Consider the following 57,671-nt stretch of genomic DNA (forward strand, 5'->3'; position numbering starts at 1 on the left):
TGAAACAGGTCGACGAAATCCTTGATTACGCCAATGACGTCTCACAACCTGACACTTATTCCTACCATTGCGGTGCCCGTTGTGCTGCTGGGTACGTTCGGGCTACTGAATCTTTTGGGTTATTCCATCAACACTCTTACCATGCTGGCCATGGTGCTGGCTGTTGGCCTGCTGGTGGATGATGCCATTGTGGTGGTGGAAAACGTTGAACGTGTGATGACGGAAAAGCAGCTTTCCCCGCGTGAGGCTGCCCGTGTTTCCATGGATGAAATTTCTGGCGCACTCGTGGGTATCGTGCTGGTTCTGTCCGCTGTGTTTTTGCCTATGGCAGCATTTTCTGGGTCTGTTGGGGTTATTTACCGGCAGTTCTCTATCACCATTGTTTCGGCCATGTGGCTTTCTGTGCTGGTGGCTATGGTGCTTACGCCCGCTTTGTGCGCTACAATGCTCAAACCGGGGCAGCATGAAAAAACCAAAGGTCTGGCTGGGTGGTTTAATCGTAACTTTACAAAGCTAACCAACGGGTACCTTGGCGGTGTAAACTATCTTCTGCGGCATTTCGTGCTGGCAATGGGGGCCTTTGTTCTTATTACAGCCGTTGTGGTTGTTTTGTTCCTGCGGGTTCCGGGTGGCTTTTTGCCAGATGAAGATCAGGGGCTGATTTTTGGGCAGATCACCATGCCGCCCAATGCCCCAATGGAAAAGACAGCCGAGATTAACCACGCTGTTGCAGACTATATTCTCAAGACAGAAGCTGATTCTGTTGAATCCGTTTATTCTGTAAATGGGTTTAACTTTGCAGGGCAGGGCCAAAACTCTGGCGCATTCTTTATCCGTTTGAAGGATTGGTCTGTCCGCCCCAAAGCGTCACAATCTTCTGCTGCCATTGCCATGCGGATTATGATGCATTTCTGGGGGAGCCCAAAAGCACAGATTTTGGCCTTTAACCCGCCAGCCGTTCTGGAACTGGGTAACGCAACGGGCTTTGACCTTGAGTTGGAAGACCGTGCGCATCTGGGGCATGAAAAACTTCTGGAAGCCCGCAACATGGTGCTGGGTATGGCGGCACAAGACCCAAGCCTGCTGGCTGTGCGCCCGAACGGTATGGAAGATGCTGGGCAGTACCATCTGGATATTGACCGGGAAAAAGCAAACGCCCTTGGTGTCACAATTGATGATATTAATACCACCATTGAAGGGGCTCTGGGGTCTATTTACGTCAACCAGTTTACGCGTAATGACCGTGTGAAGCAGGTATATATCCAAGGTGTTGCCAGTTCCCGCATGCAACCGCAGGATCTGGATAAATGGTATATCCGGAACTTTACGAATACATTGGTGCCGCTGAATACCTTTGTGAGCGCCCACTGGATTTCTGGCCCGCAGAAGGTTGAAAACTATAACAGCTTCAACGCCTTTGAAATTCTGGGGCAACCGGCGGAGGGCTATAGTTCCGGGCAGGCATTGGCGACAATTACCAATATCCTGAAAAAACTACCTGCTGGTATTGGGTATGAATGGACAGGCCTGTCTTTCGAGCAGAATGCGTCTGGTTCCTCTACTGGGCCGCTTTATGCTTTGGCCATGATTGTTATTTTGCTGTGTCTGGCAGCGTTGTACGAAAGTTGGGCTATTCCGCTGGCAGTTCTGCTGGTTATTCCGCTGGGGGTTGTTGGTGCAATTATTGCAACGTTGATGCGTGGCTTGGCGAACGATGTCTATTTCCAGGTCGGGCTGCTTACAACAGTTGGGCTGGCGGTTAAGAACGCCATTCTGATTGTTGAATTTGCCAAAATGGGTTTTGAACAAGGCAAATCTTTGGAAGAGTCCGTTCTAACAGCCGCGCGTGAACGTCTGCGCCCAATTTTGATGACATCTATTGCCTTTGTGGTGGGGGTATTTCCGCTCGCTATTGCATCTGGTGCTGGGTCTGCCGCGCGTGTTGCCATCGGCACGGCTGTGGTGGGTGGTATGGCATCAGCAACGTTGCTGGCTGTCTATTTTGTGCCTGTGTTCTTTGTGGTTGTTCTTCGCCTTTTCAAGGTGAAGCGCATAAGCGAACGCACAGACCCGCATGCCCAGATTATGAATTCTGACGGACACGAGTAAAATAATGACGCATTTTTCCGCATCACGTCAGTCGCGCTTGTATCGTCAGGTTGCATGTTTCGCAGTGTCTGTCGGGCTTTTGGGTGGCTGTACCATGATACCCAAATACAAGCGGCCACAACCACCACTTGCACAAACATGGGCAGATTATCAGCACACAGATAATGCCATGCTGCAAAAGGCAGCATCCGATATCGGTTGGCGGGACTTCTTTATAGATCCGCGTTTGCAGCAGCTGATTACCATTGCCCTGCGTGAAAATAGAGATATCCGGCAAGCTGCGGCCAGCATTGTAGAAGCCCAGGGGCGGTATGATATTCAGCATGCGGGTTTGTTCCCCAGTATTGGGGCGACAGGTGGGCCAATGTACCAGGCCCCATCCGATGCTGCGGGGTTAAGCTTTGCACCGGGTTTGGATAGCGCTCAAACAGGTACGGGTATGGCGCGTAATCCGTTCCGTTTCTATCAGGGTGGGATTGGATTTTCGGCTTACGAAATTGATATTTTTGGCCGTATCCGTTCCCTTAGCCGAGAAGCAGCAGAAGAAACACTGGCCCAGCAGGAAAACTTTAGGGGGGTGACCATCAGCATTATTGCGCAGGTTGCCAACGCCTATATTGCATGGCTGGGTGATAGGCAGGCTGTTGTGCTTGCGCAGAATACGTTAAGCAGCCAGCAAAGCACTTTGCAGCTCATCCAAGATAAATATAACCACGGGGAAGCTGATCTGCTAACTGTTCGGCAGGCAGAAACGCAGGTTGCGCAAAGTGCTGGTTTGCTGGCTGATTCTCAAAGAAGAGTGGAGCAGGATGAAAACCTTATCAGCCTGCTGATAGGCGCACCCATTCCAGCAAACTTGCCGCCTCCTGCTAATCTGGGGCAGCAAACTGTTCTGGCGGATGTGCCTGCAGGCTTGCCATCGGATCTGCTTAATCGTCGGCCAGATATTGTGCAGGCTGAACATGATCTGTTGTCTGCGCAGGCAGATATTGGTGCCGCGCGTGCCGCGTTTTTCCCGCGTATTACCCTTACGGCCAGCGATGGTATTTCCAGCTTGCAGTTTCATAAGCTGTTTACATCTGCGGCCACTACATGGGGTGTTAACCCGAACATTCAGATCCCTTTGTGGACATGGGGGCAAAATTCAGGAAACCTGAAAGCCTCCAAGGCGCGCCGGGATAGCAAAATCACGACTTACGAAAAAACAGTGCAGACAGCATTCCGGGAAGTTGCAGATGCACTGGCGGGCAGAAAGGCGTATCTGGATGAGCAGAAAGAAGTGGATGCTTTGGTAAACGCTTCTGGAGATGCTTATCGTCTTGCAAAGATGCGTTATGAAGCGGGGATAGATTCCTATCTAACAACATTGGAATCACAGCGTGCCTATTTGCAGGCACAGCAAAATCAAATTTCGGTAGATGTATCCAGATATCAGAATCTGGTCACGCTTTATCGTTCATTGGGCGGTGGCTGGAAAGAAAAAGGGTAAGTGGATATTTGAAAAAACGGCAAATAAAAAGCCGCCCCAAAGGGCGGCTTTTTACAGCATTATATGCAGCTTAAAGCAATTAGATTGCTTTAATGCTTACTGCAGATGTCTTGCCGTTACGGCCAGCTTCGAGCTCGTAAGAGACCTGCTGACCTTCGGTAAGGGTATGCATACCGGCGCGCTCAAGCTCAGAGATATGAACGAACGCGTCCTGTCCCCCATTATCCGGCTGAATGAAACCAAAACCCTTTGTAGGGTTAAACCATTTTACGGTGCCTGTTGCCATAACAAGGCTCCTTTTTTACAACAGCGGTCGTGTACAAAATACACACGAAATCATAACTTTTAAGGAGAAAAACTGACGCAACATGCGCCGATGACTCAGATAAAAGCACCCGCTTGCGCTATCAATGTGCGCAAAACAAAAGGAATGCAAGGATAAACTGAAGGCTGCCTAAAATTAAATCATTATTTCCAGGCCAACGGGCTGTATAATAACGTTTTTTAGTATTTTTATTTTTGAATTTATAAATTTAAATAAAGCACCCACATAAAAATTAATCTGATATTATTTATGTGTCAGGATGGTGAGTGGGGCAGACGGTCATTCCTGATATAGACGGAAGATCCCGCAGGCATTTGCGTATAATCTGTGTGCAGAATATCCACCACGCAAGACATGAACTTTTTTGGGTCATGCACACCCCAGATAACCCAGCTATCAAAATAAATGGCTGGAGGTTTATCTTTGGGTAAATCAACGCATAAATCTCGATCATACCCATGCCACGGGTGGGCTGCGTAATCGGCTTCCCATGGAAGATAAGCATGATATTTTTTAATGGGTAAACGGTGGGCCAGAAGATACACATCAGGGCTATACGGAACAGCCAAGATCCGTTCATTCGGTTGTGTATAGGTGCGTATGGTTCTGGCAAAATCGACAGAGTCATCTTCTGTCAGATGCCATCCTGCGGCACGTCTTTGCGCCAGTGTCTGCGCCCAAGGGGAGGAGAGGGCATGTTGGGAGAACAGAAATACTCCCCCAACGCTACCGAATGCTAAGAGCGCTAAAATATTTGGGAAATTTTTCAAACAGGTTGTAGCCATCAAGCTTGCCAGCGCAAAAGCGGCCATAAGGAAAGCCCCGTTTTGAAAGCCATCCATGCCCCGTATCTGAAGTGTCATCAGGCCGCAAATAGCCAGCAGGGCAGAGAGTTTAAAGGTGCTTTTCCAAACAAGAAGAAAACTACCCAACCCGCAGGCGATAACAGCCAGTGTCTCTATAATGCGATCAGGCGTAAAGGAAAGCGCCATGCCGTGCAGAAAGGCATCTATGCCGAAGGGAATATAATGCGCATACCATTTTTGGTTGGCAATGATATGGAAGGCAATCATGCCACCAATATCACCATAGAGAGCCAGCCATAATGTCATAACCAAACAGGCGCAGAAGCACCCCAGCGTAATCTCTTTTATGGTTCCTCTGTAAGTCGCGCGACGAAACAACCAAATCAGGCAAGGAATGGCGTAAAAGAAAACAGCGAGTGGACCAAACGCATAGGCCGCGAAAGGTAAAAGCGCTGTGGCAAAACCTCCATAAAACGCCCGAGGCATAGATACAGGTTTATTAAGGCACATTGGCACTACAAAAGTGGCCAAGCTGATAACCGTTAATGCACCGCCGATGGGCCAATAACTATCTAGATTAAGGCCTTGTACAGTCCAGACAGACGCAATACTTTCCAGCCATATGGCAATGGCCAGATAACGCTGCCAATTAAAAGTAAAAAGAGATGTATAAAAAATGGCCAGCCCGGCAAGGCTGGCCATAAGGGTAGAAACAAACCGAAAAACCCAGAGGTGTGAAGCACCTGCAATAGGGCCAAGTATCCATGAGAGCATGAAAACAAGAGGCCCATGCGCATCAATATAGTCCCGATAAAGCCGATCACCATGCTGCATGGCGAGAACACCTAAAAAGTGCCCGGATTCATCGCTGAAAGGCAGGCCGCCAAAGCCTTCTATATTTCTGAATATGAAAAAACTTGTGCATACGGAAAATAGAACCAGCGGAGTTATCAACCTATTGGTAACGCGCATGTTGGCTCTATTTTCCGTGCGTTTGATTATGCGGAAAAGAGTATCAGAACTCCGCAGAGAAAGTGAAGTGATAAACACGTGGCAAACCAGCATACAGGCTGGATGCAGCGCCAGATGTGCCACTTGGTGCGCCTGTGTAAACAGAGGCCCAGTAGCGTTCATTCGTAGCGTTGCTCACCCCAAAACGCACAACCCACGGAAACTGTGCCACATGGAAGGCATAGCGCGTGCCCAGATCCAGCGTGGTGTAGGACCCGGTATGGAGTGTGTTGGTAACGTTAGCTGCACGGTTGCCCATGTAATGCACATTGGCATTAAAAGCCCAGCCAGATGCAAAAGACCCCATGGAAGCAGGCAGGCGATAATCCAGCAGCATGTTGGCCTGCAAAGGTGCCGCGCCAACAATTTCCTTATTGTTGAGGGAAGAAGATGCTGCATGCACCAGTTCTGCATCCAGCCAGGTCATGCCAGCAAGCACGGAAAGGTTAGGCAGCACTTCGCCTGAAATCTGGGCTTCTACACCGTAGTTGCGCTGCGTGCCGCCATATTGATAGGTCTGGCAATTGGTCATGGCTGCGCAGCCTGCATCCGGGTTCTTTGCGGCCACATACATTGCGTAAGGTGATGTCATACGGAAACCGGCAACATTAAACTGCATTGTTTTGTAACGCAGTTTATAACCCACTTCGTATTCTTCAGAATGTGCGATGGGCAGCGCCATGTTTGTATTGGTGTAGCTTGCGCTGTTAGGGGTAACAGGCCCAGCTTCAACAGAGCGACCATAGGTGAAATAGATGGTCTGGTTATCTGTCGGTTTGTACATCACGCTAGCCGTTGGGCTGAAAGCGGCTGATGTATCAAAGGTTTTTCTGAGTGGGCTTTTGGAGTTAAGCGCACTTTCCTGATTGATCCAGCTCCAGGCAAGGGTGCCCATAACAGACCAATGCTTGTTGATGCGCATGGTGTCACCCACAATAAAAGACTGGCTGGTGACACTGCTGGATTTATAACGCCCGTGATAATAAGGCTGTGTGCCGCTGGAAGGGGAGGCACCGGAAAGGTTATATACCCCCAAGTTCTGTGCGCTTGTTACAGCCCCTGTGGGGTTATAATTGCCCATCATGTAGCCGTTGGTGCCAATTACCAGATCATGCTGCAAGGGGCCGGTGTGAACACGCCCGTTAAAATAGGCCATGTTACTACCTACACGGAAATCATTTGCCGTGGTTGTGGCTGTTGCTTTGGAACTAAACCAGCCATCGCTACCAGTTAGGCCGCCACAGGTTTTGCTGCCATCGCACAACGTATCAGCTACGCCAAAGGATTGTCTGGCGGCATCCTGATATAGGCCGCCAAGTGTGAAGCTCCAATCTTTGTTGATCTGGTGCTTGATTTTGGCAAGAAATGTATTGGTTTCCATATTGTAGCCGCTCCATTCAGGAGCGAGCCGCTTGCTCAGATCCGGTGCTTCAGGCAGTTTATCTCCACCTACGCCTGTTGCCAGAATGCCAAAGCCGGGTGCAGTGCCGCGCTGGTCAAAAGTATAGTGGCTGGCATCAATTTCAATAACCGTCTTGTCATCAAGGTGGATATCAAAATCACCGCTAACCATTTCACGGCGGACCATACTGCCTTGCGTATATGCTGTGCCGTTGGCGTGCAGCATGTTCAGGCGGTAACCAAACCAGCCATTACGACCTACACGCCCAGAAATATCGCCATTAACAGTTGGTGTGCCGATGGAGTCGACACCAACGGAAAGGCGCTCAGTGCGTCGATCTGTCGGGCGTTTGAGGGTATATTCAAAAACACCAGCCGGGTTTTCTGGCCCATACATTGCGCCTGCCAAGCCGTTCAGAACCTGCAGGTTGTCTACCCATTCTGCCGCATAAGGCGTGGTGGCAACAACGTTCAGGCCATCAAGGCGAGAGTTGGAGATCACATCAGCTTCAAACCCGCGGGACTGTGGGCGAGATGTGTTTGGGTCACCACGTACTTCCAGCTGCACGGAAGGGAGATATTGCGCCATATCATTGAGGTTGCGGATCTGCTGGTTTACCATAACATCGTGCGGAACCCCCATGACGGAATAGGGCGTATCCAGAGTATCCCGGTTACCCAATGGGCCCAGGTAAACAATTTTGTTCATATATTTGGCAGCCGTGCCATCGGCTGCATGGTGGCCGTGAACATTCACAGTTTCACCATTGGAGCCATCGAGTATCCCTGCAATAGGGGCTGCGGTGGCTTGTTTCTTAGGGGCAGATGTTTTGATAGCGGCTGGTTTAGTGCCCGTATGCGGCTTTGTAGAAACAGGCGTTGCAGCCAGTGCTGAGGTAGTCAGCAAAAGGGCGCCAAACGTTCCGGCGGCGCAAAAAGTATGGAAACGATCGTGCATAGATCTGGCAGGTCCGGGTTTAAAGTAAAGAATAAGGGGTGAGCCTCTTTTGCCGGGCCTGATGTCAGTTTGTCTATATATATTGGTACATAAATCTGTATATGCATAAATATGGATGGAGAATGATGCCAAAATAATACAGTTATGATGAAGGGGCCGCGCAGAGATAAGAGGCGCTGTTGTTTATTGGAGATTTTGCTTTTGCATGCTGCCTCAGATTTTTTGAGCAGTATGAATGTGCACACGATGGTTATGAAGTAATAAAAAACAGGCTCTACATATTAGAGTAGAGCCTGCATGAAAGATAATGATGACTTCAGTTTATCAGGCAGACTGTTTGGCATCAGTCTTGTTCTGATGATTGACCAGAAAAGGCCCTGCTGCGCGAAGAGTTATGGATAGAATGCCTATGTTAGCGCAGGAGAGATGCTCTTCCAAAGGCAGCAAAGCGTTACCATTGGTCCAGGCGCAATCAGTCCACTCCGTATTATGCCAACCGTCTGGTTTTTCGGCCTGAAGGTGAGACGTGATCTGATACTGCTGTTTGGCAGAAAGAAGCCGTATATCTCCCACAGCAACACCCATCAGGCGACGGTCATCTACAAATGGTCCGATGACGTCTGTTGGACGGTTGGCGCGGGAAATAATGCGCACATATTTGGTGTTGGTTGGCAGCATGAAGCTATAGTGCTGTCCATCCTGCCGTAAGGGGCGAAGTGTGATCCCGCTTTCTGTGATGAGGTGCAGATCAGGATCATGTATGAGTGCAGCAGATATTGCTTTGCTGGTAGAACAGCTATTTCGTGCTGCCAGCTTGTGGAACAGGGGTTCAACAAAAGCACGATCTACACACAATGGCGCTCCAGCATCATCTTCCCAATTGTGGCGGGCATTACGTAGCCGAATAACGGCACCTTCCTGATGGAAAGCGCGGCGGTTGCCTGTATCCAGGTAGCTTTCGGTGAGCATACCATCGGCGGTAATAACGGAATGCCGATCTGTTTCTACATGATAGTAATCATAGGAAGTGATGGATTTATCGTAAAAAATCGAAATCCCGTTTACCAGCATACGCACGGGTACAAATTTGCCATCAAAGAACAGACAGTGCTCAGCGGTAATCAGCATATCCTTGTAAGGCACGCCATCTGCAATGGCATTTTTGCACACACGTACAGGATACCCGGCTTCGGCATCTGGTAGATATGGGCGAATGTTGCACCGAGCTTTGCCTATCCATACAACTGGCCGTGTGATTTCCTGTTTGGTATGCCAGTCATAGGTAATAACGTCATCACCAGTAACAAGGTTTTCGACAGCAACATCTCCGTCAGGCGTGCGGATCATACTTCCGCGCAAGAAGCAGACCTCGTAAATCAGGTTGCCATCATCTCCAACAACCAAGGCATTACCGTGCTTCGAAACACCATCAATAGTTAAACCTATGGAGTGGCCATTTTTCAGGTTAATCCATACTTTATTAGTATCATTGGCATCATAGGATACGTCTTGGACATCTCCCTCTTTTATTCCGTCCAGCACAATGCCATCTGAATCTCCACCAGATGTGCCGTTAAAACCAGAAATAACAGTGCTGACAATGCCGCCTTCTGTCAGTCCGGAAATAACCAGACCGATATTTGTAGTATCACCATCCATAACAATGGTGCCGCCAGCATCGGAATAAATGGCTACTGTGCCACCATCTTGCAAAGTTACGCTACCGCTTAGCTGCCCGCCGCTTTCAATGCTTAATGATGCGCCGTTCTGAATGGTCGCGTTACTTAAAACACCTTGGCTGTGAATGGTAATTGTTCCGCCGCTTTTAGCGGTCGGATTGATAATTGTTGCACCAGTATTGGCATATTCATTACCACTATCACTTATAATGGCGCTAATAGAGCTTCCACCCGCAGAAACAGCTTCAAAGGCGTTTGTGCCGCTTACAACAGTGTTGTTTGTTGTGGCGCCATCATAAACAACCAAATTGCCATTTGCGTTAATTGTCGTGCTTGTTAAAGTTGCATTAGAAGCAAAACCATAACCATTGCTATTAAACGTAACGTTTTGAATTGTGCCACCAGTGGCGCTTAAAGTGCTTCCATCCTGAAAAGATGCGCCTGTAAGTGTGCCACCAAAAACATTTACACCACCATTACCATCGGAAAGATTGCTTCCGATTCCCGTAATGTCAGTAGCAGAACCACCATTATAAAGATTAATGAAGCTGCCTGTGTTGATATGCAGGGCAGAAACATTGCCGCCAGAAACATCAAAACCGCCGCCATTATCAGCATTTATATTGGCAACACGTCCACCAGAAACGGTTATGATTCCACTTTGTATGGAGCCATTAACCATTGTCCCATTATCATAAACTGTTGCATAACCACTGATAATTTTAGCATCGGTGGCAAAACCACCGCTTGATACAATGATATTGGCGTTTGAAGTTAAAATTTGGGCAGAAATACTGCTACCGCCGTTGTCTACATACTCTGTGCCGCTGCTTGAAACGATATCAGAAGTTGCAGTGCCGCCAGCAGAGATATGCACATATCCTCCGCTTGCTAACATTGCAGAGGTTAAACGGCCACCCTCATTAACAATAATGCCACCACTACCATGAGTGGCGTTTACAATAGTGGCACTGCCGCCAGATAGATTGATAATGCCACTTTGAACAGTTGTATTGGTGAGTGTACCACTTGTATAAACATTTACAGCACCAGCAGAAAGAAGTGTGTCTGATGCGTTGCCACCGGAAATATTAAGTGTGGCATCAGGTTCTTTCAGGGTGGCAGATATGCTGGTGCCACCACTGTAAACATCCATATTGCCGTTTGAGCCAATAAAGCTTTGTTGCGCTGTGCCACCACCAGAAACTTGAATACTTCCGCCAGATATGGCGCTGGTAACAGAAACTGTTACACCGCTTTCAATCTGAAGAATCCCGCCATTTGTGGCTGTGGCGCTGGTGACTTGCCCGCCCAGAACATCAACGAAAGTACCTGAATCCGTGACTTCAGCGCCAGTTAATGTGGCACCATCATATATGCCGACCCAGCCACCATCTTCATTGGTCCAATTTGTACCGCTTCCGCCTGAACTTAGATAAGCGTGAGCACCACTTCCTGAAAGGGTAAGATTATTAGCTGTTCCCCAAACAGTTTCCTGCCCATTTACACCAATGATATCATTATCACTTATGCCTCCAGAGGAAACGAGGATATTCCCGCCTGCGGTTGCTGATGTAAATGAAATCTCTCCAACAGTTTCAAGTGTACCGCCAGATATTAATGAACTGATGGCAGACCCGTTATCATAAACATGTATGTATCCCCCAGCCTCAGCAGTTACACCGCTGGCTGTGCCGCCTGAGCTCACAAAAAGCCCAACGTTATTTATAACGGTTCCGCCATTTTGTTCGGTGCTGCTACTGTCACCACCGATGGTGGTATTTTTAGAAATATCCGGCATATTCGTTATCTTTTATGAACAAGAGGTTTTATTGTTGCAATGACTTGCTGAGCCGTAATAAGGCGCGTGCATTCAAACTGGCGCGGTGTATTGGCATGCCGTGGGCACCACAGAAAATCATGGTGGTCAAACCGTTCTTTCGGATCATTCCAGCAGGAGTTACAGGTATGCCAGTTAATGATACGGAAAGGTGTTTCAAATTCGGTTGTCGGGTGGCTAAAGCCCGCAATCATCACCACAGGGGTTCCGGTGGACCATGCCAGCCAGGACAGGCCAGAGCCAAGCCCGATGAAAAACGCAGCATGCTTTAACCAGCGTGCTCGTTCTGTCAGAGGGCGGCTGCCTGTTTGGTCTTCTGCGCCATATGGAATGTGATTCCAGACAATACCAGTGCCATGCACAGTTTTCTGGTCGATACAGATTACTCGGTATCCTTGGGCTTTCAGCCATTTAATGACTTCATCCCAGCCTGTTGGATTGTTCCAGTATTTGCACTGGGACGAGGCCTGGGCCGCAATGCAGACATAAGGCTCCTCAATAGGGCGTCCTTCGTCTGGAAAACTGATTTTTGCAGGTTCTTCCTTTGTGCTGACACCTAAAATATATGCTGCTGTCTTATGCAATCCTACCAAGCGGAAGTCGGAAGGTTGCCAGTCACAAGCGGCATCATCAAAAAAGAGGCCAAGGTAATAGGTTGCGTAAGCTTGTTCGGTGAGTTTGTTTGTTCGCACATCATCATGAGTGACAAAATTGATGTGTGGGTAGGCGTTCTGAAATAATGGAATCAGAAGTTCAGACATGGCGCATGTTACCTGTGCTTGTCGCACTTCTGCAAAACGTGCCGCATAGGGCACCCATGCTAAGGTATCCCCTAATGTTCCGACGGGGAATATAATGAGAACCTGCTTATCTTTTGAATCATAAGCATGGGAAAAAACCTGTGTACTGGTAACTTTTCCGTCTTCTGCTGTATGATCCTGCCAGACTGTAATGCCAAAGCGCACGTACCAGCGTTTGGATGAGCGAACGAGTGCTTGGCTCAGCCCTGCCTGAGCAAACAAGATATTTCCGGTATCCAAATCTGTGAGCTCAATACGCCAGGTCCCTTCAGTTTCTTCCAGTAAGGGTAGGTGAACCCGGCACCCTTCGTTAAAATCAAACCGAATATTCTTGGGGGCTTGCTGCGTGGGCAGTGCTGCCGCTGTGGGATATGGGGGCGTTTGTGCTGGCTTGGACTGATTGGCTTGAGTGTTTGTTGCTGTTGTCTGCTCAGTCATGCTTTATACCACCACATAGAGAATTTTTGACTATCTTTGGCTTGGAAATACACGCGCGTTGCCATTTTCTTAACGGATAAATTGCGCAAGGATAAATCTCTGCCTGATGAGTTGTTAACTAATTACAGCAGAGACTTACAACATTTAATGATGTTAGTGCAATTGAAACATAAATATTCATAAAAATTTGCGCAATTGAAGCACGCTAACTAGAGAATCCTCATGTATGATTGGTGTCTAGGTTTATTGGAAATTAGGTTGCCTGTAACGGATTCAACTTTGAATATTTAAGTGCATTTTAGCCATATTGTACAAATTTAAGCAGGCGGTTTCTGATGATACAGCCTGCTTAGAAACAGATTTTTATATCGTTTTTTTGCATATTTTATCGTTTAGATCGCAGAACTGAGATGACACGACAAATGTGTCATAGTGTATTTTTATTTACTCAGTTCCTCGCACTTGATCATCAAGGATTGTGGTGCGTTTTTGAAAAGAAGTTCCTACTTCTGGGCATACCTTACGCTGCTCTACGCTGCGGATGGACGAGAGACGTGTTTGTAAAGCATCTAACCCCATCTCCGTGGAATCTTCTCGTAGAGGCTTTCCTGCTGGGGTAAGGATCATACCTTTCGTCACACCTATGCCTGGTATTGGGTCAAGTTTTACAAAAAACCCTTTATTTTCTTCTGCTTTTCCAGCCTCTATATCAGAAGATTCTTTTCGCTGTAGAGTTTCGATTTTATCAGAAATTTCTACGTCTTCTACAAAAAGATGTCGGCAATCAAGGTTCTCCAGTGGTGTTTTTTCTGCCCATGCAGTGTTTCCAACCACGCTGCAGGCTAGAATGGCAACAGCACCTACCATGCGTTGCTTTAAGGTTAGCATCTTCTGTCTCCCAGCGGCCGTTTCTGAGCCGTCTATTACATAGTTGGATTCATCAGTACTGAAATTGCATACCCAGCAAGAAGGCATTGGCAGCTTTTGTACCCGTTGGTTTGTACCTTACATAATCAAAGGTAAACCGCAGGTTATGGCCGTCCAATACATAGTTTGCACCAGCGTCAAACTGGGTGGTTTTAGGGTGCCCAGGGCCATAGAGGTCTTTTTTGTAACGAAACTGCTGGTAACGTACTAAAGGCTGAAGTCGCCCCCATCCTAGTGTGTAAGGGATCAGATATGCCGTGCTCGCCAAAAAGGCTGTACCGTTGTTAATGCCACCAACATTTCCATAATCTGCTGAACGTTGATGATAGCCGGCTGCAATATCTTTTACGCCATCGGTGTAATACTGGTAGTAAGCACCTTCCAAAGTATAAACGCCATAGCGTGCTCCGGGTCCAATCCGTTTTTCAAAAAGACCATCAATATTCCAGGCTTTGTAATCACCCTTTTGTTGTGCTGTGCCTACGCCATCTGTTTCGTACTGGCCTGCAAGACCAATTGCCAGAATATCTGCTTTTCCATAATAAGTGCTGGCCGTATAATAGGCAGGTGAGGGTTCGGGATCGAGAAAATTGTATTCCAAGCGGCCAGCAAACAAAGGATGCTCCCCTGTATTGGAAGCCCCCCTCTGCCAGTTATGGCCACGATAGACGCCAGCTACATAGCGGAAATGATCTTTCAGTAGTCTCCCCCAGACAGCAAGCCCATCATCACGTCCAGACCACGCCCCAGGGTATTGAGCTACAATGGGGAACGCATATGTACTCAGGAAATATGGACCATCAAGGTTTGAGCGATCACTTGGGGTCAGCATGCGGCCGCCCCAAACATTAAAAGCTTTCCATGGTTCAATTTGCAAAATGCCATCAAGGACATTCCAGTTTCCATCACGCAAACGTTCAAGATTCAATGTGGTCTTAACGTATTTATGAAACTGTGCTCCCATATAAATACGCAAATTACTTGCGCTGGCAGCACTTGAGTTACTAGGCGTTGCCGCTGGATCTTTTGAAAGGTATTGGGCTTTAACCCCAACACCAATTGTAAAAAACTGATCTTTTCCAAAATTCACTGTCACGGCTGCGCGCGCATATTCTGAAGTTATTGTTCCCAAAATGAAGCAGGTAGAAAGGATGCGGCTATAGCGAGAAAGATGTGTTGTGAGTTTTCCCGAAAATCTTGGACTGACCGGAATCATATGTTCCCTCCTGTATCCGAGGTTCATTGTTGGGTGGCAGTCATAACATTACGATATCGAATCTAAATGTGCGCATGCGTGAAATGACTTATTTCAAGGAAATAAAAAGTTGTTTGGATATTCTTCTATATATTGAAACATATATAATAAACAAAAACTCATTTTTTAGACAACAAAAAACAAATTTACATAGTATAATGTGTGGGGTGGATCGGGATTTTGCATAAAAGTTATATTCTTATTATCTGTAAAGAATAAATGTCATTTTCCGTACGTCAAACAACGTATGGGCATTTCACCATATTATGTCGGACGATCATGTAGCGGGTTTAAGAAATATATATTTCTAAACCACATATTAACGAACCAGAAATAGGTTCTCGACATGAGATATGGGAGAGATTCATGGGAAGCACCGGCAGTGTAAGTGCGTGGGAAGAAGCCCTTCTTGTTGCATTGATTCAGTACCCCGTCCCGGTCATTAAAGGGCCTGAAGATATTCAGACACAGGTTGACCAAATCTGTCGTGCGGTTGATTCTACCAAAGCCGGATATCCGGATCTCGATCTTATTGTTTTTCCGGAATATTCAACGCAAGGTCTGAATACAGCAATCTGGACTTATGACGAGATGCTATTGACTCTCGAAAGTGAGGAGATTTCGCGTTTTAAGGAGGCTTGCCGCAGGAATGCAGTTTGGGGTGTGTTTTCTCTAATGGAGAAGAACGAAGATCCCTCATTACCTCCTTTTAACACAGCTATTATTATTAATGCAGATGGCGAAATTGCCTTGCACTATCGGAAATTACAGCCTTGGGTGCCAATTGAGCCTTGGTCTCCGGGTAATTTGGGTATGCCAGTTTGTGAGGGACCCAAAGGGTCACGTCTGGCTGTGTGTATTTGTCATGATGGTATGTTCCCGGAACTGGCGCGTGAGGCGGCCTATAAAGGGGCTAATGTTTATATACGGATTTCTGGATATTCAACACAGGTTAATGACCAGTGGATTTGGACGAACAAGACAAATGCCTGGCAGAATCTAATGTATACAATGTCTGTTAACCTAGCTGGTTATGACAATGTATTTTACTACTTTGGCGAAGGAACAATCTGCAATTATGATGGAAATGTGATCCAACAGGGCCATCGTAATCCATGGGAAATTGTTACAGCGGAATTGTTCCCTCGTTTGGTTGATAAGGCACGTGAAAACTGGGCTTTGGAAAACAATATATTTAATCTTGGCTGTCGTGCTTATGTTGGAAAACCTGGTGGCGAAAAAGAAAACTACCTTACATGGGTAAAAGATCTTGCCGCTGGAGAATATAAGCTCCCTTGGGATAATAAAGTGAGAATTCGAGATGGTTGGAAATATTATCCATATGGCGTAAAACTGGGGCCAATGCCAAAGTAATTTTTGCAAAAACCATCAATCTTAAATGATTGATGGTTTTTTTATTTTAAATAAACAAGGCCTGGAGAACACGTGCAGTTGCAGCGGCACGGTTTTCAACACCTATTTTTATGTAAGATTGCTCAAGGTGTTTGTTGACCGTTCTATGGCTTATGGAAAGTATTTCAGCAATATCACGATTGGTTTTGCCTTTTGCAATCCAGAATAAAACCTCTGCTTCCCGTGCTGTGAGATTAAGGCGTTTTTGTAAGGAAATAATTTTATCATCGTCTTTTTCAATGGTCAGACGAAGAAGAAATTCTCCAGCATCAGGTTGTCCCATATAGGCCAAATTCACATTAAAATTCTGATTTTCATTCGTGTATTTGTAATATGGTTCAACTGTTATGGGTTCTGTTACACAACGCTGATACCAGCGTACAATATCTTCTGGAAGAGATGAACTTCCAACAGCAAGTGTGTAATCAAGCATGCAGGGAACTTGTGGTGTAAACCACAGAATTTTTCCATGTTCATCCATGGCAAGAAAATGACGTCCTGAAAAATCAATTGCTCTATATACAGCGCGTGTGGTGCGAGCATTCTTAAGGTGTGTTTGAACACGAGCTAGAAGTTCGGCCGGTTGTATAGGTTTGATGATATAATCAACGCTACCCACGTTAAAAGCTTGCACAATATCTTTTTGTTCAGAAAGTCCAGTCATGAATATAACTGGGATATCATGATATTTGGGTATTTTCTTCATTTCTCTGCACATTTGAAAGCCATCTATTTCTGGCATAAGTGCATCTAGAAGAACTAAATCAACATCTACTTCTAAAAGTATGGAAAGAGCATGCTCAGCTGATTGAGAAAGTAATGTAGTAAACCCACCATTTTCTAATATATTCATTACAAGAGAAAGGTTTTCAGGGCTGTCATCTACAACAAGAACGATACCATTCATGATCTTTCCTCATAACTATCCAGAAAATTTTGTAGTTTGTGTATTTGGGATTGGTTCGCCATGTCACGGATAAATTGTATATCTTCTGAATCAGAGTCATCTATTTTATCAAGCAGGCGCACTATACCAGCAACATGTCCAATCCTAGATAAACGACGTAATTCAGAAAGATCTTTTCCATGTAAAGTTTTATGTAAAATATGTGATTCTTTAGAAGAATTTTGAGTAAGCGTTAGGTTGTTAAGTGTTTGACCTATTAGAAGAAGAAGGTCAGGTATGGAAACAGGTTTAGATAGAATGCTATTACATAATCCCTCACGGTTATTTCCTAAAGAGGTTTGTTCATCAGCAGAAATTACAAGTATAGTGGAATGATGATTTATGCTTTTACGTAGATGACGTGCCAGTTCCCATCCGTTCATACCCGGCATATTGATATCTATAAGAAAAATATCGATCTGCATATGTTGTGCAATTTCAAGGCATTCCTGGCCACTTCCTGCAGAATATATAAGGAAGCCAAAAGGTTCTAGAATATCATTTATCATTCCGCGATGGACACTGTCATCATCAACTACAAATACAGTTGGGCGCCTGCTTCCTTCATGTACAAGAATATTGCATGTAGACGGCGGATTTTCTTTTGATTCTGTTTGTGAAAGCATAAGACGTACACGACAGGTTGTGCCTTGTCCGACTGTACTTTTGATGGTGAATTCACCCCCCAATATCTGAACAAGAAGGCGTGTTATTGTCAGACCTAGGCCGGTTCCTTGAATTCGATGGGAGTCTGGGTGTGAACTTCTTTGAAAAGGCTCTTGAATCCGTTCTATATCGGAATCTGGTATTCCTATTCCTGTATCCCTAATTTCAAAAGTTGCAATTTCCATGTTCCATCGAACAGAAAATGATACGGATCCACTAGGGGTAAATTTTATGGCGTTTGACAAAAGATTAATGAGAATTTGTCGTAGTCTCCTTTGGTCTGTCATAACGTATTCTGGAAGATTTTCTGGTATATCTTCAATAAAAACAAGTTTTTTATTATTTACCTGGAACCGTAGCATTCCGGTTAGATGTTTTAAAAATTCTTGAAAATTTATTTTTTCGTGTAGAATATCGAGACGACCAGCTTCTATTTTAGAAATATCAAATAAACCTTCAATCAGGCCGCTTAAGTGTTCTGCACTTCGTTGAATAACTTTTAAACCTTCATTCTGCTTTTCTGTAGCAAGCATTTTATTTTCTAAAAGGTAAGCATATCCCATAATAGAATTAAGAGGTGTACGAATTTCGTGACTAACACCTACCATAAAACGACTTTTTGAGAGATTAGCTGCTTCTGCACGTTCTTTAGCTTTTTTCAGTTCTTGGTCTGTGCGTTTATGCGCCAGTATTTCTTTCATAAGAAGCCGGGTCTGAAACCTGTTTTCATTTTCTGCCGCACGATAACTGCGTTGGCTGAGGACTAAAAACCATGCAATTACAGTTAAAGGTGCACTGAGAAGAAAGAATGTTTTCCAGAAAATAATTGAAAGCTGGTAGGATGAAATATACGGAAAATTTACAATATTCTGGTAAAGAGCATATAAAATAATACCTGTACAAAAAAGAAGTGCAGAAAAAATAAGAAAATAACGGCCGATAACACCAGATATATGGAAAGCGAGAGATCGCGGTAGAAAGCTGTATGCTACTTTTTTGATTTGTCCTGTTAGCCGTGTTGTTTCCGGTTTGCAGGCATCATGGCAACGAGAGTCTAGTGTACAGCATAATGAGCAAATAAAACCTGTATAGACAGGGCAGAAAGCGATATCTTCTTGTTCGAAGGTATTTTGACAGACTACGCAAACACAATGTTTTTTTTCGTTTTGAAGGGAAAGTGGAGAGCGAGCTAGATAATAACGTCCTTCAGTAAGCCAGCCGATCAGAGGTACCAGCAAAAAGGATGTTGTTAAGCCCATAAAAGGTGAAAATGCGGATAATGTGTTACCAAATACCCCTGTGTAACTTGCTGCGGCTATAAGAAGGCCGCCTGTCATGCTGCCCATGCCTACGGGGTTAATATCGTAAAGATAGGCGCGGCGAAATTCGATGCCTTTTGGGCTGAACCCAAGCGGTTTATTAATAATCAGATCAGATGTAAGCGCTCCTATCCATGAAGCAGCAATTGTTGAGTGTAGAAAAAGCATGTGTACTATCGTGCTATAAACATCCATCTCCATTAAAAGCAAACCGAGCCCAACATTGAATATAACCCATACAATGCGCCCAGGGTGACTGTGTGTCATGCGGGAGAAAAAATTGGACCATGCAATAGATCCTGCATAAGCATTTGTTATATTGATTTTTAACTGCGACAGCACGATGAAAATGATCGCGAGTGCAAAAGCAAAACCATGAATAGATGTTACCTGCTGGAAGGCGAGGAGATACATGGTTGTGGGTTGCTGTGCTTCTGTGGGTGGCACACCGTGAATGATGGCTATCCATGCTAAAAACATGCCTGCAAGAATTTTTAACCCACCGGGAAAAATCCAGCCGGCCCCACATACAAGCAGAACGGCCCACCATGTCCATTTTTGTCGTGGTTGTTGAGGTAACGGAAGAAAGCGAAGAAAATCTGCCTGTTCCCCAATTTGGGTAATAACAGAAAAGATAATTGAGAGAGCCCCGCCAATTCCAGCTAACTCCAGAACAGGAAGTTCATGATAGCCAGCGTAATGCATCCAGTTGGTTACAGGGGCAGGGTGTTTCCATGCAATAACCAGAAAAGGAAGTAACTGCAGGATAAGCCATGGTGCAACCGTCCATCTCTGAAAACGGCTTATTAAAGTAAAACCTTTGGCAACAATAGGAATGATAACAAGCGCAGAAAATATATAGCCGAGCCAGAGAGGAATACCCAGACACATCTTGAGTATATCGGAAAGAATCGCACCTTCTATGGCAAAGAATATGAAGGTGAATGATGCATAGATGAGAGAGGTGAGGGTTGAGCCAATGTAACCAAAGCCAGCACCACGTGTAAGCAGATCCAGATCTATACCAAAACGTGAAGAATAATAGCTGATGGGAAGGCTCAACAGAAAGATGAGCACAACACCTAATAGCAACGCCAAGCAGGCATTGGGGAAACCATATTTTAAAAAGACGATGCCGCCAATCATTTCAAGAGCGAGAAAGGACACGCCCCCGAAAGCCGTATTCGCAACGCTGAGGGGAGACCATCGCCGAGCAGCTGCGGGTGTAAAGCGCAGGGCATAGTCTTCCATTGTTTCATCTGCGACCCACCGATTATAAGTGCGGCGCGATCTGATAATTCGTTGATGTGGGAACATGCGTCTCCCCACGACACTATGAACGCTTCCAGCTCAGCTTGGACCAGAAATGGGTTGGATGTATAGTAAATAACGATTTCGAAATGAAAAGAGTTTTTTCAAGACACCATTGTACGTCAATCGACGTATGGTGAACACATGCCTACTTTCCGACAGTCACGCTATTGCCATGGAGTGTATCGGCACTCGCAGCCAAAGGTAGTAGCTCTTATGCCTGACAAAAAAACTCATCTTTTAAAATTGCAAGCTAGCCGTCGTCAGATGCTTACTGGCCTTTCGGCGCTTTCTCTCAGTCCTTTCCTGTCTCGTGTTGCATATGCAGATGCTCCATCGACCGCTGCGGTCAATACGACGGGACTGGCAGTTACAGATGATACTGTTACCGTTGGAATCCTGCATTCCATTACAGGCACTATGGCGCTGAGCGAGATCGGATCGGTTGAAGCAGAGAAGTTGGCCATTGCGCAGATTAATGAAAGTGGTGGCGTTCTGGGTCGGAAAATCAAGTTTATTCAGGAAGATGGTGCAAGCGACTGGCCAACTTTTGCAGAGAAGGCGCGCAAGCTTCTTGAAAATGACAAATGCGCATCTGTTTTTGGTTGTTGGACTTCTGCATCTCGCAAAGCTGTTTTGCCCGTATTCGAGCAGTATAATGGATTGCTTTACTACCCGACTTTTTATGAGGGGCTCGAACAGTCACGTAACGTGATCTACACCGGGCAGGAAGCTACGCAGCAAATTCTTGCTGGTCTTGACTGGATCAGCAAGGAAAAGAACGCAAAAACATATTACCTTTTGGGATCTGATTATATCTGGCCTCGAACAGCCAACAAGATCGCTCGGAAACATATTGAGAATCACCTTAAGGGATCCCGTGTTGTAGGTGAAGAATATTTCCCACTAGGAGATTCTCAATTCAATTCCGTCATCAATAAAATCAAACTCATGAAGCCCGATGTGATTTATGCGATCATTGTAGGTGGATCGAATGTAGCTTTTTACAAGCAGCTCAAGGCCGCTGGGTTGGATTTATCAAAGCACAATCTAATGACCATTTCTGTTACTGAAGACGAAATTCTCGGTATCGGCGGTGAAAATATTGCGGGAGCCTATGCATGTATGAAGTATTTTCAAAGCATTGATACGCCTGATAACAAAAAATTTGTTGCGGCTTTCAAGAAAATGTGGGGCGAAAAAAGTGTGATTGGGGATGTCACACAGGCGGCTTATTTAGGGCCATGGTTATGGAAACTTGCTGTTGAAAAAGCGGGAACTTTCGATATCAGCAAGGTTATTGATGCTTCTCCTGGGGTGGAGTTCAAAAACGCTCCAGAAGGTTACGTACGTATTCATAAAAATCATCATCTATGGAGTAAAACACTGGTTGGGCGTGCACGTACAGATGGCCAGTTTGATGTGATTTATGAAACGCCAGAGCTGATGGAGCCTAATCCGTTCCCTGTTGGGTATCAGTAAGCTGCAGCGGACATTGTTTGTTCATTTTCTCCCCTCATCAGGAGATTCTTGATTATGCTTTCGGGATACTCATTTAATGATCTGGCATCTATCTTTGTTATGCAAAGTTTTGCTGGACTCATATTATTTTCAGTTTTTCTCCTGATGGCATTGGGTCTGGCCATCGTTTTTGGCCAGATGGGTGTGATCAATATGGCCCATGGGGAGTTTATGATCCTTGGTGCTTATACCACGTATGTCTGTTCCTATATTTTTGCGCAGTGGATGCCAGCTCTGTTTGGCCTGTATTTTTTTATTGCAGTTATTTTGTCCTTTATCGTTGCAGGTGCTGTAGGCATGTTTCTGGAATGGTCATTAATACGTTTTCTCTATAAAAGGCCATTGGATACACTTCTTGCAACGTGGGGAGTGAGTTTAATCTTGCAGCAGATTTTTCGTTCAACTTTTGGGGCACGCGAAGTCGGGGTAACGCTTCCTGATTGGATGATGGGATCATGGAACCTTAGTGAGACTATTCAGATTCCTATCAATGGCATGATTGTGATTGCTATTACATTGCTAATTACCATTGTAATTTACGGTCTTCTTTACAAATCTGGATGGGGTAAGCAGGTGCGGGCTGTCATGCAGAACCGAACCATGGCTGGTGATGTGGGAATCAATACGGAGCGGGTTGATCGTTTTACATTTGGCTTAGGTTGCGGTGTGGCGGGCGTAGCTGGCGCGGCTTTCACCATGATTGGTTCCACAAGCCCTACGGCTGGTCAGCAATATATTGTGGATACATTTCTTGTAGTTGCATTTGGTGGCACAGAAAGTCTGGGTGGCACAATTGCATCTGCATTCAGTATCTCTCAAGCACGCTCTATACTCGAATTTTTCCTAAGTGGCTCCATGGCGCAAGTTCTGGTTTTGCTCACTGTCATCGGTATTCTCATGCTGCGCCCACAGGGTTTGTTTGCCCTCAAAGTTCGTCGTTAGGAGAAGGAAACATGCTCTCGCTTCAGAACCGCAAGGATATTCTTTTTCTTTCAATTCTGGCTGCCATTCTCCTAATTGTATTGCCAATGGGGTTGGATGCGTTCCGCCTTAATCTTATTGGCAAATATCTTACTTATGCTTTTGTCACGATAGGTTTGGTTGCATGCTGGGGTGATTCAGGAATTCTTAGTCTTGGTCAGGGAATATTCTTTGGGCTTGGTGGGTACTGTATGGCCATGTTCCTGAAGCTTCAGGCTTCTACGTTGGAGGCTACGAAGAACCAGTCTACACCGGGTATTCCAGACTTTATGGATTGGAACCAGATTACGGCGTTGCCGTGGTTCTGGAAGCCATTTCATAGTCTATCTTTTTCGCTTATTGCAATGATGGTAATTCCAGCAGTTCTTGCTGTTGTTATTGGCGCAGCAATGTTCAAACGTCGTGTTGGTGGAACATATTTTGCAATTATTACGCAAGCAATTGCATCTGTTTTGACTATCCTTATTGTTGGGCAGCAAGGATATATTGGCGGTGTAAATGGTATTACGGACCTTCGTACGCTTGATGGATGGGATATTCGCACAGACCATGCAAAATATATTCTATACTATGCAGGTGTTGTTTTGCTTTTAGCTTGCCTGCTTTTGTTACGTTTTGTACGCAAAAGTAAACTTGGCCGTATTCTGCGTGCAATGCGAGATCAGGAGGATCGTGTAAGATTTTCTGGTTATAATGTTGCAAATTTTAAAATATTTATTTTTGCATTGGCCGCCGCTATGGCTGGGATTGGTGGAGCTCTCTTCACGCTGGAAGTAGGGTTTATGTCCCCAACATTTGTTGGCATTGTGCCTTCTATTGAAATGGTTATTTACTGTGCTGTGGGTGGTCGCAATTCATTGGTTGGCGCCGTGTATGGTACGCTTTTAGTAAACTGGGCGCGGACAAGTTTTTCAGAGTCATTTCCTGAAATATGGACATTTGCAATGGGAGGTTTGTTTATTGCAATTGTTCTTTTTTTGCCTGGCGGGTTAGCTAGCCTTTATCAGAATTATATTGATCCATATGTCTGCCGTATTCTAAAGGGGAATGGTAGGCAAACCTCTCATACTGTAGATAAAGCAATATAAGGGGATGTGCGATGACTATACAGAATGATCCTCTACTTTCTGTTGAAAACCTCAGTGTATCTTTTGATGGTTTTAAAGCCGTTGATGACCTCTCTTTTCAGCTAGAAAAAGGAGAAATTCGGGTCATAATCGGCCCAAATGGTGCAGGAAAGACAACAGTTCTGGATTTGATTTGTGGGCGGACGAAAGCTACATCAGGATCAATCCAGTTCGAAGGGCGTGAACTCACCAGGTTGAAAGAATACGATATTGTTCGGGCCGGGGTGGGGCGTAAATTTCAAACGCCATCTGTCTATGAAGATCTTACAGTTTTTGAAAATCTTGAAATATCCTATCCATCAGGGCGAAGTGTTTTTGAGGCACTGTTTTTTAGACGAAATAAGGAAATAATCGATAGAATAAAAGAAATTTCTGAAATGATTTTTCTTGATAACCAGTTGGATAGAAAAGCTGCGGATCTGAGTCATGGTCAGAAGCAGTGGCTAGAAATAGGAATGTTATTGATTCAAGATCCTGCACTCTTGATGTTGGATGAGCCTGTTGCAGGTATGACCGTAAGCGAACGTGTGCGCACGGCAGAACTTCTTCAGCGTATTATTCAATCGCGGTCAGTTCTTGTCATTGAACATGATATGGGGTTTGTCGAAAAAATAGCCCATCGTGTTACGGTTCTTCATCAGGGACGTATTATTTCAGATGGCTCCATGGAGCATGTAAAAAATGACCCAAAAGTTGTGGAGGTGTATCTTGGACACTAAATCAGACAATGATGTCATGAATATACCAGCGCTAGGTACTCCACTTTTGGATGTACGGGGTTTACATGTGGCTTATGGGGCCAGTGAAGTTTTACATGGCGTTGATCTAAAGATTGGGCATGGTGAGATTGTGGTTCTTATGGGGCGTAATGGCATGGGAAAAACAACTCTCATGAAATCGCTTATTGGCAATCTTCCTATTCGTGAAGGTAGTATTTTTCTTGATGGTAAGCAGATTACCTACCTACCTGCTTATAAGCGTGTTGAAGTCGGCTTGGCCTATGTTCCTCAAGGGCGCATGATATTCCCTACCATGACGGTAAAGGAAAATATTGAAACAGGATTATTTGTTCGTGGGGAAAAGTCTGTTCCTGAAAATTTGTATGATATTTTCCCAGTTTTGAGAGAAATGGGATCACGAAGAGGGGGTAATCTTTCAGGTGGGCAACAACAGCAACTTGCAATTGCCCGTGCTTTAGCAACTCGCCCCAAGGTTCTTTTGCTGGATGAACCAACAGAAGGCGTACAACCTTCTATCATTCAGGAGATGGCGCATACTTTGAAAAAAATTCGTGATAATAGTGGGCTGAGTATTATGGTGTCAGAGCAAGTTCTAAGTTTTGCCCTTGATATTGCAGATCGTATTTTGGTTATTGAAGGTGGAAATATTGTACATCAGACAACAAAAGCGAATGTTGATGTTGATTTGCTTACTCGGTTTTTGTCTGTTTAGAAAATTTTTAATATTTTTCCGTACAGTAAACCAAGATGAAACGTCTGCCTTTATTTAGGCAGAGGTTTGTTTTGTATCTTCTTAGTTGTGTCATAGACAAGAACATAATCGGTACCGATGAGGTGTCTTTTCAGCGTAATGTTGTTTGAGGGAGAAAACTATTGAATATTCTTATTGTTTTTTCCATGATGTGCAGAAATTTATTTTTCTATATTTGAATTTTGAGGTGTTCCATAATTTTTTCGGTAATTCCATGCTGAATAAGCCGCATCCACGGGTAGAGAGAGTCGTCTAGAGTGATTCACCATGCTCTTGCAAGTAAGTGTCGGCCAGTAAAAGATTTTCTTCTGAGTTGTGAAGGTCATGTCGGTGGAACAGCTGCCGATAACCGTCTGTTTGTGGGAGCGGTTTTGTATCGTTACCATGCCAGCATTCCTTGGCGTAACCTGCCTGTCCATTTTGGTGACAAGAAAAACGTCCACTGGCGACTGTGTCTCTGGTGCGAAAGTGCCGTAATCGAACGGATTTTTCGGCATCTGAGGACGAACATGAAAGCAGGGAACTCCTTCTATCACTTCTATGTCCTGATGTCTGAGGTTGCAGATTTCGCCTAACCGCAGGCCCGTGAACATGCCTATTGTGATAATGTCAGCCCAAGTCCGATGTGAGACCGCAGCACCTGAATACTGTGTGCTTGCAAGTCAAAGCCAATTCTCTGTTAGTCCATCCTTTGCGTATGATCTTTTTGGTAACGTTGAAGTCCCAGTCTGTCGATAGGTTCTTATCTACAAGATCACGCTGAACAAGATGGCTTCAAAGTGAGGACATGCGCGAGAAATGGTTCTTCACTGTTTTGCCACTGACAGTTTCCTGCCCCTGCTCTTTGGCCTGAGCAATCACCACACGCAGAGGGAGAACAGTTTTTCCTTTGCCATGTGTGGCGGGCAGAGATGCCAGAAGGTCAAAAAGCTCGCCGGCCACCGTGCCTGTGATTTGTCGAATGGGTTTATCGCCGAAGGCTTCAATGAACAGATCACTGGTTTTACGGGTGGCCTTGAGTGTGTCGGGGTTTTTGGGGATGTCAGCATAGATGAATTTTTTCGCCATCACCGACAGGGGAGGACGGTTTAACAGGAATAGGCTTTTCTTCTGCGCTCACCTCTTCAAGAGGAGCGGAAGACGATGCCGGAAGGTTTCCGGCCTGCTGGGCCAGTGTCTGATTGCTGCGAATATCCACAATCATGGCCGCCGACCGGTTTGCCTCTCCTCGAAGCCTCTCTTTATTCTTTTGCACTTACGGCTGAGCCTATTTTGAGGTCCTGGGGGATGGTGCGGCGAAAATGGTAGTAAGAGCCAATGAGGCGGAGCATCTGCGTTTCCCATTCTGGGAAGACAAACGGAAAAATCCTGCAGACCCGGCAAATTCTAATTTCACTGTTATATTTCAATTGGTTAGTGGTGCGAACTGCGGGACTCGAACCCGATCGCTTTGGTCGCAACCAACTAGACAACCCATTGAAAAAGAACGATAATTTCAGACGAAATCATCCTTCGTATGGTGACTGCGGGTTCACTCTGCGGGCAAACCCGTGGAGCAGTCAAGGCAGTGGCGCGGAGTTCAATTCAGCGGACTGGAGTTGCTGAGTAATCTTTCTGAGAGTGAATGGGGTGTGTATGCAGGTTCATGCACCAGAGGCGGTCGAGATTATGGTGACACTTGCTTCAACTGGTATGGAAGAGGAAGCATTTGCTGTCTGGTCATGGCAGCATACCATTTGTCATTAAAGTTTTCTCTCCACGTTGGGGCCGCAATATTTAGGAAGCCAGCCGTGCAAACCAGCGGACACGTTGTGTCGCGAAGGTTTGCAAACTGGTCAGGGGTAAAGCAATGCTTTCCCCCCGTGAATTCACTTTTGATGCCAGTATAGGGGGAGTATAAAGTCCGATTTCAAGGAACATAAAAAAAACAGGACATTCATCCGCTTCGTGCATCAACACAGAAACTTATAAAACCATAATCAAAATAGTTGGAAATCCTGAATGTCAATTGGGCCTAATTTTCAAGGCTACTGGTTGACTTTGCGTTGGGCCAATATGGAAATAATTGCGGGCTTCGATGCGCCCCCCATGGAGAAATTAGAATTAGAAGTTCGGACATACATGAATGAACTGGCCTCATGGTTCCAATCGAGAACCTGAACATCGGTCACAGAAAATCCAGTATCTTTAAACATGTAACTTTCATACTCTTTCTTATTGCCCTCTATGATTTCGGTTTCACTGAGACCGCACGGAATGTGAGCTCTAAAAGCAGTATGAATCCACTCTACCGATGGTGCGCATAAAGGCACAGCAACCAATTTATCCTCAACATTCTCCCGATATTCTTTTGGTTTTTGATCGGGAGTGAGGTTAGAGGAAGTTCGCATGTCGTTATCGTCGGGATGGGAACCGATGAACCATCCAACGACGACTTTAGGCTCAAATGTTTGAATTGCGCTGAGTAGCTGAGGCGACGGTTCGAATAAGTCAGACTGGAAGACCTCTACATTGGCCTCATAATTTTGTAAACGGGCTTGAGCAAGGCGAATTAGATCAGGATTATTGTCGAAGGCCAAGAGTGGTCTGGTTCTCGAAAGAGCTAATGTGCCCCAGCCTGTTCCAGATCCTATTTCTAGGGTAGGTAAATCAGGAACTATTTCGCTAAGGCGTTCGTAAATTTTATCATTCTGGAATTGGAGTGATTCACGATCCCAAAATTCTGAATACTCTTTGGGGGTCATTCGCTTTAGCATTACACTTCTCCATCGAAATCCTATACTCAGAATCAAGCATAGATGATTAAAATTACGTTTTTTGTTGTTATGAATCTTGTTTCTTGAAATAATTTTTCAAAGATTCAAAAGTTTTCAACGAAACAACGAAGTGACCGATACCATCTTCGTCTTCACTCCAATCGTCAAACGTGAATAAGCAAGCATCGTCATCTCCTGTAATTTTTCTTAGGCGGCGATGAATACCGGATTGAAAAGATCCGTAGCTAGAAACACCCGTCCCATTCAATTCTCTAGCATCAACAGCAGGACCTTTATGTGCAATCACCTTCAATCCATTACGTGATGATTCTCCAAGACCAGCTACTAGTCTTTCAATCTGGTGCTCCGTCAGATCATAGACGTTATCCCAGTCATAACTTTCGTAACCTTCAGGCTTCCCTGCACCTTTAGGAAACAGAAGTTCCTGAATTTCTTGTCGCGCCGTGTCAGAAAGTGCGTTAAGGTCGTTAAGTGTGAGCGTTACTTGCATAAATAAGTTCCTCAGTTTTCAGCAGAATAGATTCCAGCTAACCTGCTTTGATTGCATTTGCCACTCCTCACCTCTCAAGCGAGGAGTGGATAGATGCGATCAATCATACCTTAGATATGATGTAAAGGTATTTTGATGGATTTTATGGATATCTAGATTTAATCTATCTATCACAGTAGGCAGATCTGACGAATAACAACAGGATAACCAGCTCTTCAATGGCTGTTTTACCCGATAAGGTAATACTCATTGAATATCTGATATGAAAGTGAAAGTCGCCCTGTATCTCTGTTTCCTTCGGTGAACAGAACGGGCGTGTCTGCCGTCGGGTTCGGCTGAGGATATTGCAACACTCATGCTCGCTTGGCAGATGTTCTTTGAAAAATATGGATGTCTGGCATTAGGCGACTACAGCCTGTCCGCTGCCATTCGTTGAGCAGACAGACTGTTTAGGGGGGGAAGCGGACCGGCATGTTTGGCCATCGTGTCGGTTGCAACAGACTGTGCGATCCCGCTGATAACGCTTCTGCTGCCGACCAAACCCTATTGTTCGGAGGCGCGTCTCGAGAATGATCGTTTTCTCCGAAGGCGGTCGCCGGAATAATGTCCATCTACTGGGCTGCTAAACAGCCTTATCTCGCGGTCTTTCGTTCATTTACACCTAAGGATCAATGGGCTGCGCGCTGGGTAGAACAGCAGAAACGTCCGAAGCATCAAAGTAATACAGGAGCGCCTTCACCGTGGGGTCGTTCCGGATGAAAGCTGCGGCGAGGCGGTGATTGCCGTTGTCAATGTGGATTGGTGATTGGTCCATAGCGTCAACGCCAAGCCGTATCCGGTAATTATCATCCGGAAGCCCGTTCTTCACGAAGAAGGCGATCCGACCGATGTGGAAGTTGCGACTGTCGGGACCGTGAAGATCGTCTTTCACGCCGTCCCAGTGCTGCGTTTCGAGATCACCTTGCGTGACAGCGCGTTTTACTTCGTCCTCTTGGATTGTCCCGCATCCCCACAACTCACCATTGAGCGGATCAACCTGTGCGCGCAACTCGGGAACAGAGATTTCAAATAGCTCAATTTTCACGCGCTGACTCCTGTGATGACGCTTTTACTTGGTAGAAACTATTAGTCTCTTGTGTTGGTAATGCCTTCTCGGTCCCCGGATTTATTGCGCACTTCAGCCGCCGACGTCCAGCAGGAACGAGTATATGAGCCATAGCTGACGACTTCCAAAAAGGTGCCAATACGGCGCGAATGACCGAAATGTAGGCGAAAAGCGCATGGCTGGATGTGTTCGTATCTTTGATTCCAGAGAGCTGACAAATGGACAGAGTGTCAGCGTATCTTTAAATAACGACCCATCGTTCACGACGTGCTGAGTCAAGGTTATCCGTATATTCATGACTTATAAAAAATTTAAATGCTATGCTATGATTGGTCGTAGCTTGCTGCACTATCGCCTTTCTGATTTTTTTGCGTTCACTCTTGAAGTCGAGAATACTACTCACATGTTTAAAATGAACCGTTCTCACTTCTATAAAGTAATAGATGAAAAAGGATTTCAAAGTGCCTAAAATCACGAAAGACGATCTAATATACGATGATTACAGTTGGAAAGCCGTGCCAGGCGACGATCCCACCAAAAAAAAGAAGATGCTAATCGCTTCAGCCGAAATGAGGGATACGAGATAATCACCTTGTTGAATTCCCTCACGGGTAAAAATCAAGCGGATCTCTCAGTTCGCACTCGACAGATCTGCGAGTGGATGATTCATGAGAAGCTCCCATCTAATATTCAAGGGCGCTCCAACGTAATTATTTGGATCGCGAACAATTACCCGGATCTTTCTCGTGAATACCCTAATTAACACTATCTTGAGATACACTGCTTAGCATTCGGAACACGACTTTAGCGGCCGAAAGCGGACAGTCAGTTTTCGGCCCAACCCGGTCGTGAGAGTTCATGCTACTTATGTCCGCTATGGGAACAGCTATTCAAGCTTACGTATGATCGAGATGTAGGCGTAAACGGTCATTAAATGAAATCTTATTTTTCTGCTTTTTAGGGGGTCAACGGGGGAAGTCTTCCCCCTTGCCAGATGTCGAATGGGTAGCCATTCGACACTGCTGGCTCCCTTTTAAATAGTCAGGTTTGCAAAGGCTGTTTCCGGGTAGCTGATTGCCTCTATGGTTTGCTTGAGGTTGGCTGTTGAAATGCCAGTCAGATAGGTTGTGGTCCCTTGCCTCTTGTGGCTGGCTTCATGTCCCAACAGGCAATCAATCCATATCTCCCGAATATCAGTATGGGCGTTTCTGAGTTGGGTCGATACCGTGTGCCGAAACGAGTGAAAGGTGATTTCAGCAGGCAGGCCGATACGGGTCTTGAGTAAAGAAAACGCTCGTCCCAGTGCTGCACCCCTGACACCCTGTTTCGAAGTTTCCAGACCGGGAATGAGGTAAGGGCCATCAGTGGTATCCTTAAGGGCCAGAACTCCTACGTCAATCAGTTTTGAATGGACAGGCACAATGCGGGTGCCAGCTTCCGTCTTAGGTGCCCAGCCGGTTTCGGTATGTGGTCTGACAAGAAAGCACGGAACTCCGTCAACGGTCTGGAGGTCTTTTTTCCGCAGGGTACAGATTTCGCCCAGCCTCATACCAGAATAGGCTGCAATAAGGGTGACCAGTCGGAAGGTCTGTTCTGGCACAGATGCGCTGTGCCATGTGGCAGCGGCCAGCAAATCCAGTTCTCTGGCAATCCAACTTCTTCTTATGGTTTTCTGTCCATTCTCAAAATTCCAGCCCGTCCACGGGTTGCGTGTGACCAGTTCCCGCTGGTGTAACTGGTTCCAAAGCGCAGAGAGGCGCATCATATGGTTTTTGACACTCTTACCGCTCAGGGTTGGTAAACCTTCTTCTCTGGCTCTCTGAGCCTCTTCCTCAAGGGTAAGAGTGCTCTTGCGTTTGCCTAGTGATGCTGGGAGCGAAAACAGGAGGTCTCGAAACGCTCCGGCCTTTTCGCCGCCTATGATAGACGCGGGAGCATCGCCAAAGGCCTGTAAAAACAAGCCTACTGCCCGCTGGGTGGCTTTTTTGGTGTCAGCGCTGGCATGGGGATTATTCAGCACGAAGCGTTTCAGCGCACCGGAAAGCATCATGGGTTGGGCTTTGGGTGTCTTGGCTGGTTTCTTTATTGTCCGGGGTCTTGGCCTTGGTGCTGAAACTGGCGCGGACCCCGTTTCCTGAGCAGATGAAGGCAGGTTCACGCTCTGCAAATCCCGCAGTGAACCCCGCAGACCCTCAAGCCTGCTTAAAGCATCCGGTTCCGCCAGTGCAGAATGGGCCTGCATGAACAGTTCAGTAGTTCTGGCGTGAAGCAGAGAAGCGCGTTTGCGGGCTTCGTTCTGGTAGCCGGTTTTCAGGGAAACCCAGATTTCCCGCCGATTTAAGGCTGCTCGCAGGGCAGGGGGAACGATACGGCGGAAGTGGTAAGTAGTGCCTCGGACACGGAGCATAAAATCTTCCCTCGGTGGGGAAGGACGATGGAGCAAAGACAGCCTTTGCCCCTCATTCAGCCGAAAAATCGTGCTATTTCAGGTGTCTGTGGTGCGAACTGCGGGACTCGAACCCGCACGCCCTTTACGGACTGGAGATTTTAAGTCTCCTGCGTCTACCATTCCGCCAAGTTCGCGCAGATGCCATGGTGCATCTATGGTGGTTGAAAGCGTTTTAGCATGGTCGGAGATAACTGCAACAGCATGTTTATCGAACAGCTTGTAAAACAGGTCCAAAATGTTGCAGCCAGTTTTCTGCTTGCTGTCTGTGAGGAGTTAATGTGTCGACCATTTTCCAGAATTGGATACTATGGTTCATATGCTGCAGATGGCTTAATTCATGGGCAATCAAATAATGGCGTACAAAAAATGGTGCCATTATTAGGCGCCAAGACAACATTATACGCCCCGAAGATGAACAACTGCCCCAGCGGCTGGATGTATCGCGCACATCTAAACGTTTAGGGGTAAGCCCAACAGTGTGGGCGAGATGGTGCATTTCTTGAGCAAGAACTCTCGCTGCATGTTGTTTGAGAAAGTCTTCTACGCGGCGCGCAAGAAAAGAGGGATCTCCACTTACAAAAAGGCACTCATTTTCTAGCCATGCACCTCCTCTGCGGTCTGGTGCATGACAAATTGTATAGTTCTTATCTTGAATAGGGATATTGGAGCCGATAGCAAAGCGCGGTGTTTGTACTAATTTTTCAAGGCGCGTTGTAATCCATTGCGTCTGTTTTTGCACAAATGCCAAGGCCTGTGTGTAGGGAAAACCTTTGGGTAAAGTAACAAGAATAGCCTGTTCTTTTGCAGAAATCCGTATGATGCAGCTTTTGGCTTTGGTTGAAATGCGCCAGATTATTTTGGCAGCACCATACCCTTCCAACATAATCGTATCTGGCCAAGAGGGATTTTCTTTACAATTCAAGAAAACATCTTTCTGGGCAAAGATTTTTAATGAGATTCCTCAGCAGGAAGGCCAGGCCAACTGACGATGTAATCTTCCAGTGCACCTGCGCGTCTTTCACTTATGCAACGTCCGGCAGCAGATTCACCAGAAGAAATAACAGATTCCGCTGTATGCGTTAGCAATGGGTGCCACTGTGGCAGACCGCGCCCTTCTGAAAGGCGGCGATATGCACAGTCTGGTGGCAACCAATCAAGTTCAGGAATCATCTTTGGTGTCAGAGTAATGCAATCTTGCACTTTGCGGTGGCGTTGTGCGTAATCTGTGCACTGGCAGGTTTTAACATCCAGCAGACGGCACGCAACAGATGTGTAATGTAGTTCTTCTGTGTCATCATCACGCAGTTTGTGCAAACAGCAGCGTCCGCATCCATCGCACAGACTTTCCCATTGCTCTGTAGTCATTTCTGTAAGTGGGGTTGTTTCCCAAAAAGGTGCTGTCATTGTGCGATGCCAAAAAAGAGGGAAAGAAAGCAGCTTGCTATTAAAGGTTTTTTAAGAAGGGGCCAGATAATAAGCTGTAGGCATGTGCTTCTGTTGGCTCCCAATTCACGTGCTGTTGCGCCCCATGCTTCTGGTAGGGTTTCGAGTTTGGCCAGCGGCCAAAGGGCAAGCAGGGGCAGGCTTAAAGCACCCTGTAAAAAAGGAGTATAAGGTGCGTTAAGAACAACAGGCAGAAAAATACCAAGAACTGTTGTGGGAATAAACAACATAAAGAATGAAATATAAAAAATGCGCCCTGCATGTGTGGCAAATGCCAGCATGAGCAGAACAAACATAAGAAACATGCTGGTCATGCTTATGCAGGTAAATCCCCATATAAAGGAATAGGGTAATGGGATATGCATCAGAGAAGGGATCACTTGCGGAGCGCCCATTGTTCAAAATGTTCTGCAATGATGTTTAAGTGATTTATCCAGAAGATATCATCAACAACAAGTGGCGCAGCCAGATGGCGTAAATTGTTATCCACCGCCATATCTTTCATGGATGGTAAAGACGGCCACGCGTTAGAAAACGCTTGCTGCTGCTGTGCCTGATCAAGCCATGATACAAAACTAAGTGCGGCAGCCGTGGAGGCAGAACTATGCGGCACACCCCATCCGTAACGTATCTGCAGGCGTTGCTGCCAACAAATGCCAAACCGTTTGGTATCACCCGCGGTTGTGTTCAGCATTTCCCCTGTAGGAGCAAGCCCCATAAGAGCGCCGCCGCTTTTTAAAATCTGTGCGGCTTCTTCCGGAGTGGACCACCACACAATATAAGGCCGTAACTGGTCCAGTTTGCGGAAGGCGCGCATTAGCCCGTCTTGGGTGTTGAGGGTACGGTACACCATTTCAGATGGTACGCCATCAGCCAGCAGAGCGATTTCCAGCGTGGTGCGGGGGTCGCGTCGCAGGCTGCGCCGTCCCGGGTGGCGAGCCACATCCCAAAAATCAGCCCAGTTGGGGGGCGTATCAAAACGCGAGCTATCCCACGCAATGGCGTAATCAATGCTGGTTGAATAATTGGGTTGTGCTGCATCTTCAGGCAAAGGGGCAAGCAAGCCTGCGCTGCCACCTAGCGCCAGACTGCTGTTTTCCATCATGACCGCAGCCCAATGTTTGGGGTTGGTTTTTTCCTGCTGTTGAAGGGCGGTCAGAGAACCGTCCCATCCAGAGGTGATGATGCGGTGATGTGTCTGGCGCGTATATCCGGCAAAAAGGATTTTTTTCTGTATCTCACAAATCCTGCCTGAAAATGTCAGCACCCTTAAACCGGTGTCTGTATGTGCAACCGTATGTCTGCGCACAGAGCGCGCCTGAACTATTTGAGGGGCAAGAGAGATTACGCCGCCGCCCAACCCAGCCAGAAGGGCTTTCCGTCGGGAGATGGTCCCGGCAGAAGGCTCTTGTTTCCGAGAGTGGGGTGACGGTGTCCCGCTGGAGCGACCGTGCAGGAAAGAAAAAGAAAACAGGGTAACCTCGCGCATAAAGTGCAGCCAGATAAAGGCAGATGAGTTTAGCCTTATTTTGCATCCATCGGAAAGGCGATAGCGTTCTGTGGTTGCCAGGCCAATATGGCCTTGTTGCCGGGGCGGAGTTCACGCGGCAAATGGACTAATGGCCGATGCGCTATAATTTCTGTTCCATCCAAGGTGCGAAAGCGCATGGCAATAGCGTGGCCAATGTGGTGAGCCGAAACAAGGGTGCAGACAATATCTGTTTTATCTTCGATTTCCATAACGCCAGAACGAGGAAATAGAACAGAAAGACGGTCAGGTAGGATGCAAATGCTGGCAAGGTCATTTTCTTCCAGATTGTAATCGGCCACGGCTTCCACTGTTTCGCCCGATGGTAGACGCAATTCGGCAATGTCATTTTCTATAAGAAGTACCTTGCCGCTGATAACATTGGCATCGCCAAACTGTTCCGCCACGCTCAGGCAAGCCGGACGGTTTAGAAGGGTGGCAACATCTCCTATCTGTAACAGGGTGCCGTTTTGCATAACGCCAATCTGGTCTGCCGCCATCATGCAATCCTGCTTCTGCCGTGAAAGCAGTAGAATACTCAAGCCTATGGCGTGGCGTAACCGGTCCAAAAACGTGATTGCACGCCGGATGGTGGGCTGATCCATTTTTTCGAAAGGCTGGTTCAGAACCACAACCTCAGGCTGTGTAATCAGGGCACGGGCAAGCTGAGTGCGAAATATCTGTTCCGCATTGAGTGTGCGTGCCGGTTGGGCACGCAGGGCTTCCAACCCTGTTAGGGCCAGTATTTCAGCCCCGCGATGTGAGACCTCAGCTTTATGGAGTGTGCCACTGGCGCGGAGGGGCAGGAGAATGTTGTCCAAAACGGAAATATGCGGAAACAAGGGCGCATGCGGGCCTATTGTTGCCAGTTTTTTATGGCCTGATGTGTCGAAGTTATATGGTGTGCCGTTAATTTCTATCTGCTCAACCGTACAGGGGCGTCTGCCAGCCAATGTTTCTGCCAGACAGGTCAGATCCTCATTGTCCTGCCCGATTCCCAGTATGGCTGTGCAGCTTCCCGCCGGTAGAGAAAGCGTGAGCGGTTGTGCGTTATGAAAGAACGCCAGATTGTGAACCGCCAGTGCTGTGGATGAGCCATGCGTGGTATGCATGCAACTATGTCCCTTTCCGTGGGTTAGAAGTAAAGTGCACTATATTTCAGGCAGGTAAACGGAGGTTTCTTTCATGTCTTCAGATAAAATCAAAGAAGTAAAAGCAGCAGGCGAAGCCGCAGCCGACACGGCACGGGACGAATTGGAAGCCGTAAAAGCACATCTTGAACGCCTTGTGACCCAGCATCTGGTGCCAGCACTGGGCCGTGCAGGGGATAAAGCCGGCACGCTGAAGGAGCAGGCGGTTGCCAATGCGCGCGAACTGGCCGATCATGCACAAAGCGATCTTGCTAAGCGTAATCGTGGTCAGTCTTCCTGGTTGTCCATTGCCATTTCCGGCGTGGTGGGCTTTATCCTTGGGCGTCTGTCACGCTGACGCTTGTGCGTCATCTGAACAAAGGTAGCCTCGGAGCCCATGCGTATCTTTGATCTTGGTAAATCCGCCCTGAATGCTCAGTCCAACCTGATGCAACAGATGGCCATACGATACGGCAAGCAGGCCGTATTGTTGGCAATGGCGGCAGTATTTGGACTATTTGCCCTGATTACAGGGCATGGGCTCCTTTGGGTGCTTTTGGTTTTTGTAGGCCATTTTGGCCCAGTGGGTGCGGCCTTTACAGTATTCGGTCTGGATCTCTTTGTAGCTCTGGTTTGCGTACTGTTTGGCCGCCGCTCTTATCTGACAGTTCAGGAAGTGGAAGCCCGCATTGCCCGTGACCGCAACATCACCATGATGCGCGACTCCATGACCATGGCAGCTGTAACGGCAACCGTTGCAACAGCTATGGGCCGCGGCGGATCTCGCAAAGTGTGGGACGTTGTACGGCGGAAAAAGGACTGAAATCGTCCACTCTGGACGAAACCATAGGTTCCATTCCAAATTTGCATTGGCGCGCAGGATTTTTTCTGTAAATGATGGCGCTGTCTTTCGTGAGTGTGCAAATTGTTTGCACGCTCACTAGTGTGGGTAGGGAATGGAACCGAATCATCATCCCGTTATGGCCAATGAGCCCCGCCGTTTCTTTGGATACCGGCTGGCGCGTCTTGCTGCTGTGTGGCGGCGGGAGATTGATGCCGATCTGCGGGCCTTTGGCCTGACAGACGCCACATGGCGGCCCATTTATTATCTTAACTTCTCCAAAACACCCATGCGCCAGACAGATCTGGCCCGCTCCTTGTCCTTGGAAGCCCCTTCACTGGTGCGGCTTCTAGATGTGCTGGAAAAGCGCGGCTACGTAGTGCGTGAAACGGATGAAGAAGATCGCCGCTCCAAACTGGTAAGTATTACGGAAGAAGGGCGCAGTGTTGCGGCTCTTGTCAGCCGTGTGGCTGATGAAGTGACAGCCCGCCTGACTGAAGATGTTTCCACCGAAGAGCTGGAAGAATGCTGCGGCGTTCTTGACCGGGTTGAGCAAGCCGCCCAAAACCACCGGGACACCGTTGGTGGTGATAAAAGAGGCATGCGGTAATGCCAGTTTCCAGAACAGTGCCATGCTAGCTGAATTCAATATTTTTGGTGTTTTTATTGCACCTATTGTCGTGTACGCCCTAGCGGCGCTGCCGATTACAATGTTTGTTCGCTTCGTGTTGTGGTGGAGCGGCCTTCTGGGCTGGTTCTGGCATATCGCGTTGTTTGAAGTATCGTTATACGTCAGTATCCTTTGCCTGCTGATCCTCTACGTCTGACCCGAAAAGGCTTTTGAGTCTCCGCAATGCCCCTTCTGCGCACCCTGATACGAGTTGTTCTGACCCTTGCGGTCGTCTCACTGGCCATCGTTCTGGGGATTACCCTGTGGAACGTGTATATGATTGCACCCTGGACCCGAGATGGCCGTGTGCGTGTGTACGTTGTAGACGTGGCGCCTGAAGTTTCCGGCACCGTGGTGCAGATTCCCATCGTGGATAACCAGTTCGTGCATAAGGGCGACCCCCTGTTTGTGCTCGATCCGGTGCGTTTCCGTCTTGCTATCCGTGAGGCACAGGCCCGGCTTGATGGCGCATTGGAAGATTTGAAGCTGAAACGCAACGATGCCCGCCGCCGTATGGGCTTGGGTGGCATTGTGTCGGCCGAAGAACAGGAAGTCTTTAACTCTAATGTGGCAACGCAGATTGCATCTGTTGATGCCGCACGTGCTGCCTTGGATGTGGCTAAACTGAACCTGCAGCGTTCGGTTCTGTATTCTCCGGTAAATGGTTACATCACTAACCTGAACTTGCGAGTGGGTGATTACGCGTCTGCCGGGCAGGCCCGTATGGCTGTTATCGATTCCGACTCCTACTGGGTTTACGGGTATTTCGAAGAAACAAAGATGTGGGGCGTACACGTGGGTGATGAAGCCCGCGTTAAGCTGATGGGCTATAAGCCGATCCTTACAGGCCACGTTGTCAGCATCGCACGTGGTATTAACGATACCAACGGCACACCGGATAAGCTTGGGCTACAGGATGTAAATCCGATCTTCACCTGGGTACGTCTGGCACAGCGTATTCCCGTACGTATTCACATTGACCACGTGCCCGATAGTGTCACGCTGGCAGCAGGTATGACGGCAACTGTGAGCGTAGGCCCTGAACCCAGAGGCCGCCGCGGAAAGTTGACGACCTGGCTTCAAGATCATCTGTAAGCGCAGGACATGAGACAGAACATGAAGGGTCGTCGTCGCCTTGGGCTGTTTCTGGCAACATCCATGTTGTTGTCAGCCTGTACCGTAGGGCCAAATTATCAGCCAGACCGCATGAAGGTTCCGGCAGCGTTCAAGGAGACGGAGGAAGAAGAGCATCCGGCTACACCTGAAGAGATCGAACGCACCAATAAGGAAATGACGGAATGGTGGTCTTTGTTCAAAGACCCCATTCTGACCCGGTTGGTAGAGGATGCCATTAAGGGCAACTACGATCTGCAGATTGCCGGGCAGCGTATTCTGGCCGAACGGGCTATTCGTGATCGGTCTGCCGCGCAGTGGTATCCGCAAATGGATGCCAATATGGGCGGTGGTGATGTGCGCTATTCCATCAACATCGATAACTGGCCACTTCGCCCTGGCAATGCAGCTAACAGGCCAGAAGCCTCCATGCTCACCTATGGTGTCATGGCATCGTGGGAGCTGGATATGTTCGGGCGTATCCGCCGAGATGTGGAAGCGCATGAACATCAGGTTGAAGCCAATATTGAAGGCCGCCGCGCACTGCTGATGGGGCTGCTGTCCGAGCTTGCGTCCGACTATATGTTGCTGCGCGTAACACAGCTTCAGATCAAAATTGCCACAGATAACATTCGCGTTGCCAAGGATGCGCTGGACCTGACCAACAAGCTGTATCTGGAAGGTGTGGGCAACACCTTGCAGATTGCACAGGCTCAGGCAGAAATGGATGCGCAGATTGCTGCGCGTGAGCCGCTTAAAACACGTGTTTCACAAGTAACGCATGCCATTGCCGTGTTGTTGGGCAAAATGCCGGGTGAGCTGGAAGAGGAGCTGAAGATACCGCGGCCTCTGCCAATTGTGCCGGAATTTCCTGCCACACTGCCATCCATTGTTATTGCCAACCGCCCGGATATTCGTATGGCAGAGCGGCAATATGCTGTAGCCACCGCTCAGATTGGTGTGGCTGTTGCCAACCTGTATCCACACTTTGTGGTGCCGCTCACCTTTAACCCCAATGCATCCGCCATGTATCAGGCGTTTCAGGCAAATGCCATGAGCTGGCAGTTCCTGCTGATGGCCAGCATGCCATTGATGCACGGCGGCAAGATGACGGCAGAAGTTCGTGCAGCACAGGCTGCGGCAGAAGCCGCACGTCTGACATATCGCCAGACAGTGCTGCAGGGCTTTAAGGAAGTAGAAGATGCCATGGCTGCATGGCATGATGACATTGAATATGCCGAACAACTGCATAAAGCCGCAGAAGATAGTGCAACTGCCAGTGAGCGCGCGCGTAAACTCTATGGTGCTGGTCTGGTAGGATTTTTGGAAGTGCTGACAACCGAACGCACAACCTTGAACGCGCAAAACATGGAGGCGCTTGCCAAGCTGGAACGTCTGCGTGATGCGGTAAATCTGTACACGGCTCTTGGGGCTGGGTGGAAAGGTGTCGCCCTTACCAACACCACTTTGCCCGTATCACTTGAAACGCAGAACTTCCTTGCCCGTGCCTTCAAACAGTAATCCAAATCAGAAAAGCGCCTTGGCGTCACCTTACGTCAGGCGCATTCTGCTCATTGCTTTGTTAGTGGGCGGTGGCTTTACGCTGATGTGCTTTACCGGCTGGATGGCGGTAGCATATAGCCATCCGCAAGATAGCTGGGCCATGCTGGCTTTCCGATGGGTGTTCCCTGTTTCAGGCGCTATCATGGTAGCGGCCGGGTTTGTGTTTCTCAATCGCCCGGTCCCACAGAATGTCTGGGAAAGTTTTGAAGCGTCCTCCGATGATGAGGACGCAGATGAAATTGTATCCAATATGGACGGACGCTAAGCGAATTAGCTGCCAGCAAGCCGTTTGAAAGCTGGCATTTGTGCCTGTGCCGTTAGAAACGAGATCATGGCCTTACGTGCCAAAGCGGCATCCTGCCCAAGGCGGATAAGCCCACCAATCTGTGTTGGGTGGCGCACGACATCACATATCAATTTGCCGATTTGCAGCCCCCCTTCAGGAGAAAGAACAGATCCTGCAATGGGAGGTAGGGAGCGGTCTGCCGGATCGCACACAACCCGCAGTACCGCAAAAGGCAGACCAGCCTCTTCTGCTGCCTTGGCGAGGAAACCACTTTCCATATCCAATGCTGGGCAGTGAGACTGCGCAAAAAGCTGTGCCTTATGGGCCGCATCCATCACAACAGTATCACTATGCAGCAGCGTACCACCCTGTACACCAGCCTGATCTCCTCCCAGAATATGGCGTAAGGTAGCATCACACACGGTATCTGTGCCCCAGCAGGAAACCTTTTCAGGAATAACAATGGTGCCAGCAGATAACGCTGGGTTTAGCCCCGCTGCCAAGCCAAAGGAGAGCAGGCAATCAGCCCCGCTGGCTACTAATCTGGCTGCTTCCCGCTTTGCCCCTGCATGTGTGGCACCACTGGCAGCAATGGCAGCATGGGGGAAAATAGTGCGGATAAGGCGTGCTTCCGCTTTTAACCCCACCAGAATACCGGGGCGAGATGGGGAAGGCTGGGCGGAAGCTGATGTCATTGATTTAGAATCCAAAGGAAACGCGGCGCGTATTGCTGCTTTCAAGGTTGCGATAGCGCGCTAACGCCATAAGCGGGAAGAACTGCTTATAGCCGTGGTAACGCAGGTAAAACACTTTGGGGAAGCCAACAGCATTATAGGGGTCTTCATGCCATTCCCCGTTCGCATCCTGTTGGTCTGCCAACCATGCAATACCGCGTGTTACGGCTGGATCATCCCGCCGTCCTGCGGCCATCAGCCCCAGCACAGCCCATGCAGTTTGCGAGGGCAGGCTTTCGCCATATGTGCCGTGCGGGCCGCCTTCATAAGATTCGCAACCTTCACCCCAGCCACCATCTGCACGCTGGACGGAGCGTAGCCATTCCACAGCTTTCACCACGGCAGGGTCATCGTGGGAAACGCCAGCAGCATTCAGGGCGCACAGGGCAGACCATGTGCCGTAAATGTAGTTTGTGCCCCAGCGCCCAAACCAGGAGCCATCTTTTTCCTGCTCTTTGCGCAGATACTCCAGCCCGCGTTGAATAACGGGTTCATCTTCCGGGTTCCGCAATTGGGCCAGAAAGGAGATGCAGCGGGCGGTAACATCGGCAGTAGGTGGGTCTAGTAAGGCGCCGTGATCGGCAAAGGGAATGTGGTTGAGCACATCCTTGTTGTTGTCGATATCAAAAGCACCCCAGCCACCATCTGTGCTTTGCATGCCCACAATCCATGTGCGTGCGCGCTCAATGGCTTCAGCATTTGCGGGGTCGCCTTCACGGTGCAGCAACATGCCTACTACGGCTGTATCATCCACATCCGGGTAATAGTCGTTTCCGTATTGGAAAGCCCACCCACCGGGAGCCAGATTGGGGTTACGAACAGCCCAATCTCCCTTCACGTTCAGGATCTGCTTGCTGCGGAGCCATGCAGAGGCTTTTTTCAGCTCAGCAACAGTTTTTTCTGGTGCGATTCCATTGGGGCCGGAGGCTGCCTCAATCATGGCATGGCCAGAAAGTCCGGTGTCCCAAATGGGGGAAACACAGGGCTGGCAGTAAGCTTCGTCGTCTTTTTCAACGATGAGGGCCTGCACGGCTTCCCATGCCGTTTTTGCACGTGGGTCTTCATCCGGCACGCCCATGGCCCGATACATCATCACCACATTGGCCATGGCGGGGTAAATAGCCCCCAATCCATCTTTGCCGTTCAGGCGAGGCTCGATAAAATCAAGGGCGGCTTGAATAGCCTTTTTATGTGTTTTTTCGGGAACAAACGGCACGACCGGCCGTAAAACGCTATCCAGCCCTTTAAAAACATACCCCCATGCAGAGCGATAAGGGCCGCGGATCCAGTCCTGTACTTTTTCTGGTGGCGTTACAAACAGCTCGCGTACATGAACTTGCCGCGGATTTGCCGCCACAGGGCGCAGGGCTGCCAGCACCAGAAGCGGGGCAATAACGGTGCGAGACCAGTAAGACATATTCCACACGGAAAAGAATGCCTTGGCTGGTAGAAGCATTAACTCTACCGGCATAACCGGGGTTGCGCGCCACGGCACTTCCCCAAACAGAGCAAGCTGGGAGCGTGTGAATACGTTTGAGCGTTCTGCGCCGCCATGATCTAGAATGGCTTCTCGCGCACGTTGCATATGGGGGGCGTTAATATCATCCCCCACAGCTTTCAGCGCGAAATAGGCTTTTACAGTGGCTGAAAGGTCAAACTTGCCATTGTGGTAAAGAGGCCAGCCGCCGTGTTCTTCGCTTTGGATGCGGCGCAGGTAGATGGCAATTTTCTGCTCCAGCGCATCATCAATCCTGTCCATGAAATGTTCGAGCAGGATATATTCAGCAGGAATGGTGGCATCGGCTTCCAGTTCATAAACCCAATGCCCATCATCTTGCTGGGCCTGACTGAGCGCCGTATGCGCACTAAGGACCGCACGATCCAGAGCCTCTGAAGAAAGGCGTGATTCGGAAAGAGCACTCCCATCGGCGGCCATGTCAGAAAATCCTTTCTGCTTGCAAGCGTAAAGCTGTTTAGAGCGGAGTGTGTTTTAAAGGGTCATTACTGTGGGTGTTTGATGCCCAAAGTATGAACAGCCTGCACGCCAGACCGCATGGCCCCTTCAAGGGTTGCGGGCAGGCCGGTGTTTGTCCAGTCTCCGGCCAGAGCCAGATTTACCAAAGGTGTGGCTGGGCCGCAGCGCAGGCGGTTTTGTTCTGGCGTGGCGGCAAAGGTTGCGCGTTTTTCCCACACAACTCGTTGGGCTGCCGGTGCGGGCGGCAGAGGTTGCTCCAGCACGGCATCACAAGCGCGGCAAACTTCCTGCCAGATGGTGCGGGCCAGATCATCCTGATTCTGGTCTGCATAGCGGTTGGCAGCGCTTACAGTAACGGACAGGATGTTTTCACGCAGGAAAACCCATTCCGTTACACCGCCAATAACGCCCATAAATCCACATTGCGCAAAAGAGCCTTGTGGAATGGGGCGTTCATCCAGCCGGAAATGCAGGTTCAGAATGCTTTCAAATTCTGTTGGAACGGTTATGCCTGCAATCTTGTTGGCCAGCAGTGTGTGCGCCACAGGGGCGGGCACAGCCATGATGATGGAATCATCAGGCCCCAAGGCAATGTCTTCTTCGGGCGTATGCAGGGTTGTAATGCGTCCGCGCGCTTCTTCCACACCGGTAATGCGGCTTTGAGTGCGCACTTCTACATTCATATCCTGTAGGTGCTTGAGGGCCGGATCTACCAAGGTTTCGGAAAGACCGTCCTTGGCAAACCACGGAATACAGGCAGTACCACCCAAGGAAAGGGATTCACGAATAACAGCGCCCAGCAATGCGGCACTTCCGGTATCGGTAAGTGTATTGAGGGCAGAAATAGCAAACGGTTCTAACAGCCGCCGTGCCAAGGCACCGGGTAGCAGGCAATCAGCAACGGTTTCGTTTTCGCCAGCATTCATCAGACGGTACAGGCTGCGCAAATCTGGCAGACGCATATCCGGCACACGCCGATGCGGCTGAAACACCCACCACGGCATACGCCCGCGAGAGAGGTTTAATGTCCAGCGGGCATCTTCGGCTAGATCCACAAAGGGGAAAAGCGGCGCGTGGGGGCCTGTTAAGGTATCCAGCGCGCCAGTAAGCCCCAGATAACGGAAAACGGTTTTGTTGGCAGAAAGCAGCAGGTGGTTGCCGTTATCAATCCGGCAACCAAGCTGACGGTCCATATAAGAGCGCGCACGCCCACCGCAGGCGCGGCCAGCTTCGTGCACGATAATACGTGGGCCGGAGCCTGCGGCTTCCACCGCAGCAGCCAAACCGGCCATGCCCGCGCCAATAATATGCAGAGTGCCTGTCATCACCGTTTCCTTATCGTGCGATCAGGGGAGATAAGAGCAGGCGAGCGCGTAAACCTTGCCCACGGTGGAGCTTTCAGGCAGCTGACGCAGCACATCAGGGCCCCAGCCACGTTTGCGCAGGTTTTTCAGCACCGTTTCATAGCTGGCGCCCATAATGCGAGCTGGCAGCATGGTGCGCGGGCGGCAGAGCTTCATGGTGGCAAAAGCCGTGGTGAAGTGATCCTGCGCACGGGCGGCAATGATTTTGGTAACTTCCTGCAAGCCGGGTGCCGTAAGCGCCTTTACCGGATCATGCGGCACATTAAACCGGTCCAGTAGATCAGAAGGCAGATACAGGCGGCCGCGTGCGGCATCTTCGGGCAGATCACGCAGGATGTTGGTCAACTGCAGGGCGCGGCCCAGATGATAGGCTACTTTATTGCCTTCATCAGAGCATTCACCAAAGATACGCACAGACAAACGGCCTACGGCAGCGGCAACGCGGTCACAGTAAAGGTCCAGCGTTTTTTCATCCGGCGCCACAATCGGGCTGGCCGTATCCATCAGCATGCCATCAATAATGGCATCAAAATCTGCCTGTTGCAGGGCAAAGAACGGAATGGCAGCCAGTAGAACGCGCTCCAGCGGCTCATGTGGGGTTTCAAGCCGGTCCTGATACAGGTGGGCAATCTTTTTGTGCCATTCTTCCAACGCCTGCGTGCGTTCTGCCAGCGGGGCAAGCCCATCGGCAATATCGTCCACCACACGGCAGAAAGCGTAAATGGCATACATGCCGTAACGGCGCATGGGGGGCAGGATGCGCATGCCAGCGGCAAAGGAAGTTCCTGCCTGTTTGACCGTGCTTTCCACCCAGGCAAGATCAGCAGGATCACACCCAAGGGGGGTCGGCTCGTCATGCATCTGGATGTCTGGGGTTGTCACGCGCTTCTCACTTGTTGTTCGATTGTCAAAGTTATTTGGTCAGGCTCTTTTTACAGAAGTTCTGCCATTCGGAAAGGTCATGCCCATGCCCGCAGGGCCGCAATGGCTGCATGCATGCCGTCTGCCCGGCGCAAAGCCACACGTCCTGCCAGAGGGTCTTCACGCCGCAAACGGCGGGTGAGGCAGTGTGCCAAGTCTACAATGGCAGCACATTCCATACGGAACCGGCGGTCACGAATATGGGCGGCCAAGGCGGATGCCTGTTGGTTCAGGGCATCCACGCCATCCAGCATGGTGTTGAAAACGCGCCGCATGGCAGGAGAGGTGCTGCCTGCCAGCAGATCATCTTGCGATGTGCCGCAGCGTTGCATCAGGTCTGCCGGAATATAGCAGCGTTTCAGGCGTTTGAGGTCTCCCGCGCAATCCTGAAGGTGGTTCAGGATTTGCAGTGATGTGCAAAGTGCATCGGAAGGGGCAAAAGCCGCGGAAGATTCTTCATGCAGGCCGATCAGGTAACGGCCCACGGGGTTGGCGGAATATCGGCAGTATTGCAGCAGATCATTCCATGTTTGATAGACATGCCCGCGCGAATCGTCACGGAAAGCGATCAGCAGATCGGTTGCTGTTTCAAACGGCACATGTGTTTGCAGCAAAGACTGGCGCAGCGTGGCCGCACTTTGGGCATCGGGCCGGTTGATAGGTTCGCGCTTGCCCAGCAGAACCTCTTCCATTGCATTCAGGCGTGTAATCTTGTCATCTGGGGCAAGCGTTTCGCTGTCTGCAATGTCATCAATAACACGCGCGTAATCATAATAGGCATGCACGTGCGGGCGCAGCCTTTTGCTGATTAGCAGGGAACCGACGGGAAAGTTTTCATCCGAAGCTCCCTTGCCGGATGAAACGTCTGCTGTTCCCCATACGCTGGTTGTGTTGGTCATGCCTGGCTCAATATGATTGCGCGGTAAGGGCAGCCTCGTGATTTACATGAGGCTGCTGGGAATGCCTATCCCTTAACTGCGGCCCTGCCCAGAGGGAGGCCTTAAGATATATTTTAGGCGCGCCGGCTTTTTTGCTCTAGTGCGCGCCCATCATTAGGGATGGCTTCGGTGTAGGCGCGGTCTTTCCAGACCACACCTTTGCCCCGGTGATGGTTAAGGGCAGACCCGATTGTGGCGGCTGTATAAAACAGCGCGATAAACGGCAATGCCAATGCCCATAAGGGCGAAAGGCGAAAGCGCCGTAACGTGGGGATAAAGGAGCAAAGAGAGGCCACCAATGTGGCCGCTCCTACCCATTGTGCGGGCCCGTGTGCCAGAAAAGCAAGTGCTGCAGGGGCAAGCCATACGATCATCATGGCTAATACTGTCAGCACCAGTAGCGTAGGGGAAAAGCGCAACTGCACATAAGCTGTACGTGCAATCATACGCCAGATATCACCAGCCGTTGGATAGGGACGTACAGATTTTGCCAGGCAGGAATGCCCCAGATACAAGTGGCCGCCTGCCTGTTTAACGCAGCTTGCCAATGTGCAGTCATCTATCAAGGCGCCACGCAGGGCTTCAATGCCACCAATCTGGCGGAGCATATCACGCCGCAGTAAAATGGTGCCACCTGCGGCCCCGGCTGTTTTATCCTTGGGGTTGTTCACTTTGGCAAACGGGTAAAGCAGGGCAAAAAAGAACACGAAAGCTGGCACCAAGGCGCGCTCGGCAAGGCTTTCGCACTGGAGTTCCACCATTTCGGAAACCATGTGCAGGCGGTCTGTTTGTGCCTTGGCCACCAAGGTAGAAACATGCGCAGGTGCATGAAGAATATCTGCATCTGTAAACAGCATGTAACCGCTGCCATCTGCACATTGGCGTTCGGCTTCTGCCACACCTTGGGCAACGGCCCATAGTTTGCCACTCCACCCGGCAGAAGGATCTGCCCCATCTACAACTGTCAGCCGGTTATGGGGGTCTGGCAGAGCACGGGCCAATGCGCCGGTATTATCCGTGCTGCGATCATTTACCAAAATAACGGAAAGGCGGCCCACGTAATCCTGCGCCAGCAGAGAGGAAAGGGCGGGCTGGATGGAATCAGCTTCATCTCGGGCAGGCACAACCACCGTAACATCCGGCGCAATGTCCATATGCGTTCGGCCTGCCTCTGCAGGGCGCAGAATGGGGCCAGCTTGCCAGAACTTTCCATGAAAAAATATCAGCCCGATCCAGATAATGGCGCATAAAATAGCCAGAGCCAGTATCACCGCTGCGCTCCTATTTCAGCATGCCGTTATTGCGGAACCAGGTAATGGCATCTTCTACTGCCTTGCGGGCTGGGCGCGGGTTATACCCCAGTTCACGCTTGGCTTTATCGGACGAGAAGAACATTTTCTTGCGCGACATGGCCAGCATCTCACGCGTAACGCGTGGGTTGATGCCAAAGGAGCGGGAAAGCCATTCGGATACAATAGCTACAGGCCAGATCACTTCCTGTGGCAGCCGGATTTTTGGTGGCGGCACGTGGGCAATTTCTGAAACCATGGCGAACAGATCGCCCAGCAGGTAATTTTCTCCACCCAGAATATATTTTTCGCCAATTGTGCCGCGTTCCAGCGCCAGCGCATGGCCTTCTGCCACGTCATCTACATGCACAATGTTCACGCCTGTATCCACATAGGCAGGCATGCGGCCAGCGGCGCAATCCAGAATCATCTGCCCGGTGGGGGTAGGCTTGATGTCTCGCGGGCCAACAGGGGTGGAGGGGTTAACGATAACAGCCGGTAGCCCTTGATCACGCACCAGTTGCAGCACTTCCTGCTCGGCCCGGTATTTGGAGCGCTTGTAAATGCCAATAACGGCATGTTCCTGCACAGGCGTGTTTTCATCGGCAATGGAGCCATCACCAATCAGGCCCAATGCTGCGACAGAGGAACAATACACAATTTTTTCAACACCAGCCGCTTTTGCCGCAAGCATAAGCTGGCGCGTGCCCTCTACGTTTGCCGTCATCATGGGGCCGGGGTCTGGCACCCACAGGCGGTAATCAGCCGCAACGTGAAACACGTAGCGGCAGCCTTCTACCGCACGGGCAAAGGTTTCGGGGCGAGAAAGGTCACCGTCCACCAGATCGGCAGGAATATCGGCAATATTGCGTTTGTCGCTGCCATCGCGCACCATTAGCCGCAGGGAATGCCCCCGTTCCAGCAAAGTGCGGGCTACGGCGGAACCAACAAAGCCTGTTGCGCCGGTTACGAGGGTATGGGCAGTCATGAGAATATACGCTCCCCCAGAGGTACGATACGTAAATAAAAAGTGGTAAGGACGTTAATCCCGAACGGCAGGTCTGTTTCTTTATCCTGCTGTCCGAGGTGGCGCCAGACCCCGTGGTGGTGTAAGGGGACGGACCAATCACACACACACACTGATGCGTTTTTTGCTTTTTACCACATGGCAAAGGGCCTTGGGTGTGCTGGACAGACAGAGCTGGGGCCTTGAAGAAGCTTACGGTTTTTCTTACTTTTCTCGGGCTTGTGGCCGTTACGGCAGCAATGGCATGGAGCGGTTTCGATTCCGTTTTGCATGCTGTTATGCGTATAGGTCTGGGCGGCTTTCTTGTAATGGTATGCTGCCAGTTGCTGGTAGATGGCGTTCTGGGGCTGGCCTGGCATGCGGCTTTTCCCGAACTGGGCTATTTCAGGCTGTTGTCTGCCCGTATGGTGCGTGACGCCGCAGCAACATGTCTGCCTTTTTCTCAGCTTGGTGGCATTGTTATCGGCATTCGGGCCACGTGCTCATCGCATGGGTTTTATAAAGGCGATAAGCGGGAAGTAGCGTTGCCAGAGGCCGCTTGCGCCAATCTGGTAGATATCACCACGGAAGTGATGGGGCAGGTGGCGTTTGTGCTGCTGGCTGTTGCTTTTCTGGTGGCGCATCAGCGTTCCAGCCCGTTTGTTGTGCCCGTGGTGTGTGGCGCGGTGTTCCTGATTGCAGGTACCGCCGGGTTTATCTGGACCCAGCGGCATGGTGGTAATCTGTTCCGTAAATTTGGTGGCACATTTACCCGCAGCCTTGCCTCCCAATGGCATGAAAATCTCACGCAAGGCGCGGATGATCTGCAAGAGCAGATGGAAGCTGCATGGAGCCGCCCGTGGCATATCTGCCGTTCTGCGCTGTACCATTTTGTGGGATGGCTGGGCAGCGCGGCCATGCTTTGGCTGACGGCACGTTTTTTGGGGGCGCATCTTTCCTTCCCCAATGCCGTTGCCGTGGAAGGTGTCACCTGCGCCATCATGTCTTTGGGCTTTCTGGTGCCCGGTAGTCTGGGTGTGCAGGAAGGGGCCTATATGGCGCTGGGCCATGCTTTTGGTATTGATCCTTCTGTCTCGCTGGGGCTTTCCCTGCTGCGCCGCGGGCGTGAGATCATTATTGGCATTCCCGTTCTATTGGCGTGGCAGTTCATGGAAATGCACGGTTTGCGGGGTAATGATAAAACGGATGAGGACAAGGCTGCTTATCCCCCACCTTCTTCAGTGGTGAAGGATTCCCACCTTGGCTGAGAACACTGTGCCTGTTTTTGATACGCTGGCTGTTATTGGGCCGGGGCTTATCGGGTCTTCCGTACTGCGGCGCGCACAGGCGGAGGGAAATCTGGCCCGCAAGCTTATAGCGGTGGATCAGAGCCCAAATGTATGTGCCCGTGTGGCGGAACTGGGTATTGCGGATGAAGTGACAACAGATGCCGCAGCCGCAGCCGCACAGGCGGATTGCGTGATGTTATGCGTGCCTGTTGGCGCTATGGGGCCAGTGGCCGCACAAGTTGTTCCGGCCATGAAGCCCGGCGCGATATTGACTGATGTTGGCTCTACCAAAGTATCGGTGATTGAGGCTATTAGCCCTTCACTTCGGGCAGATGTGTCTTACGTGCCTACGCACCCCATGGCAGGCACAGAATTTTCTGGCCCAGATGCCGGGCTGGCAGATTTGTTTGAGAATCGTTGGTGCCTGATTACGCCGTTAGACTGCACCACCGCAGAGGCGCTGCAAAAAGTACGCACCTTGTGGGAGCGTTGCGGTGCCCGTTTGCGTGAAATGACACCCGCACATCATGATCGTGTTTGCGCCATTGTAAGCCATCTGCCGCATTTGCTGGCTTTCACCATTTGTGGCACAGCAGATGATCTGGCGAGCGAAACGCGCTCCGAAGTGTTGGATTTTGCTGCATCCGGGTTTCGGGATTTTACGCGTATTGCAGCATCAGATCCCATCATGTGGCGGGATATCTTCCTGTCTAATCGCGAAGCACTGCTGGAAATGCTGGGCCGGTTTATGGAAGATGCGCAGGCCATGGCGCGCGCCATCCGGTGGGAAGATTCTGATTATATTGTGGATCGGATTGAGCGGGGCCGTAAAATTCGCAAAAGCCTGATAGAGAACAAGCAGGCCTAAAGGCCCGATTCCCTATCAGGTAGGTTGCCCGTAGGCTTTGATGTGCAGTGCATCCAGCCGCTTGTGGTTGCGGTCTGTCATGGGGCTGAGTTCCAGCACCTTCTGCCATGCTTTCAGGGCAGCTTTGCCATCGTTGCGATGTTCTTCAACACTGGCCAGAAGGCTCCAGCTTTCCACATCCAGCGGATCACGCTGCAAAGCCTCACCAATGTCGGTGATGGCTCCTTTTAGGTCTCCAGCCACAAGGCGCATTTGGGCGCGTGTGCGCCATAGAATGGCTTGGTCGGGTTGCAGGGCTAGGGCATCGCCTATGTCTTCTACCGCATCATCTGGCTTATCAGTTGTCAGGTCTTTTTCAGCCCGACGGACCAAAAGCTGTGTGGTGGGGGAGAGTTTGGCGGAGCGGAGGGCTTCCAGCTTTTCTTGCAGACCATGAGCTTCTTCTGGCGTTTTGGCATGAGCCAATGCCGTAGAGAGCTGTTTTATCTGCTCAGCAACGCTGCTGGGATGTTGCGTAGCCGTATTTGCCTGTAAAGGCGCGGAGGGGGCTGTCGGCGCATTGGCTTGTGCCCACACCGTGGCAGGAAGGCCAGCATATATTGCGCAGAGGCCGACAAACAAAAACCCGTTTCTCCGGCAAGCGGAAAAACGGGTTTTACGCATGGCATGCGTGTTCAGCCAGCCAAAGAGGGCCGGATGAGGCATGAAATTAGCCCTGACGAGCTTTCATGCGAGGGTTCTTCTTGTTGATAACATAAACCCGGCCGCGACGACGCACTACACGGCAGTCTTTATCGCGCACTTTGGCCGACTTCAGGCTGTTTCTGATTTTCATGGCCCGTTTTCTCCGCCGATGCTGATGGACGTACAAAATAAGTTGGCTCGGCACATACCGGGTGCGTGCGTTAGAGTCAATATTTCTCGCAGTTTCGGGCGCATTTTCTTATAATTTAACGGCTTTATTTGTTTTGCGAGAGGTGGATACAGGTGGGGCCAGAGCCGAAAAGGTTGTGGCAAGTGTCTGAAAATCGGCTGCGCGGGGAGATCTCGGCCGCCATGCCAACCCAATGGTGCGCCGCGCCAGATCACTGGTGAGGGGGCGGGCAATAAGGTTGCGCCCATGCAGAATGCCCGCATGGATGGCCAGTTCCGGCATGATAGCAATGCCCAACCCTAGTTCCACCATTTCGGCCATGGAGTGAAGAGACATGGCGGTAAAGGTGGAGTCGCTTTCGCCTTCAGATCCGCTGCGGCTTGGGCTTTGGCGGCAGATGGCCAGAGTTTGATCGCGCAGGCAGTGGCCATCTTCCATCATGATCATGCTGTGTTCGGATAACTGAGAAGCCGGCACGGCAGGTAAGGCAGAAAATGGATGGTCGGGCGGCATAATCACCCGGAAGGGGTCTTGCCATAATGGGTGCGTTTCAGTGCCATCACACAGGCAGGGCATGGCCAGCACCAGTATATCCAATTGGCCGAGTGAGAGCTTTTCAAGCAGATGTTCGGTGGTGTCTTCCGTAATGGAGAGCAAAAGGCGCGGGAAATGTTCACGCAGATTACGCACAAGCTGCGGAATCAGAAATGGCCCGATGGTTGGAATAATGCCGACTCGTAATGGCCCTGTCAGTGGTGTGCGGGCTGCGGCTGCCAGTTGTGGCACGGCTTCCAGCGCGGCTAGTGCCTGCCGGGCCTTGAGCGCAATTTCGTGCCCCAAAGGGGTGAACACCACTTTTTTGCTCACGGTGCGGTCCAGCAAAGGGGCATCAAGCTGGCGTTCCAGCGCCATAATGCCAGCGGAAAGGGTGGATTGCGTTACAGCGCAAGCGGCGGCGGCCCGCCCGAAATGGCGCAGTTCTGAAAGGGTGATCAGATAGCGTAATTGCTGGGCAGAAGGCAGCGGCAGCACGGCGTGATTTCCTGATGCAATGTATCTGAGAGGCAAATGTTCGGCATTTCATCGAATACTTCAATGATTTTGATATAAAATATTCATTGGCTTAAATGAAAAAGCCGCGCCATACAGGACAACACAGCCGGTGGCATGTTGGTGCTGCATGGCGTGTGCCAAGCTATAAGGAGCAAGATTATGCTGACAGTTGGCGATAAATTTCCAAGCTTTGATCTGACCGCCGTTCCTGGTGGCCCGGAAGGCCTGAAGGGCGACTTCGTTCAGATTTCTGACAAGAGCGATGCCGGTAAGTGGAAGATCGTATTCTTCTGGCCGATGGACTTCACGTTCGTCTGCCCGACAGAAATCGTTGCTTTCGGTAAGCTGGCCAAAGACTTCGCTGATCGTGATGCCGTTGTGTACGGTGTGTCCATCGACAGCCAGTTCGTGCACCTTAACTGGCGCCTGCATCATGATGACCTGAAGGATCTGCCGATCCCGATGCTGGCTGACATCAAGCGTGAGCTGACAGAAGGCACAGGCGTTCTGGCTAAAGAAGCCGGCGTTGCCCTGCGCGCTACCTTTGTTGTGGACCCGCATGGCGTGATTCGCCACGTGTCCGTCAACGATCTGTCCGTTGGTCGTAACCCACAGGAAATCCTGCGTATTCTGGATGGCCTGCAGAGCGACGAACTGTGCCCATGTAACTGGAAGAAGGGTGACGACTTTATTAAAGTCTGAGCCTGAAAATTTCATCCGGCCTGCGGGGCGGATGAGGCGGTGCGGGTGGCATATGCCACCCGTTGCCTTCTTCCATGAAGGGGGAGGCGGTGGCCCTGATGTGGTTACCAACTGCGCCAGATAATGGTGCAGCTTACGCGGCAAAAACCGTGCTGGCGCTATGCGTCTGATTTTTCCCGAATAACCTGAAAACTGGAAAACGCTATGTCCATTGATGCAATCAAGGATCGTATTCCCGATTATGCCAAGGATCTGCGGCTTAATCTCAGCTCCTTGGCCAATGATGTTACGCTGACACCGCAGCAGCTTGCAGGCACATTTGTGGCATCTGCATTGGCAGCCCGGAATGATGAAGTAACATCAGCCATTGTGGCGCAGTTTGCTTCAACACTGTCACCGGAAGCACTGACGGCAGCTAAATCAGCCAACGCCATTATGGCCATGAACAATATTTACTATCGCTTTGTGCACATGGCAGGTGGTGAATATTCCAAAATGCCTGCACAGCTGCGCATGAGCGTGATTGCGAAGCCCGGCGTAGAAAAAGCTGATTTTGAACTGTGGTGTCTGGCTGTTTCTGTGATCAACGGGTGTGATCTGTGCGTGACCAGCCATGAAAAGATCGTGCGTGAAGCATTGGGGGCATCTGCCGTGCAAACAGCTGCGCGTATTGCTGCCACAGTGCATGCCGTTGCAGTTATTCTGCAGGGTGCCAGCGCTTTAGGTGATTGAAGCTGAAAAGCCTTACTTCCGGCTGCTTAGCAGCCGGACAAAAGCAGGCCGCACCACTTTTGTGTTCCTAAAGAAAATAAATTTTTAAGGAAATAAAGTGGCGCGAGTGACGGGGCTCGAACCCGCGACCTCCGGCGTGACAGGCCGGCGCTCTAACCAACTGAGCTACACCCGCAGTTTCAACGCGCTTTCGTGCGTTGGTATGTCGCGCTTTATAGCGATGTTTTCGCGTTTGGCAACAGGGTTTTCATAAAAAAATTCATTTCAGGAAAATTTTCTCTCGCTACACCCAGAAAAACGGCAATTTCTTTTGAATGGAATGGCTTATTTTGCCTTTTCAAACGCACCAGCAATGGAAAGCTCCACTTTGTCTGCCACCATAGGCACATAGGTTTTTATGCCATAGGCACTGCGTTTGAGCTCCCCCGTGGCCTGAAAGCCCACAGTATAGGTTTTGTTCATGGGGTTTTGCCCCGCACCTATAAAGCGTGCATGCAGGATGAGTGGCTGTGTAATGCCATGTAGCGTGAATTGCCCTTCAATATCGGCGGTGTCTGTGCCGGTTTGTGTGATTTTGGAGGAAACAAATTCAGCCTTGGGGTAGTGGGCCACATCAAACCACTCAGATGTTTTCAGCTCTTCGGTCAGCTTGGTGCTGGGTGTCAGAATGCTGCCAACAGGGATGGAAACGCTCAGCCGGGATTCTGCTGGCTGGGCAGGATCAAGTGCAAGCGTGCCCGATGCGTTTGAGAAAAAGCCGGTATAATTGGTAAAGCCCAGATGGAGCACAGAAAACACCACCTGTGTGTGGTTGGGATCTACGGCGTAATTTCCCTGTTCAACAGCGGAAAAGGCTGGAGCAGCTTGAGCTGTTGAGAGAACAAAGGTTAATCCCACAAGTGTCAGGAAAGGGCGCGGGAAAAGAGTGCTCATAAGCTGTTCCTTCAAAAACGAGAGCTTTGAGAGGGATAGCTCCTGAGCAAACAGAAAGTTTCCGGTAAGTTTTTTCCGCCTCTAACCGAAGCGGAATCCAGATAGCGCTTTACCTAAAACTGTATCGCTATACGTGCGTATGCCTTCATCCTGCCCAGCGGCACCTGCGGCCACCATAAGTGGCAGTAAATGTTCCTCGCGCGGGTGGCAGACACGTGCGCCGGGTGCAGAGGCCCAGTGTAAAAGCTGGATATTGCGCTCAACTGGTGGGGCAGTCACCGCTTTTGCCAACCATGTATCAAATTCTTGTGCAGCCTGATTGGTCGCGGGGGAGCCGTTCATAAAGTGGCGTAGGTTATGATAGGTCATGCCCGTGCCAACAATTAGCACATTCTGGGCGCGCAGAGGCTCCAGAGCAGCCCCAAGGGCAATATGGGCTGCGGGCTCCATGCTTTTCAGCAGGGATAGCTCTACAATCGGAATATCGGCGTTTTCAAACGCCAGCATGAAAGGGATGAAAACGCCGTGGTCGAACCCGCGCTCTTCGTCTGTGGCACATGGCATGCCAGCTTCATGCAAAAGGTTACAAACAGTGCTCGCCAGCGCCGGGCTGCCCGGTGCCGGGTATTGTAGCTGATAGGTATGTGGCGGAAAGCCATAGTAATCATAAATGAGCGGTGGATTGGGGGCAGCCGTAACGGTGGGGATGTCTTCCTCCCAATGGCCGGAAACCACCAGAATGGCATCAGGTTTGCGGGGCAGGGTGCTTTGTGTGCTGCGGAGATATTCCGCCATCCGGTCCCACGTATCGGGCCAGTCCATAAAAAAGCAGGGGCCACCCCCATGAGGGAGAAAGAGAACGGGCTGGCGTGAGGGAAGGGGAGACCCCGGAATGGGCATGCTGGTTTTCTCCAATATCCGCGTGCTTCATATTGGAGGGCAAGGGCGCGCTTGATAAGTCGTTTTCTGGGAGAACTCTTTTTGCGCAGGGTATGAGGCAAGAAAAAAGCTGCGGAGCAGAAGCTGCCGCAGCTTTTTGTAAGCAGAGTGCAAAGGCGGCTTATTTGCCTTTTGCAGCTTCCAGAGCTTTTACAATGAACTCGCCTGCTTCTTCCTTCGTGCCCCAACCGGTCACTTTCACCCATTTGCCTTTTTCGAGGTCTTTATAGCGGGTGAAGAAGTGCTCGATGGCCTGCACGGTAATTTCCGGCAGATCGCTCACGCTTTCCACTTTGGTGAACTGCGGGTGCACTTTGTCGTGCGGTACGCAGATGATTTTTTCGTCCTGACCGGATTCGTCTTCCATCTTCAGAACGCCAATCGGGCGGGCGCGAATCACGCAGCCGGGCACAACATTGTGCGGGGTCAGCACCAGGGCGTCCGTCGGGTCACCGTCAGCGGCCAGCGTGTTGGGGATAAAGCCGTAAGCGGTGGGGTAAGCCATGGGCGTAAACAGGAAACGGTCCACAACAAGGGCGCCGCTTTCTTTGTCGATTTCGTATTTGACAGAAGAACCCTGCGGAATTTCGATCACGACGTTAATATCAAACGGCACATCTTTGCCGGGGGAAAGTTTTGAAACGTCCATTGAAGACTGCTCCAGAGCTGAAAAATTAAAGGCGGCAAACCCTATCTGGCAGATGCCCGCTTGCCAAGAGTAATGCGTTTTTCATGCCAGGTGGCAGTTTTCAGCACAGAAACCCTTGCCAAATCGCTCAGGTTGCGTAATCAGGAACCCGCCTGCGCGCCCGTAGCTCAATTGGTTAGAGCGGGCCGCTCATAACG

The 57,671-nt window shown here is 49.4% G+C and carries 51 protein-coding genes, 3 tRNA genes and 2 pseudogenes (1 of these 56 running past the window's edge); 21 read left to right on the plus strand and 35 right to left on the minus strand.

Features of this window, described 5'->3' with window-relative positions:
• Positions 1 to 51: 51 nt before the first annotated feature.
• Positions 52 to 2,109, plus strand: a pseudogene (locus tag APA10_RS01660) (efflux RND transporter permease subunit); the annotation flags it as partial.
• Positions 2,110 to 2,113: 4 nt separating this feature from the next.
• A complete protein-coding gene (locus tag APA10_RS01665) occupies positions 2,114 to 3,598 on the plus strand; it encodes an efflux transporter outer membrane subunit (protein WP_035365741.1) in 1,485 nt (494 codons plus the stop codon).
• Positions 3,599 to 3,677: 79 nt separating this feature from the next.
• Here APA10_RS01665 and APA10_RS01670 read toward each other — a convergent pair whose 3' ends face one another.
• The 7 genes from APA10_RS01670 to APA10_RS01700 all read right to left on the minus strand — a co-directional run bounded on the left by APA10_RS01670 (position 3,678) and on the right by APA10_RS01700 (position 15,026).
• Positions 3,678 to 3,884, minus strand: coding sequence for a cold-shock protein (locus tag APA10_RS01670; RefSeq protein WP_003623691.1), 207 nt, complete (start codon positions 3,882 to 3,884; stop codon positions 3,678 to 3,680).
• A gap of 293 nt (positions 3,885 to 4,177) precedes the next feature.
• Positions 4,178 to 5,701 (minus strand): hypothetical protein, encoded by a 1,524-nt coding sequence (locus APA10_RS15310; protein WP_003629157.1) that lies wholly within the window; start codon positions 5,699 to 5,701, stop codon positions 4,178 to 4,180.
• A 43-nt stretch (positions 5,702 to 5,744) separates the two neighbouring features.
• Positions 5,745 to 8,099 (minus strand): TonB-dependent siderophore receptor, encoded by a 2,355-nt coding sequence (locus tag APA10_RS01680; RefSeq protein ID WP_003629158.1) that lies wholly within the window; start codon positions 8,097 to 8,099, stop codon positions 5,745 to 5,747.
• Positions 8,100 to 8,423: 324 nt separating this feature from the next.
• Positions 8,424 to 11,579, minus strand: a complete 3,156-nt coding sequence (locus tag APA10_RS01685; RefSeq protein WP_003629159.1) for a Hint domain-containing protein — start codon at positions 11,577 to 11,579, stop codon at positions 8,424 to 8,426.
• A 5-nt stretch (positions 11,580 to 11,584) separates the two neighbouring features.
• On the minus strand, positions 11,585 to 12,856 hold the full coding sequence (locus APA10_RS01690) for an autotransporter strand-loop-strand O-heptosyltransferase (RefSeq protein ID WP_003629160.1): 1,272 nt from the start codon (positions 12,854 to 12,856) through the stop codon (positions 11,585 to 11,587).
• A 444-nt stretch (positions 12,857 to 13,300) separates the two neighbouring features.
• Positions 13,301 to 13,744 carry a hypothetical protein gene (locus tag APA10_RS01695; protein WP_250697605.1) on the minus strand — a complete coding sequence of 148 codons (444 nt, stop codon included), beginning with the start codon at positions 13,742 to 13,744 and terminating at the stop codon, positions 13,301 to 13,303.
• Between the two features lie 52 nt (positions 13,745 to 13,796).
• Entirely contained in the window at positions 13,797 to 15,026 is a 1,230-nt protein-coding gene (locus APA10_RS01700; RefSeq protein ID WP_174714278.1) for a porin, read from the minus strand.
• A 378-nt stretch (positions 15,027 to 15,404) separates the two neighbouring features.
• Between APA10_RS01700 and APA10_RS01705 the strand changes: the two genes are divergently transcribed.
• Positions 15,405 to 16,412, plus strand: a complete 1,008-nt coding sequence (locus APA10_RS01705; RefSeq protein ID WP_003629164.1) for a formamidase — start codon at positions 15,405 to 15,407, stop codon at positions 16,410 to 16,412.
• A 46-nt stretch (positions 16,413 to 16,458) separates the two neighbouring features.
• Here the strand turns inward: APA10_RS01705 and APA10_RS01710 are convergent, their stop codons facing one another.
• Together APA10_RS01710 and APA10_RS01715 are read right to left on the minus strand one after the other, a co-directional pair.
• The gene (locus APA10_RS01710) at positions 16,459 to 17,358 is read right to left on the minus strand and encodes a response regulator transcription factor (protein WP_003629165.1); all 900 of its coding nucleotides are present in this window, start codon (positions 17,356 to 17,358) and stop codon (positions 16,459 to 16,461) included.
• Complete coding sequence (locus APA10_RS01715) at positions 17,355 to 20,633, minus strand: hybrid sensor histidine kinase/response regulator (protein WP_250697607.1); 3,279 nt, start codon at positions 20,631 to 20,633, stop codon at positions 17,355 to 17,357. The genes APA10_RS01710 and APA10_RS01715 overlap by 4 nt, the downstream gene beginning before the upstream one ends.
• Positions 20,634 to 20,837: 204 nt before the next feature.
• Here APA10_RS01715 and urtA point away from each other — a divergent pair, with 204 nt between their 5' ends.
• The 6 genes and pseudogenes from urtA to APA10_RS14820 form a co-directional block, all read left to right on the plus strand.
• Positions 20,838 to 22,175 (plus strand): urea ABC transporter substrate-binding protein, encoded by a 1,338-nt coding sequence (urtA, locus tag APA10_RS01720; RefSeq protein WP_199798445.1) that lies wholly within the window; start codon positions 20,838 to 20,840, stop codon positions 22,173 to 22,175.
• A 54-nt stretch (positions 22,176 to 22,229) separates the two neighbouring features.
• Positions 22,230 to 23,156 carry an urea ABC transporter permease subunit UrtB gene (gene urtB, locus APA10_RS01725; protein ID WP_035365742.1) on the plus strand — a complete coding sequence of 309 codons (927 nt, stop codon included), beginning with the start codon at positions 22,230 to 22,232 and terminating at the stop codon, positions 23,154 to 23,156.
• An 11-nt stretch (positions 23,157 to 23,167) separates the two neighbouring features.
• Positions 23,168 to 24,283, plus strand: a complete 1,116-nt coding sequence (gene urtC / locus APA10_RS01730; protein WP_003629169.1) for an urea ABC transporter permease subunit UrtC — start codon at positions 23,168 to 23,170, stop codon at positions 24,281 to 24,283.
• Between the two features lie 11 nt (positions 24,284 to 24,294).
• The gene (gene urtD / locus APA10_RS01735) at positions 24,295 to 25,041 is read left to right on the plus strand and encodes an urea ABC transporter ATP-binding protein UrtD (protein WP_003629170.1); all 747 of its coding nucleotides are present in this window, start codon (positions 24,295 to 24,297) and stop codon (positions 25,039 to 25,041) included.
• Positions 25,042 to 25,057: 16 nt separating this feature from the next.
• Positions 25,058 to 25,774: an urea ABC transporter ATP-binding subunit UrtE gene (urtE, locus tag APA10_RS01740; RefSeq protein ID WP_035365744.1), complete on the plus strand. Its 717-nt coding sequence runs from the start codon at positions 25,058 to 25,060 to the stop codon at positions 25,772 to 25,774.
• A gap of 296 nt (positions 25,775 to 26,070) precedes the next feature.
• Positions 26,071 to 26,313 (plus strand): annotated as a pseudogene (locus APA10_RS14820) (transposase); the annotation flags it as partial.
• A 274-nt stretch (positions 26,314 to 26,587) separates the two neighbouring features.
• Here the strand turns inward: APA10_RS14820 and APA10_RS14825 are convergent.
• The 12 genes from APA10_RS14825 to APA10_RS01805 all read right to left on the minus strand — a co-directional run bounded on the left by APA10_RS14825 (position 26,588) and on the right by APA10_RS01805 (position 36,717).
• The gene (locus APA10_RS14825; protein ID WP_003629173.1) at positions 26,588 to 26,881 is read right to left on the minus strand and encodes a hypothetical protein; all 294 of its coding nucleotides are present in this window, start codon (positions 26,879 to 26,881) and stop codon (positions 26,588 to 26,590) included.
• The gene (locus APA10_RS15080; protein ID WP_003629174.1) at positions 26,856 to 27,017 is read right to left on the minus strand and encodes a hypothetical protein; all 162 of its coding nucleotides are present in this window, start codon (positions 27,015 to 27,017) and stop codon (positions 26,856 to 26,858) included. Before APA10_RS15080 ends, APA10_RS14825 begins: the two co-directional genes overlap by 26 nt.
• Positions 27,018 to 27,840: 823 nt before the next feature.
• Entirely contained in the window at positions 27,841 to 28,569 is a 729-nt protein-coding gene (locus APA10_RS01755) for a class I SAM-dependent methyltransferase (RefSeq protein WP_003629176.1), read from the minus strand.
• A gap of 67 nt (positions 28,570 to 28,636) precedes the next feature.
• Entirely contained in the window at positions 28,637 to 29,080 is a 444-nt protein-coding gene (locus APA10_RS01760) for a hypothetical protein (RefSeq protein WP_035365745.1), read from the minus strand.
• A 661-nt stretch (positions 29,081 to 29,741) separates the two neighbouring features.
• Positions 29,742 to 30,164 carry a hypothetical protein gene (locus tag APA10_RS01765; protein ID WP_035365746.1) on the minus strand — a complete coding sequence of 141 codons (423 nt, stop codon included), beginning with the start codon at positions 30,162 to 30,164 and terminating at the stop codon, positions 29,742 to 29,744.
• A 1,054-nt stretch (positions 30,165 to 31,218) separates the two neighbouring features.
• Positions 31,219 to 32,592 (minus strand): DUF6538 domain-containing protein, encoded by a 1,374-nt coding sequence (locus tag APA10_RS01775; RefSeq protein WP_003629178.1) that lies wholly within the window; start codon positions 32,590 to 32,592, stop codon positions 31,219 to 31,221.
• 89 nt (positions 32,593 to 32,681) lie between these two features.
• Positions 32,682 to 32,768 (minus strand) — tRNA-Leu (locus tag APA10_RS01780).
• Positions 32,769 to 32,839: 71 nt separating this feature from the next.
• Complete coding sequence (locus tag APA10_RS01785) at positions 32,840 to 33,517, minus strand: M48 family metallopeptidase (RefSeq protein WP_003629179.1); 678 nt, start codon at positions 33,515 to 33,517, stop codon at positions 32,840 to 32,842.
• 65 nt (positions 33,518 to 33,582) lie between these two features.
• Complete coding sequence (locus tag APA10_RS01790) at positions 33,583 to 34,038, minus strand: YcgN family cysteine cluster protein (RefSeq protein ID WP_003625594.1); 456 nt, start codon at positions 34,036 to 34,038, stop codon at positions 33,583 to 33,585.
• Positions 34,035 to 34,472, minus strand: a complete 438-nt coding sequence (locus tag APA10_RS01795; RefSeq protein ID WP_035365747.1) for a hypothetical protein — start codon at positions 34,470 to 34,472, stop codon at positions 34,035 to 34,037. Before APA10_RS01795 ends, APA10_RS01790 begins: the two co-directional genes overlap by 4 nt.
• Positions 34,454 to 35,566, minus strand: coding sequence for an extracellular solute-binding protein (locus tag APA10_RS01800; protein WP_003629181.1), 1,113 nt, complete (start codon positions 35,564 to 35,566; stop codon positions 34,454 to 34,456). The genes APA10_RS01795 and APA10_RS01800 overlap by 19 nt, the downstream gene beginning before the upstream one ends.
• Positions 35,567 to 35,601: 35 nt before the next feature.
• Positions 35,602 to 36,717, minus strand: a complete 1,116-nt coding sequence (locus APA10_RS01805; RefSeq protein ID WP_003629182.1) for an ATP-binding cassette domain-containing protein — start codon at positions 36,715 to 36,717, stop codon at positions 35,602 to 35,604.
• Between the two features lie 73 nt (positions 36,718 to 36,790).
• Between APA10_RS01805 and APA10_RS01810 the strand changes: the two genes are divergently transcribed.
• The 7 genes from APA10_RS01810 to APA10_RS01840 all read left to right on the plus strand — a co-directional run bounded on the left by APA10_RS01810 (position 36,791) and on the right by APA10_RS01840 (position 41,187).
• Positions 36,791 to 37,093 (plus strand): hypothetical protein, encoded by a 303-nt coding sequence (locus APA10_RS01810; protein ID WP_003625602.1) that lies wholly within the window; start codon positions 36,791 to 36,793, stop codon positions 37,091 to 37,093.
• A 39-nt stretch (positions 37,094 to 37,132) separates the two neighbouring features.
• Entirely contained in the window at positions 37,133 to 37,558 is a 426-nt protein-coding gene (locus tag APA10_RS01815; RefSeq protein WP_003629184.1) for a phage holin family protein, read from the plus strand.
• A gap of 133 nt (positions 37,559 to 37,691) precedes the next feature.
• Positions 37,692 to 38,186, plus strand: coding sequence for a MarR family winged helix-turn-helix transcriptional regulator (locus APA10_RS01820; RefSeq protein ID WP_003625605.1), 495 nt, complete (start codon positions 37,692 to 37,694; stop codon positions 38,184 to 38,186).
• A gap of 22 nt (positions 38,187 to 38,208) precedes the next feature.
• The gene (locus APA10_RS01825; RefSeq protein ID WP_019088863.1) at positions 38,209 to 38,403 is read left to right on the plus strand and encodes a DUF1656 domain-containing protein; all 195 of its coding nucleotides are present in this window, start codon (positions 38,209 to 38,211) and stop codon (positions 38,401 to 38,403) included.
• Between the two features lie 26 nt (positions 38,404 to 38,429).
• Positions 38,430 to 39,341: an HlyD family efflux transporter periplasmic adaptor subunit gene (locus APA10_RS01830; protein WP_003625609.1), complete on the plus strand. Its 912-nt coding sequence runs from the start codon at positions 38,430 to 38,432 to the stop codon at positions 39,339 to 39,341.
• 9 nt (positions 39,342 to 39,350) lie between these two features.
• Positions 39,351 to 40,880, plus strand: a complete 1,530-nt coding sequence (locus APA10_RS01835; protein WP_003625611.1) for an efflux transporter outer membrane subunit — start codon at positions 39,351 to 39,353, stop codon at positions 40,878 to 40,880.
• 19 nt (positions 40,881 to 40,899) lie between these two features.
• A complete protein-coding gene (locus APA10_RS01840) occupies positions 40,900 to 41,187 on the plus strand; it encodes a hypothetical protein (RefSeq protein ID WP_231111112.1) in 288 nt (95 codons plus the stop codon).
• Positions 41,188 to 41,192: 5 nt separating this feature from the next.
• Here the strand turns inward: APA10_RS01840 and APA10_RS01845 are convergent, their stop codons facing one another.
• From APA10_RS01845 to hpnA, 7 genes are all read right to left on the minus strand, one after another.
• Positions 41,193 to 41,903: a phosphorylase family protein gene (locus APA10_RS01845; RefSeq protein WP_003629186.1), complete on the minus strand. Its 711-nt coding sequence runs from the start codon at positions 41,901 to 41,903 to the stop codon at positions 41,193 to 41,195.
• 4 nt (positions 41,904 to 41,907) lie between these two features.
• The gene (gene shc / locus APA10_RS01850; RefSeq protein WP_003629187.1) at positions 41,908 to 43,878 is read right to left on the minus strand and encodes a squalene--hopene cyclase; all 1,971 of its coding nucleotides are present in this window, start codon (positions 43,876 to 43,878) and stop codon (positions 41,908 to 41,910) included.
• A gap of 65 nt (positions 43,879 to 43,943) precedes the next feature.
• The gene (hpnE, locus tag APA10_RS01855; protein WP_035365748.1) at positions 43,944 to 45,242 is read right to left on the minus strand and encodes a hydroxysqualene dehydroxylase HpnE; all 1,299 of its coding nucleotides are present in this window, start codon (positions 45,240 to 45,242) and stop codon (positions 43,944 to 43,946) included.
• 21 nt (positions 45,243 to 45,263) lie between these two features.
• On the minus strand, positions 45,264 to 46,142 hold the full coding sequence (gene hpnD / locus APA10_RS01860) for a presqualene diphosphate synthase HpnD (protein WP_012812363.1): 879 nt from the start codon (positions 46,140 to 46,142) through the stop codon (positions 45,264 to 45,266).
• A gap of 98 nt (positions 46,143 to 46,240) precedes the next feature.
• Positions 46,241 to 47,101 (minus strand): squalene synthase HpnC, encoded by an 861-nt coding sequence (hpnC, locus tag APA10_RS01865; RefSeq protein WP_003629191.1) that lies wholly within the window; start codon positions 47,099 to 47,101, stop codon positions 46,241 to 46,243.
• 113 nt (positions 47,102 to 47,214) lie between these two features.
• Positions 47,215 to 48,411 carry a glycosyltransferase gene (locus tag APA10_RS01870; protein WP_003629193.1) on the minus strand — a complete coding sequence of 399 codons (1,197 nt, stop codon included), beginning with the start codon at positions 48,409 to 48,411 and terminating at the stop codon, positions 47,215 to 47,217.
• 10 nt (positions 48,412 to 48,421) lie between these two features.
• Positions 48,422 to 49,417 carry a hopanoid-associated sugar epimerase gene (gene hpnA / locus APA10_RS01875; protein WP_003629194.1) on the minus strand — a complete coding sequence of 332 codons (996 nt, stop codon included), beginning with the start codon at positions 49,415 to 49,417 and terminating at the stop codon, positions 48,422 to 48,424.
• 194 nt (positions 49,418 to 49,611) lie between these two features.
• Between hpnA and APA10_RS01880 the strand changes: the two genes are divergently transcribed.
• Positions 49,612 to 50,703 (plus strand): lysylphosphatidylglycerol synthase domain-containing protein, encoded by a 1,092-nt coding sequence (locus tag APA10_RS01880; RefSeq protein WP_003625629.1) that lies wholly within the window; start codon positions 49,612 to 49,614, stop codon positions 50,701 to 50,703.
• Between the two features lie 7 nt (positions 50,704 to 50,710).
• Complete coding sequence (locus tag APA10_RS01885) at positions 50,711 to 51,592, plus strand: prephenate/arogenate dehydrogenase family protein (RefSeq protein ID WP_003629195.1); 882 nt, start codon at positions 50,711 to 50,713, stop codon at positions 51,590 to 51,592.
• Between the two features lie 15 nt (positions 51,593 to 51,607).
• Here APA10_RS01885 and APA10_RS01890 read toward each other — a convergent pair whose 3' ends face one another.
• From APA10_RS01890 to APA10_RS01900, 3 genes are all read right to left on the minus strand, one after another.
• Positions 51,608 to 52,297 carry a tetratricopeptide repeat protein gene (locus tag APA10_RS01890; RefSeq protein WP_003629196.1) on the minus strand — a complete coding sequence of 230 codons (690 nt, stop codon included), beginning with the start codon at positions 52,295 to 52,297 and terminating at the stop codon, positions 51,608 to 51,610.
• A 4-nt stretch (positions 52,298 to 52,301) separates the two neighbouring features.
• Entirely contained in the window at positions 52,302 to 52,427 is a 126-nt protein-coding gene (gene ykgO / locus APA10_RS14385; protein WP_003625637.1) for a type B 50S ribosomal protein L36, read from the minus strand.
• Positions 52,428 to 52,535: 108 nt separating this feature from the next.
• Positions 52,536 to 53,498, minus strand: a complete 963-nt coding sequence (locus tag APA10_RS01900; RefSeq protein WP_003629198.1) for a hydrogen peroxide-inducible genes activator — start codon at positions 53,496 to 53,498, stop codon at positions 52,536 to 52,538.
• Between the two features lie 180 nt (positions 53,499 to 53,678).
• Here APA10_RS01900 and APA10_RS01905 point away from each other — a divergent pair, with 180 nt between their 5' ends.
• On the plus strand, positions 53,679 to 54,221 hold the full coding sequence (locus APA10_RS01905) for a peroxiredoxin (RefSeq protein WP_012812366.1): 543 nt from the start codon (positions 53,679 to 53,681) through the stop codon (positions 54,219 to 54,221).
• 204 nt (positions 54,222 to 54,425) lie between these two features.
• The gene (locus APA10_RS01910) at positions 54,426 to 54,953 is read left to right on the plus strand and encodes a carboxymuconolactone decarboxylase family protein (protein WP_003625645.1); all 528 of its coding nucleotides are present in this window, start codon (positions 54,426 to 54,428) and stop codon (positions 54,951 to 54,953) included.
• Between the two features lie 98 nt (positions 54,954 to 55,051).
• Here the strand turns inward: APA10_RS01910 and APA10_RS01915 are convergent.
• From APA10_RS01915 to ppa, 4 genes are all read right to left on the minus strand, one after another.
• Positions 55,052 to 55,128 (minus strand) — tRNA-Asp (locus APA10_RS01915).
• Positions 55,129 to 55,277: 149 nt separating this feature from the next.
• On the minus strand, positions 55,278 to 55,886 hold the full coding sequence (locus APA10_RS01920; RefSeq protein WP_035365752.1) for a YceI family protein: 609 nt from the start codon (positions 55,884 to 55,886) through the stop codon (positions 55,278 to 55,280).
• Between the two features lie 81 nt (positions 55,887 to 55,967).
• A complete protein-coding gene (locus APA10_RS01925; RefSeq protein WP_003629202.1) occupies positions 55,968 to 56,786 on the minus strand; it encodes a DODA-type extradiol aromatic ring-opening family dioxygenase in 819 nt (272 codons plus the stop codon).
• Positions 56,787 to 56,946: 160 nt separating this feature from the next.
• A complete protein-coding gene (gene ppa, locus APA10_RS01930) occupies positions 56,947 to 57,474 on the minus strand; it encodes an inorganic diphosphatase (protein WP_003625653.1) in 528 nt (175 codons plus the stop codon).
• Positions 57,475 to 57,630: 156 nt separating this feature from the next.
• Between ppa and APA10_RS01935 the strand changes: the two genes are divergently transcribed.
• A tRNA-Ile gene (locus APA10_RS01935) sits at positions 57,631 to 57,671 on the plus strand (it continues 33 nt past the right edge of the window).

The sequence above is a fragment of the Acetobacter pasteurianus subsp. pasteurianus LMG 1262 = NBRC 106471 genome (assembly GCF_000285275.1).
GTDB lineage: Bacteria > Pseudomonadota > Alphaproteobacteria > Acetobacterales > Acetobacteraceae > Acetobacter > Acetobacter pasteurianus.

Coding starts and splice junctions, on each gene's coding strand:
- APA10_RS01810 (WP_003625602.1), top strand. CDS start 36,791: ATGTCTTCAGATAAAATCAAAGAAGTAAAAGCAGCAGGCGAAGCCGCA.
- APA10_RS01910 (WP_003625645.1), top strand. CDS start 54,426: ATGTCCATTGATGCAATCAAGGATCGTATTCCCGATTATGCCAAGGAT.
- APA10_RS01665 (WP_035365741.1), top strand. CDS start 2,114: ATGACGCATTTTTCCGCATCACGTCAGTCGCGCTTGTATCGTCAGGTT.
- APA10_RS01795 (WP_035365747.1), bottom strand. CDS start 34,472: ATGGGCGCTCCGCAAGTGATCCCTTCTCTGATGCATATCCCATTACCC.
- hpnC (WP_003629191.1), bottom strand. CDS start 47,101: ATGACCAACACAACCAGCGTATGGGGAACAGCAGACGTTTCATCCGGC.
- APA10_RS01815 (WP_003629184.1), top strand. CDS start 37,133: ATGCGTATCTTTGATCTTGGTAAATCCGCCCTGAATGCTCAGTCCAAC.
- APA10_RS01890 (WP_003629196.1), bottom strand. CDS start 52,297: ATGCCTCATCCGGCCCTCTTTGGCTGGCTGAACACGCATGCCATGCGT.
- APA10_RS15310 (WP_003629157.1), bottom strand. CDS start 5,701: ATGCGCGTTACCAATAGGTTGATAACTCCGCTGGTTCTATTTTCCGTA.
- ykgO (WP_003625637.1), bottom strand. CDS start 52,427: ATGAAAATCAGAAACAGCCTGAAGTCGGCCAAAGTGCGCGATAAAGAC.
- APA10_RS15080 (WP_003629174.1), bottom strand. CDS start 27,017: ATGATTGTGGATATTCGCAGCAATCAGACACTGGCCCAGCAGGCCGGA.
- APA10_RS01825 (WP_019088863.1), top strand. CDS start 38,209: ATGCTAGCTGAATTCAATATTTTTGGTGTTTTTATTGCACCTATTGTC.
- APA10_RS01700 (WP_174714278.1), bottom strand. CDS start 15,026: ATGAACCTCGGATACAGGAGGGAACATATGATTCCGGTCAGTCCAAGA.
- APA10_RS01710 (WP_003629165.1), bottom strand. CDS start 17,358: ATGAATGGTATCGTTCTTGTTGTAGATGACAGCCCTGAAAACCTTTCT.
- urtD (WP_003629170.1), top strand. CDS start 24,295: ATGACTATACAGAATGATCCTCTACTTTCTGTTGAAAACCTCAGTGTA.
- urtC (WP_003629169.1), top strand. CDS start 23,168: ATGCTCTCGCTTCAGAACCGCAAGGATATTCTTTTTCTTTCAATTCTG.
- APA10_RS01835 (WP_003625611.1), top strand. CDS start 39,351: ATGAGACAGAACATGAAGGGTCGTCGTCGCCTTGGGCTGTTTCTGGCA.
- APA10_RS01705 (WP_003629164.1), top strand. CDS start 15,405: ATGGGAAGCACCGGCAGTGTAAGTGCGTGGGAAGAAGCCCTTCTTGTT.
- APA10_RS01680 (WP_003629158.1), bottom strand. CDS start 8,099: ATGCACGATCGTTTCCATACTTTTTGCGCCGCCGGAACGTTTGGCGCC.
- APA10_RS01805 (WP_003629182.1), bottom strand. CDS start 36,717: ATGCATACCACGCATGGCTCATCCACAGCACTGGCGGTTCACAATCTG.
- APA10_RS01715 (WP_250697607.1), bottom strand. CDS start 20,633: ATGGAAGACTATGCCCTGCGCTTTACACCCGCAGCTGCTCGGCGATGG.
- APA10_RS01670 (WP_003623691.1), bottom strand. CDS start 3,884: ATGGCAACAGGCACCGTAAAATGGTTTAACCCTACAAAGGGTTTTGGT.
- APA10_RS14825 (WP_003629173.1), bottom strand. CDS start 26,881: ATGGCGAAAAAATTCATCTATGCTGACATCCCCAAAAACCCCGACACA.
- APA10_RS01695 (WP_250697605.1), bottom strand. CDS start 13,744: ATGCTAACCTTAAAGCAACGCATGGTAGGTGCTGTTGCCATTCTAGCC.
- APA10_RS01925 (WP_003629202.1), bottom strand. CDS start 56,786: ATGCCCATTCCGGGGTCTCCCCTTCCCTCACGCCAGCCCGTTCTCTTT.
- urtB (WP_035365742.1), top strand. CDS start 22,230: ATGCTTTCGGGATACTCATTTAATGATCTGGCATCTATCTTTGTTATG.
- hpnA (WP_003629194.1), bottom strand. CDS start 49,417: ATGACTGCCCATACCCTCGTAACCGGCGCAACAGGCTTTGTTGGTTCC.
- shc (WP_003629187.1), bottom strand. CDS start 43,878: ATGGCCGCCGATGGGAGTGCTCTTTCCGAATCACGCCTTTCTTCAGAG.
- APA10_RS01905 (WP_012812366.1), top strand. CDS start 53,679: ATGCTGACAGTTGGCGATAAATTTCCAAGCTTTGATCTGACCGCCGTT.
- APA10_RS01775 (WP_003629178.1), bottom strand. CDS start 32,592: ATGCTCCGTGTCCGAGGCACTACTTACCACTTCCGCCGTATCGTTCCC.
- APA10_RS01785 (WP_003629179.1), bottom strand. CDS start 33,517: ATGTTGGAAGGGTATGGTGCTGCCAAAATAATCTGGCGCATTTCAACC.
- urtE (WP_035365744.1), top strand. CDS start 25,058: ATGAATATACCAGCGCTAGGTACTCCACTTTTGGATGTACGGGGTTTA.
- APA10_RS01690 (WP_003629160.1), bottom strand. CDS start 12,856: ATGACTGAGCAGACAACAGCAACAAACACTCAAGCCAATCAGTCCAAG.
- APA10_RS01920 (WP_035365752.1), bottom strand. CDS start 55,886: ATGAGCACTCTTTTCCCGCGCCCTTTCCTGACACTTGTGGGATTAACC.
- APA10_RS01830 (WP_003625609.1), top strand. CDS start 38,430: ATGCCCCTTCTGCGCACCCTGATACGAGTTGTTCTGACCCTTGCGGTC.
- APA10_RS01755 (WP_003629176.1), bottom strand. CDS start 28,569: ATGCTAAAGCGAATGACCCCCAAAGAGTATTCAGAATTTTGGGATCGT.
- hpnD (WP_012812363.1), bottom strand. CDS start 46,142: ATGCATGACGAGCCGACCCCCCTTGGGTGTGATCCTGCTGATCTTGCC.
- APA10_RS01800 (WP_003629181.1), bottom strand. CDS start 35,566: ATGCGCGAGGTTACCCTGTTTTCTTTTTCTTTCCTGCACGGTCGCTCC.
- APA10_RS01790 (WP_003625594.1), bottom strand. CDS start 34,038: ATGACAGCACCTTTTTGGGAAACAACCCCACTTACAGAAATGACTACA.
- APA10_RS01845 (WP_003629186.1), bottom strand. CDS start 41,903: ATGACATCAGCTTCCGCCCAGCCTTCCCCATCTCGCCCCGGTATTCTG.
- APA10_RS01820 (WP_003625605.1), top strand. CDS start 37,692: ATGGAACCGAATCATCATCCCGTTATGGCCAATGAGCCCCGCCGTTTC.
- hpnE (WP_035365748.1), bottom strand. CDS start 45,242: ATGACAGGCACTCTGCATATTATTGGCGCGGGCATGGCCGGTTTGGCT.
- APA10_RS01685 (WP_003629159.1), bottom strand. CDS start 11,579: ATGCCGGATATTTCTAAAAATACCACCATCGGTGGTGACAGTAGCAGC.
- ppa (WP_003625653.1), bottom strand. CDS start 57,474: ATGGACGTTTCAAAACTTTCCCCCGGCAAAGATGTGCCGTTTGATATT.
- APA10_RS01760 (WP_035365745.1), bottom strand. CDS start 29,080: ATGCAAGTAACGCTCACACTTAACGACCTTAACGCACTTTCTGACACG.
- urtA (WP_199798445.1), top strand. CDS start 20,838: ATGCCTACTTTCCGACAGTCACGCTATTGCCATGGAGTGTATCGGCAC.